General features: G+C 73.5%; 47 protein-coding genes and 1 pseudogene (1 of these 48 cut by a window edge). 25 read left to right on the forward strand and 23 right to left on the reverse strand.

Annotated elements, in window-relative coordinates; genetic code table 11:
• The first annotated feature begins 237 nt into the window (after positions 1–237).
• Together ACZ4NT_RS30955 and ACZ4NT_RS30960 are read left to right on the forward strand one after the other, a co-directional pair.
• On the forward strand, positions 238–1,095 hold the full coding sequence (locus ACZ4NT_RS30955) for a Scr1 family TA system antitoxin-like transcriptional regulator (protein ID WP_121402359.1): 858 nt from the start codon (positions 238–240) through the stop codon (positions 1,093–1,095).
• Between the two features lie 268 nt (positions 1,096–1,363).
• The gene (locus ACZ4NT_RS30960; protein ID WP_121402358.1) at positions 1,364–1,573 is read left to right on the forward strand and encodes a DUF397 domain-containing protein; all 210 of its coding nucleotides are present in this window, start codon (positions 1,364–1,366) and stop codon (positions 1,571–1,573) included.
• A 169-nt stretch (positions 1,574–1,742) separates the two neighbouring features.
• Here ACZ4NT_RS30960 and ACZ4NT_RS30965 read toward each other — a convergent pair whose 3' ends face one another.
• A complete protein-coding gene (locus ACZ4NT_RS30965) occupies positions 1,743–2,582 on the reverse strand; it encodes a hypothetical protein (protein ID WP_467728465.1) in 840 nt (279 codons plus the stop codon).
• Between the two features lie 117 nt (positions 2,583–2,699).
• Between ACZ4NT_RS30965 and ACZ4NT_RS30970 the strand changes: the two genes are divergently transcribed.
• Both ACZ4NT_RS30970 and ACZ4NT_RS30975 read left to right on the forward strand, forming a co-directional pair.
• On the forward strand, positions 2,700–3,485 hold the full coding sequence (locus ACZ4NT_RS30970; RefSeq protein ID WP_121402356.1) for an SDR family oxidoreductase: 786 nt from the start codon (positions 2,700–2,702) through the stop codon (positions 3,483–3,485).
• Positions 3,486–3,813: 328 nt separating this feature from the next.
• Positions 3,814–5,391: a sodium:solute symporter family protein gene (locus ACZ4NT_RS30975; RefSeq protein WP_467728466.1), complete on the forward strand. Its 1,578-nt coding sequence runs from the start codon at positions 3,814–3,816 to the stop codon at positions 5,389–5,391.
• Between the two features lie 27 nt (positions 5,392–5,418).
• Here the strand turns inward: ACZ4NT_RS30975 and ACZ4NT_RS30980 are convergent, their stop codons facing one another.
• On the reverse strand, positions 5,419–6,534 hold the full coding sequence (locus tag ACZ4NT_RS30980) for an ADP-ribosylglycohydrolase family protein (RefSeq protein ID WP_121402354.1): 1,116 nt from the start codon (positions 6,532–6,534) through the stop codon (positions 5,419–5,421).
• 154 nt (positions 6,535–6,688) lie between these two features.
• Here ACZ4NT_RS30980 and ACZ4NT_RS30985 point away from each other — a divergent pair, with 154 nt between their 5' ends.
• Entirely contained in the window at positions 6,689–8,095 is a 1,407-nt protein-coding gene (locus ACZ4NT_RS30985) for an FG-GAP-like repeat-containing protein (protein WP_467728467.1), read from the forward strand.
• Positions 8,096–8,275: 180 nt separating this feature from the next.
• Here the strand turns inward: ACZ4NT_RS30985 and ACZ4NT_RS30990 are convergent, their stop codons facing one another.
• On the reverse strand, positions 8,276–10,753 hold the full coding sequence (locus ACZ4NT_RS30990) for a tetratricopeptide repeat protein (protein ID WP_467728468.1): 2,478 nt from the start codon (positions 10,751–10,753) through the stop codon (positions 8,276–8,278).
• Positions 10,754–10,854: 101 nt separating this feature from the next.
• On the opposite strand from ACZ4NT_RS30990, the gene ACZ4NT_RS30995 reads away from it, so the two are divergent.
• The gene (locus ACZ4NT_RS30995) at positions 10,855–11,379 is read left to right on the forward strand and encodes a DUF2165 domain-containing protein (RefSeq protein ID WP_467728469.1); all 525 of its coding nucleotides are present in this window, start codon (positions 10,855–10,857) and stop codon (positions 11,377–11,379) included.
• A gap of 7 nt (positions 11,380–11,386) precedes the next feature.
• On the opposite strand, the gene ACZ4NT_RS31000 is transcribed toward ACZ4NT_RS30995, so the two are convergent.
• Positions 11,387–13,972, reverse strand: coding sequence for a bifunctional FO biosynthesis protein CofGH (locus tag ACZ4NT_RS31000; protein WP_467728470.1), 2,586 nt, complete (start codon positions 13,970–13,972; stop codon positions 11,387–11,389).
• Positions 13,973–14,117: 145 nt separating this feature from the next.
• The gene (locus tag ACZ4NT_RS31005; RefSeq protein ID WP_467728471.1) at positions 14,118–14,975 is read right to left on the reverse strand and encodes a TIGR03619 family F420-dependent LLM class oxidoreductase; all 858 of its coding nucleotides are present in this window, start codon (positions 14,973–14,975) and stop codon (positions 14,118–14,120) included.
• A 130-nt stretch (positions 14,976–15,105) separates the two neighbouring features.
• Between ACZ4NT_RS31005 and ACZ4NT_RS31010 the strand changes: the two genes are divergently transcribed.
• Both ACZ4NT_RS31010 and ACZ4NT_RS31015 read left to right on the forward strand, forming a co-directional pair.
• Entirely contained in the window at positions 15,106–16,614 is a 1,509-nt protein-coding gene (locus ACZ4NT_RS31010) for a CehA/McbA family metallohydrolase (protein ID WP_467728472.1), read from the forward strand.
• A 121-nt stretch (positions 16,615–16,735) separates the two neighbouring features.
• Positions 16,736–17,131: a nitroreductase/quinone reductase family protein gene (locus tag ACZ4NT_RS31015; protein ID WP_467728473.1), complete on the forward strand. Its 396-nt coding sequence runs from the start codon at positions 16,736–16,738 to the stop codon at positions 17,129–17,131.
• Between the two features lie 78 nt (positions 17,132–17,209).
• Here the strand turns inward: ACZ4NT_RS31015 and ACZ4NT_RS31020 are convergent, their stop codons facing one another.
• From ACZ4NT_RS31020 to ACZ4NT_RS31045, 6 genes are all read right to left on the reverse strand, one after another.
• Positions 17,210–18,661 (reverse strand): aldehyde dehydrogenase family protein, encoded by a 1,452-nt coding sequence (locus tag ACZ4NT_RS31020; protein WP_121402346.1) that lies wholly within the window; start codon positions 18,659–18,661, stop codon positions 17,210–17,212.
• 31 nt (positions 18,662–18,692) lie between these two features.
• Positions 18,693–20,423, reverse strand: a complete 1,731-nt coding sequence (locus tag ACZ4NT_RS31025) for an N-acyl-D-amino-acid deacylase family protein (RefSeq protein WP_467728474.1) — start codon at positions 20,421–20,423, stop codon at positions 18,693–18,695.
• 31 nt (positions 20,424–20,454) lie between these two features.
• Positions 20,455–21,573, reverse strand: coding sequence for an LLM class flavin-dependent oxidoreductase (locus tag ACZ4NT_RS31030; protein ID WP_121402344.1), 1,119 nt, complete (start codon positions 21,571–21,573; stop codon positions 20,455–20,457).
• A 134-nt stretch (positions 21,574–21,707) separates the two neighbouring features.
• Entirely contained in the window at positions 21,708–22,484 is a 777-nt protein-coding gene (locus ACZ4NT_RS31035) for a glucose 1-dehydrogenase (protein ID WP_121402343.1), read from the reverse strand.
• An 8-nt stretch (positions 22,485–22,492) separates the two neighbouring features.
• Positions 22,493–23,428 (reverse strand): TIGR03619 family F420-dependent LLM class oxidoreductase, encoded by a 936-nt coding sequence (locus tag ACZ4NT_RS31040; protein WP_121404677.1) that lies wholly within the window; start codon positions 23,426–23,428, stop codon positions 22,493–22,495.
• A 91-nt stretch (positions 23,429–23,519) separates the two neighbouring features.
• The gene (locus ACZ4NT_RS31045) at positions 23,520–24,767 is read right to left on the reverse strand and encodes an amidohydrolase family protein (RefSeq protein WP_121402342.1); all 1,248 of its coding nucleotides are present in this window, start codon (positions 24,765–24,767) and stop codon (positions 23,520–23,522) included.
• Positions 24,768–24,991: 224 nt separating this feature from the next.
• Between ACZ4NT_RS31045 and afsR the strand changes: the two genes are divergently transcribed.
• A complete protein-coding gene (gene afsR / locus ACZ4NT_RS31050) occupies positions 24,992–27,943 on the forward strand; it encodes an SARP-family global regulator AfsR (RefSeq protein ID WP_121402341.1) in 2,952 nt (983 codons plus the stop codon).
• 189 nt (positions 27,944–28,132) lie between these two features.
• Positions 28,133–28,339 (forward strand): hypothetical protein, encoded by a 207-nt coding sequence (locus tag ACZ4NT_RS31055; protein WP_467728475.1) that lies wholly within the window; start codon positions 28,133–28,135, stop codon positions 28,337–28,339.
• Positions 28,340–28,431: 92 nt separating this feature from the next.
• Here the strand turns inward: ACZ4NT_RS31055 and ACZ4NT_RS31060 are convergent, their stop codons facing one another.
• Positions 28,432–30,036: a FadD3 family acyl-CoA ligase gene (locus ACZ4NT_RS31060; RefSeq protein WP_121402339.1), complete on the reverse strand. Its 1,605-nt coding sequence runs from the start codon at positions 30,034–30,036 to the stop codon at positions 28,432–28,434.
• Positions 30,037–30,147: 111 nt separating this feature from the next.
• On the opposite strand from ACZ4NT_RS31060, the gene ACZ4NT_RS31065 reads away from it, so the two are divergent.
• The 3 genes from ACZ4NT_RS31065 to ACZ4NT_RS31075 are packed head-to-tail and all read left to right on the forward strand — an operon-like array spanning position 30,148 to position 32,567.
• A complete protein-coding gene (locus tag ACZ4NT_RS31065) occupies positions 30,148–31,320 on the forward strand; it encodes a lipid-transfer protein (protein ID WP_467728476.1) in 1,173 nt (390 codons plus the stop codon).
• 9 nt (positions 31,321–31,329) lie between these two features.
• Positions 31,330–31,791, forward strand: coding sequence for an OB-fold domain-containing protein (locus tag ACZ4NT_RS31070; RefSeq protein WP_121402337.1), 462 nt, complete (start codon positions 31,330–31,332; stop codon positions 31,789–31,791).
• A complete protein-coding gene (locus tag ACZ4NT_RS31075; RefSeq protein WP_467728477.1) occupies positions 31,788–32,567 on the forward strand; it encodes an enoyl-CoA hydratase/isomerase family protein in 780 nt (259 codons plus the stop codon). Before ACZ4NT_RS31070 ends, ACZ4NT_RS31075 begins: the two co-directional genes overlap by 4 nt.
• 101 nt (positions 32,568–32,668) lie before the next feature.
• Here ACZ4NT_RS31075 and ACZ4NT_RS31080 read toward each other — a convergent pair whose 3' ends face one another.
• Positions 32,669–33,283, reverse strand: coding sequence for a hypothetical protein (locus ACZ4NT_RS31080; RefSeq protein ID WP_467728478.1), 615 nt, complete (start codon positions 33,281–33,283; stop codon positions 32,669–32,671).
• A 132-nt stretch (positions 33,284–33,415) separates the two neighbouring features.
• On the opposite strand from ACZ4NT_RS31080, the gene ACZ4NT_RS31085 reads away from it, so the two are divergent.
• Positions 33,416–34,138, forward strand: a complete 723-nt coding sequence (locus ACZ4NT_RS31085; protein ID WP_121402334.1) for a hypothetical protein — start codon at positions 33,416–33,418, stop codon at positions 34,136–34,138.
• A gap of 130 nt (positions 34,139–34,268) precedes the next feature.
• Here ACZ4NT_RS31085 and ACZ4NT_RS31090 read toward each other — a convergent pair whose 3' ends face one another.
• Both ACZ4NT_RS31090 and kbpA read right to left on the reverse strand, forming a co-directional pair.
• The gene (locus ACZ4NT_RS31090) at positions 34,269–36,599 is read right to left on the reverse strand and encodes an outer membrane protein assembly factor BamB family protein (RefSeq protein ID WP_467728479.1); all 2,331 of its coding nucleotides are present in this window, start codon (positions 36,597–36,599) and stop codon (positions 34,269–34,271) included.
• A 220-nt stretch (positions 36,600–36,819) separates the two neighbouring features.
• Positions 36,820–37,572: an AfsK-binding protein KbpA gene (kbpA, locus tag ACZ4NT_RS31095; RefSeq protein WP_467728480.1), complete on the reverse strand. Its 753-nt coding sequence runs from the start codon at positions 37,570–37,572 to the stop codon at positions 36,820–36,822.
• Positions 37,573–37,716: 144 nt separating this feature from the next.
• On the opposite strand from kbpA, the gene ACZ4NT_RS31100 reads away from it, so the two are divergent.
• Positions 37,717–38,352, forward strand: a complete 636-nt coding sequence (locus ACZ4NT_RS31100; RefSeq protein ID WP_467728506.1) for a TetR family transcriptional regulator — start codon at positions 37,717–37,719, stop codon at positions 38,350–38,352.
• Between the two features lie 108 nt (positions 38,353–38,460).
• On the opposite strand, the gene ACZ4NT_RS31105 is transcribed toward ACZ4NT_RS31100, so the two are convergent.
• Positions 38,461–38,913: an Lrp/AsnC family transcriptional regulator gene (locus tag ACZ4NT_RS31105; protein ID WP_121402330.1), complete on the reverse strand. Its 453-nt coding sequence runs from the start codon at positions 38,911–38,913 to the stop codon at positions 38,461–38,463.
• A gap of 130 nt (positions 38,914–39,043) precedes the next feature.
• On the opposite strand from ACZ4NT_RS31105, the gene ACZ4NT_RS31110 reads away from it, so the two are divergent.
• Positions 39,044–39,706: a LysE family translocator gene (locus tag ACZ4NT_RS31110; protein ID WP_467728507.1), complete on the forward strand. Its 663-nt coding sequence runs from the start codon at positions 39,044–39,046 to the stop codon at positions 39,704–39,706.
• A gap of 53 nt (positions 39,707–39,759) precedes the next feature.
• Here ACZ4NT_RS31110 and ACZ4NT_RS31115 read toward each other — a convergent pair whose 3' ends face one another.
• Together ACZ4NT_RS31115 and ACZ4NT_RS31120 are read right to left on the reverse strand one after the other, a co-directional pair.
• Positions 39,760–40,248 (reverse strand): nitroreductase/quinone reductase family protein, encoded by a 489-nt coding sequence (locus tag ACZ4NT_RS31115; protein ID WP_121402329.1) that lies wholly within the window; start codon positions 40,246–40,248, stop codon positions 39,760–39,762.
• Positions 40,248–41,498 carry an acyl-CoA dehydrogenase family protein gene (locus tag ACZ4NT_RS31120; protein WP_467728481.1) on the reverse strand — a complete coding sequence of 417 codons (1,251 nt, stop codon included), beginning with the start codon at positions 41,496–41,498 and terminating at the stop codon, positions 40,248–40,250. The genes ACZ4NT_RS31115 and ACZ4NT_RS31120 overlap by 1 nt, the downstream gene beginning before the upstream one ends.
• A 160-nt stretch (positions 41,499–41,658) precedes the next feature.
• Here ACZ4NT_RS31120 and ACZ4NT_RS31125 point away from each other — a divergent pair, with 160 nt between their 5' ends.
• Both ACZ4NT_RS31125 and ACZ4NT_RS31130 read left to right on the forward strand, forming a co-directional pair.
• Complete coding sequence (locus ACZ4NT_RS31125; RefSeq protein ID WP_467728482.1) at positions 41,659–42,846, forward strand: thiolase C-terminal domain-containing protein; 1,188 nt, start codon at positions 41,659–41,661, stop codon at positions 42,844–42,846.
• Positions 42,847–42,900: 54 nt separating this feature from the next.
• The gene (locus ACZ4NT_RS31130) at positions 42,901–43,557 is read left to right on the forward strand and encodes a pyridoxal 5'-phosphate synthase (protein WP_121402326.1); all 657 of its coding nucleotides are present in this window, start codon (positions 42,901–42,903) and stop codon (positions 43,555–43,557) included.
• A gap of 337 nt (positions 43,558–43,894) precedes the next feature.
• Here ACZ4NT_RS31130 and ACZ4NT_RS31135 read toward each other — a convergent pair whose 3' ends face one another.
• The 3 genes from ACZ4NT_RS31135 to ACZ4NT_RS31145 all read right to left on the reverse strand — a co-directional run bounded on the left by ACZ4NT_RS31135 (position 43,895) and on the right by ACZ4NT_RS31145 (position 45,816).
• Positions 43,895–44,497 carry a GNAT family N-acetyltransferase gene (locus ACZ4NT_RS31135; protein WP_121402325.1) on the reverse strand — a complete coding sequence of 201 codons (603 nt, stop codon included), beginning with the start codon at positions 44,495–44,497 and terminating at the stop codon, positions 43,895–43,897.
• A 279-nt stretch (positions 44,498–44,776) separates the two neighbouring features.
• Positions 44,777–45,208, reverse strand: a complete 432-nt coding sequence (locus ACZ4NT_RS31140) for a Zn-ribbon domain-containing OB-fold protein (protein WP_467728483.1) — start codon at positions 45,206–45,208, stop codon at positions 44,777–44,779.
• A 155-nt stretch (positions 45,209–45,363) separates the two neighbouring features.
• A complete protein-coding gene (locus ACZ4NT_RS31145; protein WP_121402323.1) occupies positions 45,364–45,816 on the reverse strand; it encodes a DoxX family protein in 453 nt (150 codons plus the stop codon).
• Between the two features lie 336 nt (positions 45,817–46,152).
• Here ACZ4NT_RS31145 and ACZ4NT_RS31150 point away from each other — a divergent pair, with 336 nt between their 5' ends.
• Positions 46,153–47,337, forward strand: coding sequence for a flavin-containing monooxygenase (locus ACZ4NT_RS31150; protein ID WP_121402322.1), 1,185 nt, complete (start codon positions 46,153–46,155; stop codon positions 47,335–47,337).
• 214 nt (positions 47,338–47,551) lie between these two features.
• On the opposite strand, the gene map is transcribed toward ACZ4NT_RS31150, so the two are convergent.
• Entirely contained in the window at positions 47,552–48,319 is a 768-nt protein-coding gene (map, locus tag ACZ4NT_RS31155) for a type I methionyl aminopeptidase (protein ID WP_121402321.1), read from the reverse strand.
• Between the two features lie 414 nt (positions 48,320–48,733).
• Between map and ACZ4NT_RS31160 the strand changes: the two genes are divergently transcribed.
• The 5 genes and pseudogenes from ACZ4NT_RS31160 to ACZ4NT_RS31180 all read left to right on the forward strand — a co-directional run bounded on the left by ACZ4NT_RS31160 (position 48,734) and on the right by ACZ4NT_RS31180 (position 54,771).
• Positions 48,734–50,959 (forward strand): acetate--CoA ligase family protein, encoded by a 2,226-nt coding sequence (locus ACZ4NT_RS31160; protein ID WP_121402320.1) that lies wholly within the window; start codon positions 48,734–48,736, stop codon positions 50,957–50,959.
• A 121-nt stretch (positions 50,960–51,080) separates the two neighbouring features.
• Entirely contained in the window at positions 51,081–51,995 is a 915-nt protein-coding gene (locus ACZ4NT_RS31165; RefSeq protein ID WP_467728484.1) for an enoyl-CoA hydratase/isomerase family protein, read from the forward strand.
• 152 nt (positions 51,996–52,147) lie between these two features.
• The gene (locus ACZ4NT_RS31170; protein ID WP_183116820.1) at positions 52,148–52,309 is read left to right on the forward strand and encodes a hypothetical protein; all 162 of its coding nucleotides are present in this window, start codon (positions 52,148–52,150) and stop codon (positions 52,307–52,309) included.
• Positions 52,310–53,349: 1,040 nt separating this feature from the next.
• Positions 53,350–53,901: pseudogene (locus tag ACZ4NT_RS31175) on the forward strand (aKG-HExxH-type peptide beta-hydroxylase); the annotation flags it as partial.
• A 51-nt stretch (positions 53,902–53,952) separates the two neighbouring features.
• Entirely contained in the window at positions 53,953–54,771 is an 819-nt protein-coding gene (locus ACZ4NT_RS31180) for an AAC(3) family N-acetyltransferase (RefSeq protein ID WP_467728508.1), read from the forward strand.
• Positions 54,772–54,798: 27 nt separating this feature from the next.
• On the opposite strand, the gene ACZ4NT_RS31185 is transcribed toward ACZ4NT_RS31180, so the two are convergent.
• Positions 54,799–55,776 carry a hypothetical protein gene (locus ACZ4NT_RS31185; protein ID WP_147464348.1) on the reverse strand — a complete coding sequence of 326 codons (978 nt, stop codon included), beginning with the start codon at positions 55,774–55,776 and terminating at the stop codon, positions 54,799–54,801.
• Between the two features lie 155 nt (positions 55,777–55,931).
• Between ACZ4NT_RS31185 and ACZ4NT_RS31190 the strand changes: the two genes are divergently transcribed.
• A protein-coding gene (locus ACZ4NT_RS31190; protein ID WP_467728509.1) for a flavin reductase family protein crosses the window boundary here: on the forward strand, positions 55,932–56,443 show its 5' portion. 94 nt of this gene lie beyond the right edge of the window; 512 of the gene's 606 nt are visible here — the first part of the coding sequence; its start codon is at positions 55,932–55,934; the stop codon falls past the right edge of the window.

Below are 56,443 nucleotides of genomic sequence, written 5' to 3' on the forward strand. Positions count from 1 at the left end.
CCCCCCCCCCCCCCCCCCCCCCCCCCCCCCCCCCCCCCCCCCCCCCCCCCCCCCCCCCCCCCCCCCCCCCCCCCCCCCCCCCCCCCCCCCCCCGCGGCCGCATGTACCGGGCCCGTCCCGAACTGTCGTGTACGCAGCGCATATCCACCGTTTCCCAGCGGTAGAAAGCACCTTGGTGGCAATCTGCTCAACAGCAGATACGCAAAGTAGAGGCCCGCAGCCGGAGGTGCACGTCCCGTGGCGTCAAGTGTCAATCCCACCGTTCGGCGGCGCCGGCTGGGTCAGGAGCTGCGCCGGCTCCGTGAGCTCAAGGGCATGACCGCCGAAGAGGTGGCCGAGCGGCTGCTCGTCTCGCAGTCGAAGATCAGCCGGCTGGAGAACGGACGGCGCAGTATCAGCCAGCGCGACGTCCGCGACCTCTGCGGGGTCTACGAGGTCGACGACCACCGGATCGTCGACTCGCTGATGCAGATGGCCAAGGACTCGCGCCAGCAGGGCTGGTGGCACTCCTTCGGCGACATCCCGTACAGCGTCTACATCGGCCTGGAGACCGACGCCGCGTCCCTGCGCGTCTACGATCCGCAGGTCGTGCCCGGCCTGCTCCAGACCCGGCCGTACGCGGAGGCCCTGATCGCCGGAGCGCTGCCGGAGACGGCTCCGGCCGACATCGACAAGCGCGTCCAGGTGCGGCTGCGCAGGCAGGAACGAATCTCCGCCCCGGACAACCCGCTGCGCCTGTGGACCGTGCTGGACGAGGCCGCGCTGCGCCGCACCGTCGGCAACCGCTCCCTCATGCGGGACCAGTTGGAGCACCTGGTCGAGCAGTCCCAGCTGCCGCACGTCACCGTGCAGGTGATCCCCTTCGACATGGGGGCGCACCCGGGGCTCAACGGGCAGTACGCGATCCTGGAGTTCCCGGACGCGGCGGACTCCAGCGTGGTCTACATCGAGGGCGTGACGAGCGACCTCTACCTGGAGAAGGCGAACGACGTCCAGAAGTACAGCGTGATGTACGAGCACCTGCGGGCGCAGGCACTGAACGTCGAGCAGTCCCGCCAGTTCATCGCGGACATCGCGAAGGAGTACGCGCGCTGAGCCTCGCGCCGTGGTCCGGGCCCGCGGGAGCCCCGGAAGCGGTCTCCCCGGGAAGAAGGTGCGGACACTACACCTTCGCCGGACCGGGATGGAAGACCCCCCTGGAATATGCCATCCAGTCGAGTGAATAGTCGCTTCGCCCACCGAGGTGGGCGAGTAGCGTCGATCACGCCATCGAGCAACAACGTTGGCGCAAACCGAACCGCGGGTTCCGCAAGGAACCCGCAGCGCGGTGACAGCAACTCAACGACTGGCTACCGGAGCAAAAATGGCAATCCAGCAAGGCGCCACGGACACCTGGACGAAGTCCTCGTACTCCACCGGCAACGGCGCGTGTGTCGAGGTCAAGTCCCCGCTCGTCGCGGCGATGGCCGTCCGGGACTCGAAGGTCCCCGGAGGTCCCACCCTGGCGTTCCCCGCCCACTCGTGGAACGCCTTCGTGGCGGAGGTCGGCCGGGGAGCCTTCGACCTCACCTGATGCACCGACTCCACAACCGCACCGACCAACTGCATACGCACCACCGACAGAGCCCTCTCGTCCGGCCCGCCGTCCTGGCCGAGGGGGCTCGGCCTTTCCCGGGACGCCCGCCCCGTGCGCCCGGCCGAGCCGGGTTCCCGTACGCCCGGCCGAGTCCTTCCCCGTACGGCTACCTGAGCAGATCCACGTAGGTGTCCGTGCCGGGCACCGTGGGGACGAAGGGGGCGACCAGTTCGACCCGGCCGAGGCCCGACGCGGCCACCGCCTCGTCCAGACCCGTGAACCATGCCTCCCAGGCCTCCCGCGGGTCCGTCTCGAGGAACCACAGCAGGGTCAGCCGGGTGTCGACGCCCTCGACCTGCTTGACGTAGGTCATGCGGTCGCCGGGCAGGGGGGTCGGCCGGAAGACGGTGACCAGGGCGGACGGGGAGCCGGTCAGCCGCTCGGGGAGGTGCCGGGTGCGCAGCCATTCCAGCAACTCGGCGCGTTGCGCGGCGGATTCGGCGTCGACGACCTGCACGACCAGCCCGGCGTAGGGATGGTCGAGGGCGTGGAAGTCGCGGGGGCCGGCCGTGCCGTCGCGGTAGACCGTGGCCTCGTGGTCCTGGAACGCGGTGAAGACGTGGGTGCGTTCCCGGTGGACGCGGTGGTCGCGGTTCAGGCGCTTGTTGATGCCGACGGTCCAGCGCATGTGCTCGTCGTACCGGCCCTCGGTGACCCAGTACGTGGAGAGATAGCAGCCCGCGGTGACGGGCTGGGCGACGGCCGACCTCTCCGGGTAGCGCAGCAGTTGGAGGTCGCGGGTGGCCACCCAGCGGCGGCCGGCGAACATCCAGGGCATCGCCATGGCGCCCGCGTAGTAGTGGTCGTCCTCGTACCAGCGGTTGTAGGCGTACTCGTGGCCCGGGTGGGGTTCGACCATGGTGATCAGGGCGTGGCCGGGGTGCACTCCGTACGGGCCGACGGCGGCCAGTTCGGCGTACACCTCACTGCGGGTGTCCTCGTTCACGACGCTCCCCTTTCCTGCCCGGGTCCCGCGTGGGTCGCCCGCGGGACTTCCTTCCTCCGACGGCAGCCCATACTCTGACGCCCCGTCAGACAATGCGCCAGAGCCGGGAGGCCTCCGATGTCGCTGCTCGCGGGCAAGACCGTCGTCGTCTCGGGTGTCGGCGCCGGGCTCGGCCACCAGGTCGCGGCGGCCGTCGTGCGCGACGGCGGGAACGCGGTGCTCGGGGCCCGGACCGAGGCGAACCTCGCGAAGTCGGCCGCCGAATTCGACCCGGACGGCGCCCACACCGCGTACCGGGCGACGGACATCACCGACGAGGGGCAGTGCGAGGCCCTGGCGGCGCTCGCGCGGGAACGGTTCGGGCGGATCGACGCGGTCGTCCACGTCGCCGCCTGGGACAGCTACTTCGGCGGCCTGGAGGACGCGGACTTCACCACCTGGCGGTCGGTCATCGATGTGAACCTGCTCGGCACCCTGCGGATGACCCGCGCCTGCCTGCCCGCGCTGAAGGAGGGCGGCGGCTCCGTCGTCGTCATCGGCACCCAGTCCGCGGTGGCCGCCCCCTCACAGGTGCGGCAGGCGGCGTACGCGGCGTCGAAGGGTGCGCTGACGAGCGCGATGTACTCACTGGCGCGGGAGCTCGGCCCGTTCCGGATCCGGGTCAACACCGTGCTGCCGGGCTGGATGTGGGGCCCGCCCGTCGAGGCGTACGTGCAGTTCACGGCGCACACCGAGGGCGTGTCCGAGGCGGTCGTGCGCGAGCGGCTGACCGAGCGGATGGCGCTGCCCGAGCTGGCCACGGACGGGGACGTGGCGGACGCCGTGGTGTTCCTGGCGTCCGACCGGGCGCGGGCGATCACCGGGCAGTCCCTGCTCGTGAACGCCGGCGAACTCATGCGGTAGTCGGGGCGGTCGTCCTCCCTTCCCGGCCGTACGGGACCCGCATCCCGTACGCCTGTCTCCTGTCGCTGGTCCGTCTGGCGAAGTGCCCGCTCATCGTGTGGTTCACGTCACGCGCCCGACAACATCCCTACAGGTCAAGAGGAAGTAAAATCGTTCTGCTTTCTGATCTGCGTTCATATCCGTGACCGCTTAGGGCTTGACCGGCCGGTCGAACCGGCGGTTCAATCCACCAAGTCCCCGCTCCCGCACGGGGCACCGCCCACGTGCGTACTGGCGAAGTGCCGTCCGGTATCTGCAGATTCACAAGGCGGACCCCTGGAGGGGGCACATGAACGGTCTCGACTGGACCGTCCTGGTCGCGTACTTCGGCGTGATGACCGCGATCGGCATCTGGTCCCACAAGCGCGTGGACGACGTCAGCGACTTCTTCACCGCGGGCGGCAAGATGCCGTGGTGGCTGTCCGGCATCTCCCACCACATGTCGGGCTACAGCGCCGTGATGTTCACCGGGTACGCCGGCATCGCGTACACCTACGGCATCACCTCGTACGTCACCTGGTCACTGCCGATCGCCATCGGCATCGCGATCGGCGCCAAGGCCTTCGCGCCCCGGCTGAACCGGCTGCGCTCGCGACTGCACGTCGCCTCGCCGCTGGAGTACCTGAAGGACCGCTACAACCTGCCGACCCAGCAGGCGCTCGCCTGGTCCGGCATCCTGCTGAAGATCGTGGACGTCGGCGCCAAGTGGGCCGCCATCGCCACCCTGCTCAGCGTCTTCACCGGGGTGACACTCACCCAGGGCATCATCATCACCGGCGGCATCACGGCCGTGTACTGCACGATCGGCGGGCTGTGGGCCGACGCGCTGACCGAACTCGGGCAATTCGTCATCCAGTTGCTCGCCGGTGTCGCGATGCTGGTCATCGCGCTGAACAAGATCGCCGACCAGGGCGGGCTGTCGAAGGCGCTCGACTCGCCGAAGCTGGACGGTCACGCGGACGGGTTCGCGGGCCCCTACATGACCGTCTTCTTCATCGCGTACCTCTTCATCAAGCTCTTCGAGTACAACGGCGGCATGTGGAACCAGGCCCAGCGCTACATGGCGACGGGCAGCGCCAAGGAGGCCACGCGCTCCGCCTTCCTGTCCGCAGCGCTGTGGTTCGTGTGGCCGGTCATCCTCTTCATCCCGATGTGGCTGTCCCCGCTGCTGGTGACGGCCGAGAAGCCGGACGGCTCCGACGCGTACGGCCTGATGACCGAACAGCTGCTGCCGCACGGCCTGCTGGGCCTCGTGGTCGTCGGGTTCTTCTCCCACACGATGGCCATGTGCTCCTCGGACGCGAACGCCATCGCCGCCGTGTTCACCCGGGACATCATGCCGGTGCTCTCCAAGGCCGCGCGGACCTGGGACTCCCGGGCCGGGCTGATCGCCGGACGCGTCACCACCGTCGCCTTCCTCGGCTTCTCCATGGCGGTGGCGACCCAGGTCAACTCCCCCACCTTCAAGGACATCATCACGGTCGTCATCAAGTGGGTGGCCGGACTCATGGGGCCGATCGCGATCCCGTTCATCCTGGGCCTGCTCCGCCCCTTCCGGAAGTCCGGACCGACGGCGGCCCTCACCAGCTGGGCCTGCGGTCTGCTCGCCTTCTTCCTGATGAACTACCACCTGGACTTCTCCCAGCGCACGGACGTGAAGCTGGAGTACCAGGTCTCCGTCCCGATGGCGATCTCCCTCGCCCTGTACGTCCTCATCGGCCTCCTCAAGCCCGAGGACACCCCGGAGCGCGACGCCGTCATCGAGATGATCAACACGGACGACGACGGCTCGGGGTCGGCGGCGGCCTCGATCCCGGCCCCGGCCGGGGCGGCGGACGGGGTGGTGGGCACGCCCGTCAAGGACTGACCGGGCGCCCGGCCGGCGGTCGTCCGGTCAGGCGCGCGGGTACCGGGCGAGCCAGCCCGGCGACGATCCGGCGGGCCCGTGCAGTGCGGGTCCCTGGGTCATCTCCATGGCGAAGTCGTCCGCCAGCACCAGCATCGTGGGACGGCCCTCCAGCTCGGCCAGCCAGGCCGGCGGGAGGGCCGTCTCGCCGTGCAGGGCGCCGAGCAGCCCCCCGGTGAGGGCGCCCGCCGCGCCCGAGGGCCCGCCGTGGTTCACCGCCAGCGACAGGCACTGCCGCACGTCCTCGCCGACCAGCGCGCAGTACACGGCCACCGCCAGCAGTCCCTCCGCCGTCCCCTCCCCGGCGAGCTCCTCGACCCGGGCCGGCGTCGGCATCCCCTGCCGCACGGCCCCCAGGGCGTGCTGGAGCGCGTCCGTGACGGGCTGCTGCCCCGGGCGCGCGGCCAGCAGCGCCAGCGCCCGCTGCACGGCGCCGTCGAGGCTCTCCCCGCGCGCCAGCGCGTGCACCACCACCGCGTACGCGCCCGCCGACAGGTAGGCCAGCGGGTGCCCGTGCGTCTGCGCCGCGCACTCCACGGCGAGCTGCATCACCAGCTGCGGCTCCCAGCCGACGAGCAGCCCGAAGGGCGCTGACCGCGCGGCCGCCTCGGCGCCCGGCTCACCCGGGTTCTTGGGCGCGTCGAGCGTGCCCATGGTGTCGTCGCCGAGGCCCAGCAGGCAGGCGCGGGACGGGGCCCGCCGGGCGTACAGCCACTCCTCGCGGGCCAGCCAGCCGTCGTCCTTGCGGCGCTCGTCGGGGCCCCAGTCGCTCTGGGTCGCGGCCCAGCGGCGGTAGGCCCGGTGCAGGTCGGTGGGCGGGTGCCAGGCGCCGGTGTCGCGGCGCACCTGGGCGCGGATCAGGCCGTCGAGGGTGAACAGCGTGAGCTGGGTGAGGTGGCTGACCGCGCCCCGGCTGCCGTGCCCGAAGGCGAGGTCGGTGAGGCCGGCGGCGCCGTGCGCCTCCCGGATCTCCTCCAGGGCGAGCCCGTCGAGCGGCGCGCCCAGGGCGTCGCCGACGGCGGCACCGAGCAGCGTCCCGCGCACCCGGCTGCGGAAGTCCTGCTGCTCCCTGCGGCCCCATACGGCACCGGATGTCGCACCCACCACGCCCTCCTCCGGTCCGTATCGCTCAGCACTGTAATCGAACGGGAACGGTCCGTTCAGGCGTGCGATCGGTCACCTGCACCACAACCGTTTCCGCCTCTCGTGGGTCCAGATGAACGACCGCCCAACCAGGAACCGACTTTCGGAGTCCCTCGTGCCTCACCCCAAGAGCCGTCGCGGCGTCGCGCGGTGCGCGGCGCTCGCCGCACTGCTGACCGCACCCCTGGTCCTGTCCGCCGGGCCGGCCGCCGCGGCCGCCCCGAAAACGCCCGTGGTGGACTTCAACGGCGACGGTTTCGCCGATCTCGCGATCAGCGCCCCCTTCGCCACCGTGTCGGGCGTCCACCAGGCCGGCTCGGTCTCCGTCGTGTACGGCTCCTCCGCGGGCTCCGACACCGCGCACCCCCAGCTGATCTCGCAGGCCACCACCGGTGTGCCCGGCGACCTCATGGAGTACGGCACCTTCGGCACCAGCACGGCCGCGCGCGACTTCGACGGGGACGGCTACACCGACCTGGCCGTCGGCAGCTACTACGCCCCCATGGTGCTCTGGGGCTCCGCCGACGGACTCGGCGACGCCGTGGCGCTCCCCGACCCCTCCTACCGGGTGGCGGCCGGCGACATCGACGGCGACGGTCACGCCGACCTCGTCGTCAACGCCAACGGCAACCTGGAGGTCCGCTTCGGCCCGATCACCCGGGCCGGCGTCCCCGCCCGGACCGACACGCTGGAGATCGCGGACGAGTCCGGTCCCCAGGACGTCGCCGTGGGGGACATGAACGGCGACGGCAAGGACGACGTCGTCACCACGCACGGCTTCGAGGAGATGCAGTACAAGTCCCGCTTCTACCAGGGCACCTCGACCGGCCTGAGCTCCACCTTCAAGAGCACCGGCCACTACACGGTCGGCGGGGTCGTCGCCGACGTGAACCAGGACGGATACGGCGACTTCGTGGCCCGCCAGGTCGACCCGGTGTCGGAGATGATGGACTACGACGCCGGCGCGGTCCGGGTCGTCTACGGCTCGGCCAACGGCCCCTCCACCCGTACCGCCAAGATCACCCAGAACACGGCGGGCGTGCCCGGTGTCGACGAGGCGGGCGACAACGACCGCAACTTCGGCGACCAGTTCGGCTACTCGCTGGCCGCCGGCGACGTGACCGGTGACGGCTACCCGGACATCGCGGTCGGCGTCCCCGGCGAGGACATCGGCTCCGTGCGCGAGGCGGGCGCGGTGGTCCTGCTGAAGGGCGGCGCGTCCGGCCTCACCGGCTCCGGGGCCCAGGCCTTCAACCAGTCCACGTCCGGCGTGCCCGGCGCGTCCGAGAAGAGCGACAACTTCGGCCGTACGGTGCTGCTGGTGGACGTCAACGCCAACAACCGGGCCGACCTCGTCGCGGCGGCCCCGCTGGAGGACAACACCTACCAGGACTCCGGCGCGGTCTGGGTGCTGCGCGGCTCGAAGGCCGGGCTGACGACGGGCAACATCGCGTCCTTCGGTCCGGGTGTGCTCGGCGCCCCCGAGAAGGAGGCGTTCTTCGGCCAGCGTCTCGCCCACTGAGGACCGCCGGTCCCCTGCGGATGCCCGCGTGCGGCGAGCCCCCGCGGGGGACCGGGTGAGCCCCCCGCAGGGGACCGCTCGGTGAGTGCCCGCAGGGGACCGCTCGGTGAGTGCCCGCAGGGGACCGCTCGGTGAGTGCCCGTGGACGCCCGCGTGCTCACCCGCCGGGCCGGACACGGGTCACCCCGTGCTCCCGGCCGACCGGTCCAGGACGGCCGAACGCTGCTCCAGGGCCCACGCGTACCCCGGCCTGAGCTCCAGCGCCCGGTCCAGGTCCGCGAGGGCCTCGGCATGCCGTCCGAGGGCGCCGAGACAGGCGCCCCGGCTCGCGTACGCCGACGCGTACGCGTCGTCCAGCGCGAGCGCCCTCCCGTAGTCGGCGAGGGCCTCCTCGTGGCGGCCCGCGACCCGCAGGGCGTCGCCCCGCTCGCAGGCGCCCCACGCCCAGTCCGGCTGCAGCCGGACCGCCCGGTCGAGGTCCGCCAGCTGCCGGGCGTGCTCACCCCGGGCGCGCCACACGCGCGCCCGGCGGGCCAGCGCCCAGCCGTACTCCGGGTTCAGTTCCAGGGCCCGGTCCAGATCCGCGAGAGCGGCGTCCAGTTCGCCCCGGCCGAGCCGCGCGGCTCCCCGGGAGGCCCAGGCGAAGGCATGGCCCGGGTCCAGGGCGATCCCCCGGTCGAGGTCGCGGATCGCGGCGTCGTACACGTGCAGGATCCGCCGGTACTCCCCGCGCATGGAGTAGGCCCGGCCGTCGTCCGGCACCAGTGCGAGCGCACGGTCCAGGTCGGCGACGGCGCCCTCGTGGTCGCCCAGGTCCCCCCGGCTCATGGCGCGCCCCCGGTAGGCGCGGGCCGCCTCCGGGTCGAGGGCGACCGCCCGGTCGTACTCGGCCAGCGCCCGGGCGTGGGCGCCCGCGCGCCGCAGGGCCGCACCGCGGGCCGTGCGGGCGAGCGCCTCCCCGGGCCCGTCGAGCCCGGCCCGGTTCAGCAGCAGGCCCAGCGCGGCGACGACTCCGGTGTCCGCGGGGGCCGTGCCGGCGGTGGCGCCGGTCCCGGCGAGCGCCTCGGTCAGCTCGCGTCCCCAGCGCGCCACGTCCCGGGCGTCCGCGTCCTCGCCCGCCTCGGCCAGGACCCGGGCCCATCGCGCGGCCACCGCCTCGCCCTGGTCGCTCGCGCGGACCGTGTCCGCCAGCACCCCGGGGAGCGCGGCCCGGGGACGGGCGCACAGCAGGTGGTACGACTCCGCGAGGCGCAGCTCCCGCCACTCCTCGTCCGCCCACGGCGCCTCGGTGTCCGGGCCCGCCTCCAGCTCGCCGCGCCACTGCCCGAACGTCCCGGCCAGCCGCGTGTGCCGCTCCGTCCAGCCGCGCGGTGAACGGCGGCGCTCCAGGCGGAGCATCGGGGCCCGTACGACGTCGTGGTACCGCACGCCGTTCCCGCCGTCGCCGACGAACGGCAGCTCCCGCAGCCACGCGAACAGGACGTCGGCCTCGTCGTCCCCGCACCCCGACGCCGCCCGGAACACGTCCGCGTCCAGCCGCCGGGGCAGGGCGCAGGCCAGGACCACGGCCCGGCGTACGGGGTCCTGCTCCCACTTCAGGAAGCGGTCGACGGCGGTCACGCTGGGGTCGCCCACCTCGTCCGGTGCGGCGGGCCGGTGCGCGGCCAGGGTCGAGACCAGCACCGGCAGCCGCCCGGTGAGCCGCAGCACCTCCCGCACGACCGGCTCCGCGACCACGTCCCGGCCGGCCAGCAGCCGGCGCGCCTCCGCCTCGGTGAACGGCCCGAGCGGCACGTCCGTGACGGAGTCCGCGAGGCCGCCCCAGCGGGCGGTGTCCGGCGGCAACTGCCCGGCCGTGACGACCACGACGTTGTCCGGCAGGGCTCCGCCGTGGCGGTCCGTGCCGAGCATGTCGTGCAGCCAGCCGTCGAGGAAGGGCCCGGTGCGCTCGTAGGTGTCGAAGAAGAGGACGATCCAGGGAACCCGGGTGGCGATCCCGGCCAGCTCGTCCAGCAGCACCGGAGTGAGGACCTGCTCGGGGGCGAGAACCAGACGCATGTCCTCCTCGTTGCGCGGCCTGCCACCCATGGACGCCCGCAACCGGTCCGCGCCCTGCGCCAGTTGCACCGGGTCGACCGCTCCGGCGAAGGCGCCGACGCCGGGCACGAGGCCCAGGCCCACGAGTCCCGCCCGGGTCGCCGCGAGGGTCAGCTGCGACGGCTGGGCCGGTGCCTCGGGCCCGTGCGTGTCCGGGGTCCGGCCGGCCCGGGGTTCGAGGGCGGCGGCGACCGCCGTCTCCGCCTCGTGGCGCCGGTCGCGGTGGGCTGCCAGCAGGCGGTCGAGTCCCTTGAGGCGGTGCCCTTCCCGGGCGCACCGGGCGCTGATCGCCGCCATCGCCTCGGGCACGCTGCCCACGGCCTCGTCGACGTACACGGTGAGCGCCCCGCACTCCCGCGCGATCCGCCCCCACTCCCGCACCAGGCACGTCTTGCCGACGCCCGCGTTGCCGTGCACGTGAAAGAGGAACGTGTGCCGGTCGTCCTGCGGCACGTGCTCCAAGTTCGCCCGGAACAGTGCGCGTTCGGCGTCCCGCCCGACGAACGCGCGCCGGCTGCGCTCGTTGATCACCTGCTGCGTCGAGGGCCGTGCCCGCGCCATCCGCCGCTCCCTCCGCCGGTCCTTCGGTCGTGGCCCAGTCTGGCCCAACGCGCCGAAAAACCGCTGGGAGTCACACCGTCTCCGGCGGCATAGTCGGAGCCATGGCCGTCACACGAGCCTCGCGCTCCCACTCCACTCTCTCCCTGACCGGGGCCCTCCTCACCGCCACCGTCGCCCTCTACATGGCGCTCGTCGCCTTCGGGAACATCACCGACTTCGGGACCAATCAGCAGTTCGTGCGGCATGTCCTCGCGATGGACACCACCTTCAAGGACGACGACCTGATGTGGCGGGCCGTCGAGTCCAAGGCACTGCAGGACACGGCCTACGTGGCGATCATCGTGTGGGAGACGCTCTCCGCGCTCGTGCTGATCGCCGGCACCTGGCTGTGGGCGCGGCGCCGGCACACCGAGGCGCGGCGCCTGTCGACGTACGGCCTGCTGATGGTCCTGCTCCTGTTCGGCGCCGGGTTCATCGGGGTCGGCGGCGAGTGGTTCGCCATGTGGCAGTCGGAGACGTGGAACGGGCTCGACGCGGCGACGCGCGTCGTCACGCTCGCCGGCCTCGTGCTCGTCGTGATCCATCTGCCGTCCGGGCGGGAGCCGGAGGCGCCGGACACTCCGTGAGGGGGCGTTACTCCAGGACCGGCAGCAGCTCCGGCAGGTGGCCGTCGGAGGCCAGGGCCGCCCGCTGCCGCTCCTCCGGGACCTCGCCGTACAGCGTCGTGCGCGGTTTCGCGGGACGGCCCGCCGCCTCGGCCACGGCGGTCAGGTCCTTCACGGACTTGTAGGAGCCGTAACTCGATCCGGCCATGCGGGAGATGGTCTCCTCCATCAGGGTGCCGCCGAGGTCGTTGGCGCCCGAGCGCAGCATCTCGGCCGCGCCCTCCGTGCCCAGCTTCACCCAGCTGGTCTGGATGTTGGGGATGTGCGGGTGCAGGAGCAGGCGGGCCATGGCCGTCACCGCGCGGTTGTCGCGGACGGTGGGGCCGGGACGGGCGATGCCCGCCAGGTACACGGGCGCGTTGGTGTGGATGAACGGCAGCGTCACGAACTCCGTGAAGCCGCCCGTCTGTTGCTGGATGCGGGCCAGTGTGCGGAAGTGGCCGAGCCAGTGCCGGGGCTGGTCCACATGCCCGTACATCATCGTCGAGGAGGAGCGGATGCCGAGTTCGTGTGCCGTGGTGACGACCTCGATCCAGGTCGCGGTGGGCAGCTTGCCCTTGGTGAGGATCCAGCGGACCTCGTCGTCGAGGATCTCGGCGGCGGTGCCGGGGATGGAGTCGAGGCCCGCTTCCTTGGCCGCCGTCAGCCACTCCCGGATCGACAGGCCGGTGCGGGTGGCCCCGTTCACCACCTCCATCGGGGAGAAGGCGTGGACGTGCATCCCGGGGACGCGCTCCTTCACCGCCCGCGCGATGTCGAAGTACGCGGTGCCCGGCAGGTCGGGGTGGATGCCGCCCTGCATGCAGACCTCCACCGCGCCGACCTCCCAGGCCTGCCGGGCCCGGTCGGCGACCTGGTCCAGCGAGAGGGTGTAGGCGTCGGCGTCGGTGCGCCGCTGGGCGAAGGCGCAGAAGCGGCAGCCGGTGTAGCAGACGTTGGTGAAGTTGATGTTCCGCGTGACGATGTACGTGACGTCGTCGCCGACCACCGACCTGCGGACGTCGTCCGCGATCCGGCAGAGCGCGTCCAGGGCGGGGCCGTCCGCGTGCAGCAGGGCGAGCGCCTCGTCGTCGGTGAGCCGCGTCGGGTCGTCGGCCGCCGTCGCGAGCGCCTGGCGCACGTCGGTGTCGATGCGGGAGGGCACCATCCCGGGCGCCGCCGCCTCGCGCAGGGAGTCCCAGTCGCCGTAGACGAGATCGAAGTCCTCGCGCCGGTCGCCGGTGCGTCCCTCGGTGTCGATGGTGTGGTGCAGGTCGGTGCGCCCGGACGCGGTGAACGCCTCGTCGGGCTCCTGCCACGGGTGCCCCTCGACAACCGCGTCCGCACGGGCGAGGCCGGTCTCCGGGTCCGCCAGCGCCCGTACGTGCGGCAGCAGCCGCGGGTCCAGCCACGGCTCGCCGCGCTGCACGAACTCCGGGTACACGCACAGCCGTTCCCGCAGTTCGAAGCCGGCCGCGGCGGACTGAGCGGCGAGGGCGTCGATCTGCGGCCAGGGGCGCTCGGGGTTGACGTGGTCGATGGTGAGCGGTGAGACGCCGCCCCAGTCGTCGATTCCGGCGCCGATGAGCCGCCCGTACTCGGCGTCCACCAGGTTGGGCGGCGCCTGGAGGCAGGCGGCCGGACCCATGATGTGCCGGGCGACCGCGACGGTGGCGATGAGTTCGTCCAGCTCCGCGTCCGGCATGCCGCGCATCGCGGTGTCCGGCTTGGCGCGGAAGTTCTGGATGATCAGTTCCTGGATGCCGTGGTAGGCGCGGGAGATCCGGCGCAGCGCGAACAGGGAGTCGGCGCGCTCCTCGTACGTCTCGCCGATCCCGATCAGCAGGCCGCTGGTGAAGGGGACGGAGGAGCGGCCCGCATCCTCCAGGACACGCAGCCGGACGGCGGGCTCCTTGTCGGGCGATCCGTGGTGCGGCCCGCCGGGCTCGCTCCACAACCGGGTGGCGGTGGTCTCCAGCATCATGCCCATCGACGGGGCGACCGGCTTCAGCCGCTGGAAGTCGGTCCACGACATGACACCCGGGTTGAGGTGCGGCAGCAGGCCCGTCTCCTCCAGGATGCGGATCGAGATGGCCCGTACGTAGGCGATCGTGTCGTCGTAGCCGTGCGCGTCCAGCCATTCGCGGGCCTCGGGCCAGCGGTCCTCGGGCTTGTCGCCGAGGGTGATCAGGGCTTCCTTGCAGCCGAGTTCGGCGCCGCGGCGGGCGATGTCCAGCACCTCGTCGGGGGACATGAACATCCCGTGCCCGGCCCGGCGCAGCTTGCCGGGCACGGTGACGAAGGTGCAGTAGTGGCACTTGTCCCGGCACAGCCGGGTCAGCGGGACGAAGACGCTCTTCGAGTACGTGATGACGCCGGGGCGGCCCGCCGCGGCGAGCCCCGCGTCCCGCACCCGGGCCGCGGACGCCGCCAGGTCGTCCAGGTCCGCGCCGCGCGCCTGGAGCAGGACGGCCGCCTCGCCGACGTCGAGCGCGACGCCGTCACGCGCGCGTTTGAGCGCACGCCGCATGGAGTTCGCGGTCGGCCCGGTCCCGGAGGTCTCGGAAGTCGTCATCCGTCGAGCATACGATTGGGGTGATCAGGCGAAACAGGCGCTGTCCGATTCGTACCGCCGGGCCGGACGCCTCCGGCCACCCCCGGACCCACGCCTCCGGCCGCCCCCGGCCCCGCGGCACCGGACGCCGCCGGTCCCGCGCCGCTCACTCCGGGCCCGTCACGTACGGGGCGTACGTGTCCAGCACGCGCAGCACCTCCGCCTCCCCGGCGGGCGGCAGCTGCACCACCACCTCCTCGATGCCGAGGCCGGCGTAGTGCGCGAGCTTGCCCTGCGTGGGGCGCACGGCGGACGGCACGACGTGCAGGGCCGCCGGATCGCGTCCCGCGTCGGCCCAGGCGGCCCGCAGGACGGGGACCGACTCGGCCAGGCCGCGCCCTCCGATCGGCATCCAGCCGTCGGCGTACTCGACGACGTGCGCGAACAGCTTCGGTCCCGCCGCACCGCCGAGGAGCGTGCGCGGCCCGACGACCGGTCCGCGCGGTGCCGACACCGGCTTGGGATGGGCGTGGCTCGCCCGCACGCTGCCGTACTCCCCCGAGTACGCGGTCGGTCCGTCCGCCCACAGCGCGCGCATCAGAGCCATCCGGTCGCGGACCAGTTCCCGGCGCGTGCTCCAGTGCACCCCGTGATCGGCGGCCTCCTCCACGTTCCAGCCGAAGCCGACCCCGAAGGTGAACCGGCCGCCGGACAGCCGGTCGAGGGTCGCGACCCGCTTGGCGAGGCCGATGGGATCCTGCTGGGCGACCAGCGTGATGCCGGTGCCGAGCCCGAGGTCCCGCGTCACCGCCGCCGCCTGGGCGAGTGCGACGAAGGGGTCGAGGGTCCGGCCGTACTCGCGCGGCAGCTCCCCGCCCGACGGGTTCGGGGTGGTGCGCTCGACCGGGATGTGCGTGTGCTCGGGCAGGTACAGCCCGGCGAATCCACGCTCCTCCAGAGCGCGCGCGAGCCGGACGGGGGCGACGGTCTCGTCGGTGAGGAAGATCGTGGTGGCGATCCGCATGGGCACTTCCTAGCACTCGCGCCGCCAAGTCGATAGGCGCGGATCCCCTTCCCTTGCACCGGAGTTCACGGCTGAATACCAGAGTGATTCGCACCACCCCCGTCCCTCACCTCACCCCGGGAGCAGCAGTATGTGCGAGGACGACCACGGTGTCGGCAGGCGCGCCCTGTTCGTGACGGGCGCCGTCGCCGCGCTCACCTCGGGAGGCGTGGGCTTCGCGAGCGGTGCCGGTGCGGCGGACGGCCGGGAGACCAGGACCGTGCGGGGCACCCTGCCGGCCGGGGCCCCCGACTTCGTGTACGTGCCGGTCGACGTGCCGTCAGGCGTGCGGGAGATCAGGGTCGCGTACACGTACGAGAAGCCCGCGGTCCCGGCCGGCACCCAGGGCAACGCCCTCGACATCGGCATCTTCGACGAGCGGGGCACGGAGCCGGGCGGCGCGGGCTTCCGCGGCTGGTCGGGAGGCGCCCGTACGGAGTTCTTCATCCGGGCGGACGACGCGACGCCGGGCTACATCCCCGGGCCGGTGCGTGCCGGGACCTGGCACGTGGCCCTCGGCCCGTACACGGTGGCGCCGCAGGGGCTGCCCTACGAGCTCACCGTGACGCTCACGTACGGCGCGCCCGGTGCCGTGGTGGAACCGGCCTATCCGCCCTCCCGGGCGAGGGGGCGCGGCCGGGCCTGGTACCGCGGCGACTGCCACCTGCACTCCTGGTACTCCGACGGCCGCCGCACCCCGGCCGAGATCGCCGCCCTGGCCCGGGCGGCGGGCCTGGACTTCATCAACAGCTCGGACCACAACACCCACTCCGCGCACCCCCACTGGGCGGACCTGGCGGGCGACGACCTGCTGATCATGCTCGGTGAGGAGGTCACGACCCGCAACGGGCACGTGGTGGCCCTCGGCACCGACCCGGGCACCTTCGTCGACTGGCGCTACCGGGCCCGCGACAACCGCTTCGGCAGGTACGCCCGGCAGATCCGCCGGGCCGGCGGTCTCGTGGTGCCCGCCCATCCGCACGCGACCTGCATCGGCTGCAACTGGAAGTTCGGCTTCGGCGAGGCGGACGCGGTGGAGGTGTGGAACGGGGCCTACACGCCGGACGACGAGATCGCGCTGGCGGACTGGGACGGCATGCTCGTCGCCTCGGTGCGCTCGGGCGGCGCCTGGCTCCCGGCCATGGGCAACAGCGACGCCCACCGCGACCCCGACCCGGTCGGCCTGCCGCAGACCGTCGTCCTCGCCGACGACCTGAGCCGCGAGGCGATCCAGGAGGGCATCCGGGCCGGCCGTTCCTACGTCGCCGAGTCCCGGTCGGTGTCGCTCGCGTTCGCGGCGACCGGGCCGAAGGGCGAACACGCCGGGATCGGCGGGCGGTTGCGGGTGGACCGGGATGCGCCCGTCACCGTCCGGCTGGAGGTGACGGGCGCCGCGGGCTGCACGGTCCGCTTCGTCACCGACCAGGGCGTGCTGTTCACCTCGGCCCTGCCGGATTCGGGGTCCGGCACCGCCGAGTGGCGCACGACCGCGGCCAACGCGGCCTACGTGCGGGCCGAGGTGCGCCACGCGCCCACAGCGCCGGCCCTGCCGGGGGCACTGGCCGCCTTCACCAATCCCGTCTTCCTCGGCCGCCCCTGACGGCGCGGCCCCGCGGCGCCCGCCCGACCGCCCCCGGCACCGGCCGGAGGTGGTCGACGACGACGGAGGGAAGGGGAGTACGGTCACCGGCAAGGGCGACCAGGGGACGGAGTGACGCGGGATGTCGCGGTACCAGGAGGTCAAGTTCCGGGCGGTCACGTCGTTCCAGCGGCGGATCGCCAACCCGGTGCTGCGCCGGCTGCCGTTCCAGACGCTGCTGGAGACCACCGGACGGAGCTCGGGGCTGCCCCGCCGGACGCCCGTCGGCGGTCGCCGGACCGGGCAGACGTTCTGGCTCGTCTCCGAGTACGGGGAGAAGTCGCAGTACGTGCGCAACATCCGGGTGAACCCTCAGGTCAGAGTGCGGGTCCACGGCCGTTGGCACCATGATGTCGCGCACCCGCTGCCGACCGACGACGCGCGGGCCCGGCTGCGGTCCCTGCCGCGTCTGAACAGCACCGCGGTCCGCGCTCTCGGCACCCACCTGCTGACCGTGCGGGTCGATCTCACCGACTGACCGCCCGGGCCGGGCAGGCCCGCACACCCGGGCCGGGCCGGCGACCGGCCCCGGGTCACTCCCCCGGGGCCCGCCCGGTCACCCCGCCCAGACGATCGACTGCACCTCGCTGTAGGCGTGCAGCGCGTACGACCCGACGTCCCGTCCCACCCCGCTCTTCTTGAACCCGCCGAACGGCGCCTCCATGTTGCGGCCCACGGTGTTGACGCCGACGCCGCCCGCCCGCAGCCTGCGGGCCACCCGGAAGGCCCGGGCCACGTCGCCCGACCAGACGTAGTCGATCAGGCCGTAGTCGCTGTCGTTGGCCAGCGCGATCCCCTCGTCCTCGTCGTCGAAGGGCACCACCACGACCACCGGTCCGAAGATCTCCTCCCGCACCACCCGCATGTCCGGGGTGCAGTCGGCGAGCAGGGTCGGCGCCACGTAGAAGCCCCGCTCGCCCGGCGGTCTCCGGCCGCCCGCCACGACCCGCGCGCCCTCCTTGCGGCCGAGTTCGACGTACGACTCCACGCGGTCCCGGTGGGCCGCCGAGATCACCGGTCCGACGACCGTGCCGGACTCGCGCGGATCACCGACCCGCAGCTGCCCGGCGTACGCGGCGAGGCGCTCCACCAGCCGGTCGTACACCGACCGCTGCGCCAGCACCCGGGTCGGCGCCGTGCAGATCTGCCCGCTGTAGAACGAGAACGTCGTCCCGATCCCGGCCACCGCCGAGTCCAGGTCGGCGTCGTCGAAGACGACCGCGGCGCCCTTGCCGCCCAGCTCCATCAGCTGCCGTTTCATCCCGCGCCCGCACACCTCGGCGATGCGCTGTCCGACCTCGGTCGAACCCGTGAAACTCACCATGTCCACATCGGGCGAGTCCACGGCGGCCTGCCCGACCTCCGCCCGCGAGCCGCCCACCACGTTCACGACTCCGGGCGGCACCCCGGCCGCCTCCAGCGCCTGGGCCATCCGGTACACCGAGAGCGGGTCCTGCGGGGCGGGCTTCACGACGACCGTGTTGCCCATGGCCAGGGCGGGCGCGACCTTGCCCGCCGGGTTCGCCCAGGGGTTGTTGTACGACGTGATGCAGGTGACCACGCCGACCGGCTGGCGCACCGCCAGCGCGCCCATCACGGCCGCCCGCCCGAACGGCCCGGCCTCGTTGACCTGCGGCGGCAGCGGCTGCTCCACCGGCTCGACACGCGCGTACCGCTGGAACCGGGCGGCGGCCACACCCACCTGCATGCCGCGCGCGGTGCCCGTCGTCGCTCCGGTCTCCGCCTGGGCGAGATCCGCGGACGCGACCAGGTCGCGCCGGATCAGCCCGGCCGCCCGGCCGAGGACGGCGGCCCGCTCCTCGGCCGGGGTGCGGGACCAGGCCCCGAAGGCCTCCCGGGCGGCGGCCGTCGCCGCGTACACCTGCTCCCGGGACGCTTCCGGGGCCAGCCCGACGACGGTCTCGGTCGCCGGGTCCGTCACCTCGTGGAAGCCGTCGTCGGGAGCGACCCACCGGCCCCCGATGAACAGCCGCTGTCCCTCGCTCACCCCGCCTCCCCGGCCGGCCGGCGCACCGCGCTCACCGGGTGCTCACCGTCCGGGTGTCCCGCCCGGAGCGCAGCACCCTGCCCGGTACGGCGCCGGTGACCGCGTCGTCGCGGATCGCCTCGACCCCGTTGACCCACACCGCCGTCACCCCGATCGCCTTCGCGTCGAGCCGCGGGCTGTCCCCCGGCAGGTCGTGCACCAGGGTGGCCTTGCCCGCGTCGATCCGCGCCGGGTCGAAGAGGACGAGGTCCGCGTGGAAGCCCTCCGTGATCCGGCCGCGCTCGCGCAGCCCGAAGAGCCGTGCCGGGTCGTCGGTGAGCATCCTCACCGCCTGTTCCAGCGGCACCAGCTTGCGTCCGCGCAGACAGTCGCCGAGGAAGCGGGTCGTGTACGGCGCTCCGCACATGCGGTCCAGGTGGGCGCCCGCGTCGGAGCCGCCGAGCAGGACGTCCGGGTGCTGCCAGGTCTTTGCCCGCAGGGCCCAGGAGTCGGGGTCGTTGTCGCTGGGCATCGGCCACAGCACCGTGCGGAGCTCGTCGTGGGCGCAGATCTCCACGAGGCACTCGAAGGGCTCCTGGCCGCGTTCGGCCGCGATGTCCTGCACGACGCGGCCGGTGAGGCCCTTGTTCGCCGGGCTGTAGGTGTCCCCGATGACGTAGCGCCCGAAGTGGGCGAGCCGGCGGAAGACCCCGGCCTCCTTGCTGTCCGCCCGCCGCAGCATCTCCGCCCGCACCTGCGGGTCGCGCAGCCGCGCGATGCGCTCCGGCACGGGCAGGCTCAGCACCTCGCCCCAGCCGGGGATCAGGTTCAGCGCGCAGAAGGTGCGCAGCGACATGTTCATGGGGGTGAGGATCGGCATGGTCAGTGCCACGATCCGGCCGCCGGCCCGGCGGGCGCGCTCGCTCGCCTCCAGCTGGCGCGGCACCCGTTCGGGCACGGCCGCGTCGATCGTCAGGACGTTCCAGTTCAGGGGCCGCCCCGCCGCCGCGCTCATCCGCACGAACAGGTCGATCTCCGCGTCGCTGAACTGGTCGAGGCACCCCGCCACGATCGCCTCGATCTGGGTGCCCTCGTGATCCGCCACGGCCCGGGCGAGTGCCAGGAGTTCGGCGGGCCGGGCGTGCCGCGAGGCGACCGGCCGGCCGTCGCCGTCCGAGTGCGTGGAGGACTGGGTGGTGGAGAGCCCCCAGGCCCCGGCCTCCATCGCGTCGTGGAAGAGGGCGAGCATCTCGGCCAGCTGCTCCGGGGTGGGCTGCCCGCCCACCGCGTCCGGGCCCATGACGTACCGGCGCAGCGCGCAGTGCCCCACCATGAAGCCCGCGTTGACGGCGATCCGTCCCTCCAGGGCGTCCAGGTACTCGCCGAAGGTGTGCCAGTTCCAGGGCGCGCCCTCCTCCAGGGCGACCAGGGACATGCCCTCGACCTTGGACATCATGCGGCGCGTGTAGTCGGCGTCCCCGGGGCGGCCGGGGTTCAGCGGCGCGAGGGTGAAGCCGCAGTTGCCGCCCGCGACCGTGGTCACCCCGTGGTTCAGGGACGGGGTCGCGTACGGGTCCCAGAAGAGCTGGGCGTCGTAGTGGGTGTGCGGGTCGACGAAACCGGGGGCGAGGACGAGACCGTGTGCGTCCTCGGCCGTCCTGGACTCCTCGGTCACGTGGCCGACGGCGGCGATCCGGCCGTCGCGGATGCCGACGTCGGCGGTGCAGGCGGGCGCGCCGGTCCCGTCCACGACCGTCGCGCCCCTGATCAGGTGGTCGAGCATGAGCGGCCCCTTCCTCGCGTCTCTGCCTGCGTCACGCGGCCTGGCGGAACCGGGTCGTGCGGTGCACCGGATCCGTGTCGATCTTCGGGATCACGTGCTCGCCGACCAGCCTGATCGTCTGGAGCGTCTCCTCGCGCGAGATGCCGATGGGCAGCCCGAAGGAGAGCTGGTCGGCCCCCGCCTGTTCCCAGCGCTTGCACTGGGTCAGCACCTCGTCGGGGTCGCCGCAGATCAACAGCTCCTCCGCGATGAGGAGTTCGATGATCTCCTCGTTGAACTCGGGCAGCGTCTCGGGCCACACGGGGAAGCCCTCGGGCCGCGGGAAGGTGTCGTGGTAGCGGAAGACGAGCGACTGCAGGTAGTGCAGGCCGCCACCGGCCGCGATCCGGACGGCCTCCTTGTGGGTGGGCGCGCAGACGGCCGTCGACGTCACCATCACGTTGTCGTTGACGAAGTCCCCGACCGGCCGCGCCTCGACGATCGCCGTCTTGTACTGCTCCAGGACCCACTCCATGTCGGAGACCTTCTGCACGCTGAAGCCGAGCACGCCGAGCCCCTTGCGGGCGGCCATGGCGTACGACGGCGGCGACCCGGCGGCGTACCACATGGCGGGGTGCGACTTCCCGTACGGCTTGGGCAGCACCTTGCGCGGCGGCAGCTGCCAGTGCTTGCCCCGGAACCCGGGGTACTCGTCCTGGAGCCACATCTTGGGGAACTCGGCGATGGTCTCTTCCCAGATCTCCTTGGTGTAATTCATGTCGGTGACGCCGGGGATGAAGCCGAGGATCTCGTGCGACCCGGCACCGCGCCCGGACCCGAACTCGAAGCGGCCCTCCGAGAGGTGGTCGAGCATGGCGACCTTCTCGGCGACCTTCACCGGGTGGTTGACCTGCGCGAGGGGGTTGAAGATCCCGGAGCCGAGGTGGATGCGCTCGGTGGCGTGGGCGAGGTAGCCGAGGAAGACGTCGTTGGCCGAGAGGTGCGAGTACTCCTCCAGGAAGTGGTGCTCGGACGCCCAGGCGTACTTGAAGCCGGACGCGTCCGCCTGGATGACGTACTCGGTCTCCTCCATCAGCGCCTTGTGCTCCGCGAGCGGGTCGGTCTCGGCACGCTTGCCCACGTATCCCTGTACAAAGAGCCCGAATTCCAAGGCGGTTCACCGTCCCTGTCGCCGACGACGGTGTTTCTGACGCACCGTCAGATATGTTGAGCCCGACTGTTCCACCGGGCGCCCGGACCGTCAATAGCTGACGTGCTGTCAGATAAGCCGGTGCCGCCGCCCGGTCAGACGACGCTCACCCCGGCCAGCCAGCCACCGTCGATCACGAACGGCTGCCCGGTGATGTATGAGGAGTCCTCGCAGGTCAGGAAGAGGGCGAGCCGTGCGACCTCCTCCGGCCGGCCGATCCGGCCGAGCGGCACGAGCTTGCTGTAGACCGCGTCGAGTGCCTCGGCACTGTCCACCACGTTCGCGTGCGGATCGAGCTGGGCCGGGTTGCTCATCGCCGTGTCGACGGCCCCCGGGCAGACGGCGTTGACGCGGATGTTCCGGGCGGCCAGCTCCAGGGCGGCCACCCGGGTCAGCCCGACGATGGCGTGCTTGGTCGCCGCGTACGCGCCCACGTACGCCATGCCCGTCAGGCCCGCGAACGAGGCGGTGTTGACGACCGTGCCGCCGCCCGCCGCCGCGATCTCCGGGGCCACCGCCCTGATCCCGAGGAAGACACCGGTCTGGTTGACCCGCACCACCTCCTGGAACTCCTCCAGGGGGGTGCCCACCAGCTCGTTGAAGCGCAGGATGCCGGCGTTGTTCACCAGCCCGTCGATCCGCCCGTACGCGCTCTTCGCCGCGGCCACGGCCGCCCGCCAGTCGTCCTCCGAGCCCACGTCGAGGTGGACGTACCGGGCGCCGATCTCCTTGGCGAGCGCCTCCCCCTGGTCGTCCAGCACGTCCGCCATCACGACACGGGCGCCCTCCTCGACGAAGAGGCGCGCCTCCTGCTCGCCCTGCCCGCGCGCGGCACCGGTGACGAGGACGACACGTCCGTCCAGCTTGCCCATGGCTCTCCCTAGTCGAGGTGGGGCGCGACGTCCGCGCCGAAAGCGGCCATCTGGTCGAGGAGTTCACCGCGGCTCCGCGAGCGGAACCGCACCTGGATCTGGTGCACGCCCATCGCGCGGTAGGCACGCAGGGACTCGGCGATCGCGTCCGGCGCCCCGCGAAGCGTCCGGCGCCCGACGTCCCAGGCGGGTTCGCCCACGTACAGCGGCTCGGTGATGGCCCCGACGACGAAGGGGCCGGCGGCTCCCGCCTCCGCCCGGAGCCGGTGGAGCGCGGCGATCCGCTCCGGGAGCCGGTCGCGCGGATCGCCCTGCGGCAGCCAGCCGTCCCCCCGGACCGCCGCACGGCGCACCGCGGCGGGCGAGGAGCCGCCGATCCAGACGGGGACCCGGTCCTGCGCGGGACGCGGGCGCTGCCCGAGGCCCTCGAAGTCGTACAGCTTGCCGTGGTGCACCGGGTACTCGTCGGGGCCGAGCGCGGCGCGCAGGGCGTCGAGGACCTCGTCGAGCACCTGCCCCCGGCGCTCGAAGTCCACCCCGAGCACCTCGAACTCCTCCCGTACGTGCCCGGCGCCGACACCGAGGACCAGCCGGCCGCCCGAGAGGTGGTCGAGGGTCGCGTACTGCTTGGCGGTGACGAGGGGGTGGCGCAGTCCGACCACGGCGACATGGCTGAGCAGCAGGACGCGCTCGGTCACGCCCGCCAGGAAGGCCAGCGTCGCGACGGGGTCGTACCAGACGGTGCTCATGCCGTCCGCGAGGCGCCGCGGGACGGCCACATGGTCACAGCTCGCGAGGTAGGCGAAGCCGGACCGGTCGGCGGTGCGGGCGATCTCGACCAGGTCCGCCGGGCCCGCCGCCGCCTCCCAGGTCTCGGCGTAGAGGGTGCTCTGCGACTGCACGGGAAGCTGCATCCCGTACGCCAGCCGCCCCTGCGGCGTCATCTCCACGAGCCGCCCCTCCTTATGTGATGGACCGTCATATCGACATCGCGCTGCGGCTCGAAGGCCCGACGGGCAAGAGACGTGCGGGCCTTCACGGCGCCCACAGCCCGTCCTCGGTGAGCCCCAGCAGCTCGACCGCGTTGCGCCGCACGATCCGGTCGACCACGTCCGGCGCGAGGTGGCCCATCTGGGCCTCGCCGACCTCGCGGGACTTGGGCCAGGTGGAGTCGGAGTGCGGGTAGTCCGTCTCGTACAGGACGTTGCCGACCCCGATCGCGTCCAGGTTCCGCAGGCCGAAGGCGTCGTCGAAGAAGCAGCCGTAGACGTGTTCCGCGAAGAGCTCGGACGGCGGCCGGTGCACCTTGTCCGCGACGCCGCCCCAGCCGCGGTTCTCCTCCCACACCACGTCGGCCCGTTCGAGGATGTAGGGGATCCAGCCGATCTGGCCCTCCGCGTACATGACCTTCAGGTTCGGGAACCGCTCGAACTTGCCGCTCATCAGCCAGTCGACCATCGAGAAGCAGCAGTTGGCGAAGGTGATCGTGGAGCCGACCGCGGGCGGTGCGTCGGCGGACGTCGAGGGCATCCGGCTGCTGGAGCCGATGTGCATGGCGATGACCGTGCCGGTCTCGTCGCAGGCGGCGAGGAAGGGGTCCCAGTCGTCGGTGTGGACGGAGGGCAGCCCCAGGTGCGGCGGGATCTCGGAGAAGGCGACCGCGCGGACGCCGCGGGCGGCGTTGCGCCGCACCTCCCGCGCCGCGAGCTCCGCGTCCCAGAGCGGGATGAGCGTCAGGGGTATCAGCCGCCCCCCGGCCGCGGGCCCGCACCACTCCTCCACCATCCAGTCGTTGTACGCCCTGACCCCGAGCAGCCCCAGCTCGCGGTCCTTGGCCTCGGTGAACGTCTGGCCGCAGAAGCGCGGGAACGTGGGGAAGCAGAGCGCGGACCGGACATGGTTGACGTCCATGTCGGCCAAGCGCTGCGGCACGTCGTACGAACCGGGCCGCATCTGCTCGTACGTGATGATCTCCAGCTTGATCTCGTCGCGCGGGTAGCCGACGGCGGTGTCGAGACGGGTGAGCGGGCGGTGCAGGTCCTCGTAGACCCACCAGTCGCCGACCGGCCCGTCGTCACCGGGCGCACCCATCACGGGCGCGAACCTGCCGCCCAGGAACGTCATCTCCTTCAGCGGCGCGCGGACGATGCGCGGCCCCCGGTCCCGGTACGCGGCGGGGAGCCGGTCCTGCCAGACACCCGGCGGCTCCACCGTGTGGTCGTCCACCGAGATGATCTTCGGGAAGGGGGGCGCGGGGTGCTCCGTGGTTTCCGTGGTCTCCATACGAAGCACCGTAGCGCCGATCTGACGGTCCGTCAGCTGTGCGTGCGGGGTGCTCCGCCACCGCCCTCTTCGGCCGGCCGCGGGCGGATCCGTGGGGAGACTGTGTGAGGACCTTGGTGCCTTACCGTGCGGCCCCCTGTGATCGCTGTCTCCCACGGCTGACGCATCCGCCATGAACAAGGCAAACTGGCCTCGTTGTCATGACGGTCGGCAGGGGGACAGCGATGGACGGTGTACCGCGAGTGCCGGAGCAGCGGGGCCCCGAGGAGTCGGTGGCGCTGCACTTCGGCGTGCTCGGACCGGTGCGCGCCTGGCGCGGGGCGGAGCCCCTGCCCACGGGGTCCCCGCAGCAACGCGCCCTGCTGGTCGCGCTGTTGCTGCGCGAGGGGCGCACGGCGACGGCCGCCGAGCTGATCGACGCGCTGTGGGGCGAGGAGTCCCCGTCCCAGGCGCTGGCCGCCGTACGGACCTACGCCTCCCGGCTGCGGAAGGTCCTCAACCCCGGCACCCTGGTCAGCGAGTCCGGCGGATACGCCCTCCGGCTCGCAGACCCCGGCGCGCTCGACCTCGCCCGGGCCCAGCAACTGGCGTCCGACGCCGAGAAGGCGAAGAGCATCGGGGACCTGTGCCGGGCCCGCGCCCTGCTCAACGAGGCCCTCGGGCTGTGGGACGGCGAGCCGCTGGCGAACGTCCCGGGCCCCTACGCCGACACCCAGCGGACCCGGCTGGAGGAGTGGCGGCTGCAACTCCTGGAGACCCGCCTGGACATGGACCTCGAACAGGGCTGCCACGCCGAGGCGGTGTCGGAGCTGACCGCGCTGACCGCGGCCCATCCGCTGCGCGAACGCCTGCGTGAACTCCTGATGCTGGCGCTGTACCGCTCCGGACGGCAGGCCGAGGCCCTGGCGGTGTTCGCCGACACCCGGCGGCTGCTCGCCGACGAGCTCGGCGTCGACCCCCGGGCCGGCCTCCAGGAGCTCCAGCAGCGCATCCTCCAGGCGGACCCCGGCCTCGCGGAACCGTCGGCACCACCGGCGGAGCCCGCGGCCACCGTGGTGCGGCCCGCCCAACTCCCGGCCACCGTGACCGACTTCACCGGACGGGACGCCTTCGTCCAGGAACTGAGCGACGTCCTCGCCGCCGCGTCGACCGCCGAGGGCCGGGTGATGGCCGTGTCGGCCCTCGCGGGGATCGGCGGCGTCGGCAAGACCACCCTGGCCGTGCACGTGGCGCACCAGGCGCGCGGCGCGTTCCCCGACGGACAGCTGTACGTGGATCTGCAGGGCGCCGGGGGCCGCGCGGCGGAGCCGGAGACGGTGCTCGGCGCGTTCCTGCGCGCCCTCGGCACCGCGGACTCGGCCATCCCCGACTCGCTGGAGGAGCGCGCGGCGCTCTACCGGTCCGCCCTGGACGGCCGGCGCGTCCTGGTCCTGCTGGACAACGCGCGCGACGCGGCCCAGGTACGCCCCCTGCTCCCCGGGATGGAGGGCTGCGCGGCGCTGGTCACCTCCCGGGTGCGCATGGTCGACCTGGCCGGGGCGCACCTGGTGGACCTGGACGTGATGTCCCCCGAGGAGGCCCTCCAGCTCTTCACCAGGATCGTCGGCGTGGAACGGGTGGCGTCCGAGCGGGAGGCCGCCCTGGACGTGGTCGCCGCCTGCGGGTTCCTTCCCCTCGCCATCCGGATCGCCGCCTCCCGGCTGGCCGCCCGCCGCACCTGGACCGTCTCGGTCCTGGCCGCGAAGCTCGCCGACGAACGCCGTCGGCTGGACGAGCTCCAGGCCGGTGACCTCGCCGTCAAGGCGACCTTCGAGCTCGGCTACGGCCAGCTGGAGCCGGCCCAGGCCCGCGCCTTCCGGCTCCTCGGCCTCGCCGACGGACCGGACATCTCGCTGGCCGCCGCCGCGGCGGTCCTCGACCTGCCGGCCGAGGAGACCGAGGACCTCCTGGAGTCCCTCGTCGACACCTCCCTCCTGGAGTCCGCGGCCCCCGGCCGCTACCGCTACCACGACCTGGTCCGCCTCTACGCGCGGGCCTGCGCCGAACGCGACGAACATCCGCCGACGGAACGGGACGCGGCGCTGTCCCGGCTCCTGGACTTCTATCTGGCGACGGCGGCGGGCGTGTACGCGATCGAACGGCCGGGCGACCGGCTGGTGGATCACCTGGAGGCCACCGAGTATCCGGGGCTGCGCTTCGCCGACCGCCACGCGGCGCTGGACTGGCTGTACGCCGAGGCCAACTGCCTGCTCGCCTGCGTGCACCAGTCGCTCGGCGACCTCCGGCTCGGCCGGGCGGTGGACCTCCTCTGGGCCGCGAAGGACCTCGCGGAGTCCGGCGCGAACGCCCGCGACTACGGCACCAACGCCGTGTTCGCGCGCGACGCCGCCGAGCGCGCCGGCGACCTGCGCGCCGAGGCACGGGCCCGCACGGCACTGACCGAGGCGCATCTGGCCGGCGGCCGCTTCGACCAGGCCGCCGAGGAGGCGGAGCGGGCCGAGGCGCTCGTACGCCGGATCTCCGACCCCGCCCTCAACTGCTGGGTGCCCAACCACCTCGGTGTCATCGCCGTGTACCGCAGCCAGCACGCGGCGGGTGCGGCGTACCTCCAGGAGGCCATCACCTGCTTCCGGGCGGACGGCAACCTGGCCGGTGAGGCCAGCGCCCTGTGCAATCTGTCGCGGGCGCACCTCGCGATGGGCCGGACCGCGAGCGCGATCGCGCTCGCCGAGCAGGGCATCGGCATCTACGACCATCTCGGGCACACCCTCCGCGGCGCCAATGGGCGCTACGCGCTGGGTCTCGCGCTCGCTCAGGCCGGTGACCCGGGCAAGGCCGTCGGCCAGCTGACCGAGGCTCTGGACGTCTTCCGGGACAGCCGCCAGCGGCTCTGGGAGGGCATGGCCGTCTTCCGCATCGCCGAGATCCGGCTGTCCGAGGGGAAACCCGCGATGGCGGCCGCCCTCGCCGAGCAGTCGCTCGCCGTGCTGCGCGGCATCGGGGGCGACTGGCGACGCGGGAACGTGCTGACGGTCCTCGGGCGGGCGCTCAGCGCGATCGGCCAGACCGACCGCGGCCAGGCCTGCTGGCGCGAGGCGCTGTCCATCTACGAGGAGCTGGGGTCGTCCGAGTCGGCGGAGGTGCGGAGTCTCCTGTCGCCCCTCGCCGCCGCCTGAGCCCCGTCGTTCATCGTTCGTTTATCGCGCTGCGCCATTCTGAGTTCCGTCGAAACGTCGCGTCGGGGGGCAGACGAATCGGCGCGAGGCCCATCACATATGGTGAACGGCCCTTGCACAGACCGCCCGGCGGCCCTCGGGGGAGTCGCCGGGCGACCTGTCTCACCACCAGAACGGGGAGTTGGAACCATGGCCGAGAAGAAGAAGACCGACGGCACCGTCAAGCCGCTCGACACGCACATCACGGACGCCGACGCGGGCACGTTCAAGCCGCTCGACACCCACATCACCGACGCCGACGCGGGCACCGTGAAGCCGCTCGACACCCACATCACCGACGCCGACGCGGGCACCGTGAAGCCGCTCGACACGCACATCACCGACGAGAAGGCCTGACAAGCCACCCGTCCACGGGGATCGGCCGCGGCGGCGCGGAGGGGGAGCCGTCGCGGCCGAAGTGCGTCCGGAGCACTTCCGGTGTCGAGGACTCACTGCACGCGCGTCCGCAACTCCCCCTTCACCACCTTCCCGCTCGCGTTGCGCGGGAGTTCCGGGACGAACTCGATCGTGCGGGGGACCTTGTAGTTGGCCATTTCGCGGCGGGACCAGGCGATCAGGTCGTCGGCGGTGAGGGTGGTGTCCGGGCGGCGTACGACGTACGCCCTGCCCACCTCGCCCAGGCGGGCGTCCGGCACGCCGATGACGGCGGCGTCGGCCACGTCCGGGTGCAGGCCCAGGAGTTGCTCGATCTCCGCCGGATACGCGTTGAAGCCGCCGACGATGAACATGTCCTTGATGCGGTCCGTGATGCGGAGGTTGCCGTCGGGGTCCAGGACGCCGACGTCTCCGGTGCGGAGCCAGCCGTCCGGGGTGAGCACCGCCTCCGTGGCCGCCGCGTCCTCGAAGTAGCCCCCCATGACGTTGAAGCCGCGGACCAGCACCTCTCCGGGGGAACCGGCCTCCACCTCGGCGCCGGACGCGTCCACCACTCGTACCTCCGTGCCCGGGATCGCCCGGCCCGACGTGCGGGCGATGACCGGCGCCGGGTCGCCGCGCCGGCACATGGTCACGATGCCGCTCGCCTCGGAGAGCCCGTAGGCGGTCAGGACCGTCTCGATCCGCAGCTCCGCCTTCAGCCGCTCGACCAGCCGCAGCGGGACCACGGCCGCTCCGGTGACCACCAGCCGCAACGCGGAGAGGTCGTGGGCGTCCCGGGACGGGTGGTCCAGGAGGGACTGGTGGAGGGTGGGCGGCCCCGGCAGGACCGAGATCCGCTCCGCGGCCACGTTCGCCAGCATCGTGTCCACGTCGAAGACGGGCTGCGGGACCATCGTCGCGCCCCGCATCAGGCAGGCCACGATCCCGGCCTTGTAGCCGAAGGTGTGGAAGAAGGGGTTCACGATCAGGTACCGGTCGCCCTCGCGCAGGCCGGACAGCTCGCACCACACGGCGTAGGCGCGCAGCGTCTGGGCGTGCGTGATCACCGCGCCCTTGGGCCGGCCGGTCGTCCCGGACGTGTAGACGATGTCCGAGGGCGAGGAACCGGCAAGGGCGTCGCCACGGGCCCGTACCTCCGCGCTCCCGGTGCCCTCCCCGCTCGCCAGGAAGTCCTTGAACGTGCGGAAGTCGGCGGGAGCGTCGTCGGACAGGACCACGACCTGCTCCAGATGCGGCAGCCCCGGCAGCGGGCCGTCCCCCTGCCCCTCCCCCGCGGCCCGGCGCAGGGAGGCCACATACGACGTCCCGAGGAAGGTACCGGTCACGAACAGCAGCCGGGCCCGGCTCCGGTCGAGGACGTACGCGGCCTCCGCGCCCTTGAACCGCGTGTTGAGCGGGACCAGTACCGCCCCGGCGCACACCGCTCCGAGGGCCGAGACGATCCAGTCCAGGGTGTTGGGCGCCCAGACGGCCACCCGGTCGCCGGGCCGCACCCCGTTCGCCAGGCAGGCCGCCGCCGCCCGGTCCACCCGCGCGCCCAGTTCCGCGTACGACAGGCGCGTGCGGCCCTCGACGACCGCCTCGGCGTCGCCGTACCGCTCCGCCGCCGCCCGCACCAGCCCCGGGATGCTGCCCCACTCCAGGTCTCCGCGCATCGCACGCCTCCCCATCACCGGACCACCGGAGTCCCACTAGCTGACTGACCGTCAGATTAGCTGTAACCTGACGCACTGTCAGCAGCCGGGACCGCGCGCGGAGGTGTGCCCATGGCGGCGAACGGATCGGGAATCACGGCCGGAATCAAGGACGCCACCGCCGTCGTCGGGATCGGGCAGACGGCCTTCGCCAAGCAACTCCCCGAGTCCGAGAAGGCCCTGGCCTGCCGGGCGATCCTCGCCGCCCTCGACGACGCCGGCATCGCCCCGGCCGAGGTCGACGGACTCGCCTCCTACACCATGGAGGAGACCGACGAGGTGGAGGTCGCCAAGGCGCTCGGGTTCGGCGACCTCACCCACTTCAGCAAAGTCGGCTACGGCGGCGGCGGTTCGTGCGCCACCGTCGCCCACCTCGCCGCCGCCGTCGCCACCGGGCAGGCGACCGTCGGCGTCGCCTGGCGCTCACGCAAGCGGGGCAGCGGACCCCGCCCGTGGAAGAACACCACCGTCCAGCTCCCCACCCCGGCCCAGTGGACCCGGCCCTTCGGGCTGCTCCGGCCGGCCGACGAGATCGCGATGCTGGCCCGCCGGTACATGCACGAGTACGGCGCCACCCGCGACCACCTGTTCAACGTCGCACTGGCCTGCCGCAACCGGGCCAACCAGAACCCGGCCGCCATGATGTACGAGCGCCCGCTGACCCGCGAGATGTACATGACGTCCCGATGGATCAGCGAGCCGCTCTGCCTCTTCGACAACTGCCTGGAGACCGACGGCGCGCTGGCCTGCGTGATCGTGTCCGCGGAGCGGGCGCGCGACTGCCGCCACCGGCCCGTCTACGTCCACTCCGCCGCCCAGGGCCTGCCCGCCCAGCACCACGGCATGGTCAACTACTGGAACGACGACCCCCTGACCGGTCCCGCCTGGACCGCCGCCCGGCACCTGTGGAAGCACGCCGACTTCACCCCGGACGACGTCGACGTCGCCCAGATCTACGACGCCTTCACCCCCCTCATCCCGCTCTCCCTGGAGGGCTACGGCTTCTGCGGGCGCGGCGAGGGCGGCGCCTTCACCGAGGGCGGCGCCCTGGAGATCGGCGGGCGGCTGCCCGTGAACACCGGCGGCGGCGGACTCTCCGAGGCCTACGTGCACGGCTTCAACCTCATCAACGAGGGCGTGAAGCAACTGCGGGGCACCAGCACCGCCCAGGTCCCCGGCGCCACCACCTGCCTGGTCACCGCGGGGGAAGGCGTTCCGACCTCCGCCCTCCTGCTCAGGACCTGAGGAGCCGACATGCCCCTGCTGTCCCCCGTCCCGGACGACGACGGCGCCCCGTTCTGGCGGTACGCCGCCCGGGGGGAACTCCGCGTCCAGGCCTGCGCCGAGCCCGGCTGCGGCGAACTGCGCTTCCCGCCGCGCCCCTGCTGCCCGCACTGCCACTCCTTCGCCGACGAGTGGCGCAGGATGAGCGGCCGCGGGCGGATCTGGTCCTACGTCGTCCCGCATCCGCCGCTGCTGCCTGCCTACGCCGAGCAGGCGCCGTACAACGCGATCGTCGTCGAGCTGGCCGAGGCGCCGCGGATCCGGCTCGTCGGCAACCTGGTCGGCGGACCGGACGCGCCGCTCGACTCCGTGGACCCCCGGCGCATCCGGATCGGGGCGCGGGTGCAGGTCGTCTTCTCCACCGCCGCATACCGGGACGGGTCCCGGACCGGCGGCGTGACCGTGCCGCGCTGGGTACTGGAGCGGACGTGAGCGGCGGCCTGCGCACGAGCACCGACCAGGACACCGGCGTCGCCGTCCTCACCCTGGACCGGCCCGCGAGGCTGAACGCGATCGACCTCGCTCTGGCCGGCGAACTGGCCAGCACCTGGCGAGCGTTGCGCACTGACGACTCCGTGCGGGCCGTCGTCCTCACGGGCGCGGGCGACCGGGCCTTCTGCACCGGCATCGACCGCGGCGCCGACGTCCCGCAGCCCGCCTCGCCGTACATGATGGACGATCCGCTGCTCACGGTCGGCCCGAAGGCGAACGACCTCTGGAAACCGGTCGTCGCCGCGGTCTCGGGCATGGCCTGCGGTGGAGCGTTCTACCTGCTGGGCGAGGCGGAGTTCGTGGTCGCGGACGAGACCGCCGCCTTCTTCGATCCGCACACGACCTACGGCATGGTCAGCGCCTACGAGTCCGTCCACATGGTGCAGCGGATGCCGTACGGCGAGGCCGCACGGACGGCGCTCATGGGGACCGCCGAACGGCTCTCCGCCCGCCGGGCGTACGAGATCGGCCTGGTCTCCGAACTCACGCCTCCCGGGCGGGCGTTGGAGGCCGCGGTGCGGTGCGCCACCGTCATCGCCTCGCATCCGGCCGAGGCGGTGCAGGGCACCGTGCGCGCCCTGTGGGCGGCGCGGGAGGCGGCGAGCGCGCCCGCGTTCGCGCAGGCGCCGCACCTCATCGCGCTCGGCAACCTGCCGCCGGCGCGACAGGCGGAACTGTTCGCCGCGCGCCGGCCGGACGGATTCCGGACGCGGTGAGCGGACGCCCGGGCCGGGACCGGTGGGCGGACGCCCGGGCCGGGACCAGGTGCGGGCGCGTGGCGGCGCCCGCCACCGTCCGTCTCCGGGCCGGACCGGCCTCAGCTCTCCGGCCGGGCCGCCGGGTCGACGTCGCAGCGGTCCACCGAATCGACGAGGCCCGAGCCGCCGACCTGCACGCGGACGGTCGCCTTGTCGTGCGCGGGCACGGTGACGTACGCGTGGTGGAAGGTCACGCGGATGTCCCTCATGTCGTAGAAGTCGACCCGCACCGCGAAGGTGCCCTTGCGGGAGTTGGGGTTCGTGACCTCCACGGTCGCGTACGGAGCCGTCTTGGTCGCGCAGCTCACCAGCCGGGCCTTCGCGTCCTCCAGCGCCCTGGAGCTGCCGGAGGAGGTGGAGCGGTGGGTCGGCCGGCGGTTGTAGCCACCGGTGGTGCTCCCGCCGGTGCTGCTGCTTCCGTACGTGTCGTCGTCGTCATCGTCGTCGTAGTAGCCGCCGCCCGAACCGGAGGTCGTCGAACCGGAGCTGTACGACCCCCCACCCGATGACGACGACGAGCTGTCGTGGTTCTGGCTGGAGCTGCTGCAACCGCCGCCGCCCCCACTGCCATGACGGCTGCCGCCGTGACCGCGCCCCGTCGAGAAGCCGGTCAGTGCGAGCACGACCATGGCCAGAACCGCTGTGAATTTGAGACTGCGCCCCCGTGTCTGCATCTGATCAGCCTACCGACGGGCCGCATCCGGTCATCCAGGCCGGCGGGCATGCGCGCGCACTCTTCACATCGCATGGCGGGTGCCGGGCGCGCGGCGTAGCGTCGATGAGGAGAGCAGTGAGGAGGCCCGCGTATGGTCCGCAACGTACTCGGGTCGGTGCTCGCCCTCCTCGGAGCGGCGGCCGCCGTCTGGAGCCCATTCCGCGCCTGGTACGACGACCGTCACGGACGGGACTACCGGCTGGGCGACCTCTTCTCCGGCACCGGAGTCACCGACGCCCGGGCCGACTTGCTCCTCTCCCTCTTTCTGCCGTTCCTCGTCGCGGCGGTCGTCACGGTCGTCGGGGTGCTGCTGCGGTCGCGGTTGCTGGTCGCCCTGGCGGGTGTGGCCGTGCTCGGCTTCACCGTGCTGTGGATGGTCCGCGTCGGTCAGGCCGAGTCCGGTCTGATTGTCGACAGCGAGGGGAACGGCCTGGGGCCGGGGGTCGCGGGCGCGTTCGCCGGCGGGGTGCTGCTCCTGCTCGGTGCGGCCGTGATGCGGGGGCGGGGACGGCGTGAGCGCGCGGCGACGTTGCCGCCGCCCGGACCGGGTGAGCCGGCCGAGCCGCACGAGACGGGCTGGGAGCCCGAGCAGTCCTGGGAGCCCCGGTCGCCCCGGGGCCGGGAGGGCCGGCAGTCCTGGGAGCACGGTGAGTCCTGGGAGCACGGTGAGCCCCGGGAGACGCCGGGGCAGGGCTGGGGAACCGGGCCGGCGGATCCCACCCATCACCGGCCGCCGCCCGGGCAGCAGGGTGGCACGGGGGCGGGCGAGGATGCGCCGACGGAGACGTGGCGGCGTCCGCCGGACCAGCGGTGACGGGTGGCCGACGTCGGCTGCCGTGCCGCCCGGGGGCTGCGCCCCCGAACGCCCCTGTCGCGCGAACCCCCCGTCGCGCTGACGCGCTCGTCCCCGAACTCCGGACGGGCCGGGATTCTCCCGGCCCGGCTCACGTGGTTCGTGCGGTGCCCGTGCCCTTCTCCGCGTCCAGGGCGTAGACGCAGCGGTCCTTGCTGCAGGCGTAGACGACTCCGTCCTTGACGACGGGTGCGCCGGTGATCTCGCCACCGGTGGCGAGTTTCCAGCGGAGCCGTCCGTCGTCGGCCTTCAGCGTGTAGAGGAGGTGGTCGGTGGAGCCGAAGTGGATGCGGCCCTCGGCGACGGCGGGGGCGCCGACGATGTCGCCGCCCGCCTGGAACCGCCACTTCGGGGTGCCCGTCACGGCGTCGAGGGTGTAGAGGCCCTTGCCGCTGCCGACGTGGACGTGCCCCGCGGCGACCAGGACCGGCTCGATGGAGGCGCGGGACTCCGTCGCGATCCGCCAGCGGTCACGGCCGTCGGTGGCGTCGAGGGCGTACACCGTGCCGAGGTAGTCGGCAAGGTAGACACCGCCGCCGGTCACCGCGGGCCCGGGCGCGAACGTGGGCGCGCAGAGGAAGACGGCGGGGGCCTCGAAGTGCCAGCGGACGTGGCCGCTCGTCACGTCGATGGCGAGGACACGGGTGCCGGCGGAGACGTACACGTATCCGTCGGGTGCCGTGGTCAGCCGGACGGGGACGCCGCCGCAGGACGCCGCGTCGCCGATGGGGTACGACCAGCGTTCCTCGCCGGTCCGGGACTCCAGGGCGCGCAGTCGCGCGTCCTTCCAGACGTAGACCGTGCCGTCGTGGACGGCGGGACCCGCCTCGGGGGACTCGAAGTCGATCTGGGCGCCGGTGATCTCCCACAGCTTCTGGCCGTTCGCGGCCTCCCAGGCCTGTACGCCGCCGCCGCGCGTGCCGGTGACGACCGTGCCCCGGTCGGCCTTCAGGGAGTAGACCCAGGCGTCCGTGGACAGGCGCCACAGGTCCGCCCCCTCGCGGGCGTCCAGAGCGAAGAGCGTGGGGCCGTCGGAGGCGTGGATACGGCCGTCCGCGACCGCCATCGACCACGCGACGTCGCGGGTCTTGAAGCGACGCCGCCCGGTGGCCACGTCCAGCGCGTGGACCTCGAAGGAGGTGACGTAGACGAGGTCGTCGGCGACGGCGGGGGTCCCCCACACGTCGTTCGACATCCGGAACCGCCAGGGGCGCCAGCCGGCCGGGGACTCCGGAGCACGGGCGGGCGGCGCGACGGTGGGCGCCGGGTCGGCGCCGTTCACGCCGGGGCGCGGGCGGGACCAGGACGCGGCGAGGCCCGCCTCCGGAGGGGGCGCCTTCACCGCTGCGGCGCGGGCGTCGGCGACCCGGGGCCCGGGCCCGATGGGCACCTGCCCCCCGGCCAGCCGGACCGGGCCGGTGTCGGGCGCGCCGACGGGTACCGGGGCGTGCTGCGGCACGGGCGGCGCGGTCACGGCGCCCCGGGCCCCGCCGCCGCGGCCGGACGCGGCCGGCTGCACCACCGGACGGCCGCCGCGGCGCGTCTCGATCAGGCCCACCGCCCGCTCGGGCAGCCACGCCGACGCCGTACCGCTGTCGTCGGATCCGGAGCCGAAGAGGTGGGGGGCCAGCTGGGCCTGGAGGTCGGCGGGGTTGGGCCGGGCCGTCGCGTCCATCTGCATGCAGGACTCGATGAGGGGGCGCAGCTCGTCCGGGAGGCCTTCGAGGTCCGGCCCCTCGCGCAGCAGCATGAACACCGTCTCGACGGGGTTCGCGCCGTGGAAGGGGGCGTGACCGGTGGCGGCGAAGACGAGCATCGAGCCGAGCGAGAAGACGTCACTGGCGCCGGTGACGCTGCGCGAGTCCTTGGCCTGCTCCGGCGACATGTACGCGGGGGTGCCGACCGCGACGTTCGTCATGGTCAGCCGGGTGTTGGAGACCCCGGACGCGATGCCGAAGTCGATCACGCGAGGGCCGTCCTCGACGACGAGGACGTTGGACGGCTTCAGGTCGCGGTGGACCAGTCCGGCGCCGTGGATGGACTGCAGCGCCTCGGCGACTCCGGCCGCCAGCCAGCGCACCGCCTGGGCCGGGAGCGGCCCGCACTCGTTCACTATTTCCTCGAGCGAGGGCGCGGGCACGTAGGCGGTGGCCAGCCACGGCACGGCCGCCCGCGGGTCGGCGTCGACGACGGCGGCCGTGTAGAAGCCGGACACGGCCCGCGCCGCCTCCACCTCGCGGGTGAAGCGGACCCGGAACAGCTGGTCCTCGGCGAGCTCCGTCCGGACCGTCTTGATCGCCACGCGGCGGCCGGACGCCGAGCGCGCGAGATAGACCAGCCCCATGCCGCCCGCACCCAGCCGTCCCAGCACCTCGAACGGCCCGATCCGCCGCGGATCGTGCTGCGTCAGCTGATCCACCACTTGCCTGCCACCTCCCCGTACGGGCCGCGTCATCCACGTATGAACGCGGCCCCGTGCAGCGTCTCACCACCGAACCGCCATGGCGGCACGCACCCTGATTCTTCCTGTCCGGGCCACCGGTTGCGAACCCGGGTGCGGATCGGGGTGTCTCAGGACAAAACCACGTCGGGCGGCTTCTGCAAAGCGGCGGCCGGATGCTGGAACGCGGACGGGGCCCGCCTCAGCGCTGCATCACCGCGAACGACGCCCCCTGATTGTCCGCGACCACGGCCACCCGTCCGTACGAGGTGTCGAACGGGGGTGCCTGTACCCGGCCGCCGAGGTGCCGGACCGTGTCCAGCGCCTCCTCGCAGTCCCGGACGCCGAAGTGGACGAGGAAGTGCGGGGGCATCTCGGCCGGGAAGATGTCGGACACGGCGGTCCGGCCGACGTCGGGCCGGTCGGGGGTGCCGAAGAGGTCCTCGTAGAAGCTGCCGGACGGATTCCTGGCGTACAGCTCGGCCCGGCAGAAGGAGCCCGGCTGATGGCGCCGGCCGAAACCGGGGTGGCTGCCGGCCTCCCAGAGACCGAAGACGGCGCCCTCGGGGTCGGCGGCGAGCACGGTCGTGCCGAGGGAGTCCACCGGCAGCGGCCCCGTGATCACCTGCCCGCCGGCGGTCCCGATCCGCCCGGCGAGCGCCGCCGCGTCGGGGGTGGCGAAGTACACCGTCCAGACGGTGGGCATCCGGCCGTCCCGCTTGGGCAAGAGGGCGGCGACGGGCCGGCCGTCCCGGCGGGCCCACACGGAGGTGCCGTGCCGCGCGGGGGACGTACGAGGGGTGTGCGGCGTGCCGTACGCCTCCTCGAAGGTCCAGCCGAAGAGCTCACCGTAGAAGCGCTTGCCCGCCTCGACGTCGGAGAGCTGGGCGTCCGTCCAGCAGGGGACGCCCTCCGCGAAAGCGGCGGATGCGGCAGATGCCGTGGATTCGGCCATGCCGCCAAGCTAATGGCCCCTCACGCACCCCGCACGGCGGACGCACCCCTCTCCGAGGGCCCGGAAATGGGCGTACTCCCCATTTGCAGTCGGCCGAATCGCGCTCCGATCACCCCTCGGTAAGCTGACGGCATGACAGGACAAGTGCGTACCGTCGACGGCCGTGTGGCCGGACGGCGTGGGCAGGCGACCAGGCAGAAACTGCTCGACTGCCTCAGCGAAATGCTCAGCTCCTCGCCCTACCGGGACGTCAAAGTCATTGATGTCGCCCGGAAGGCGGGCACGTCACCGGCGACTTTCTACCAGTACTTTCCGGACGTCGAAGGCGCCGTCCTGGAGATCGCCGAGCAAATGGCCGCGGAGGGGGCCGGGTTGACCCGGCTGCTCGAAGGCCGCTCCTGGGTCGGCAAGGCCGGCTGGCAGACCGCCCAGGAACTCGTGGACGGGTTCCTGGAGTTCTGGCGCAGGAACGACGCGATCCTGCGCGTCGTCGACCTCGGTGCCGCCGAGGGCGACAAGCGGTTCTACAAGATCCGAATGAAGATCCTGAACTCGGTGAACAACTCCCTTACGGACACGGTCACCGAGCTGCAGTCGAAGGGCAAGGTCGACAAGGACGTGAATCCGGCGGCGATGGCCGGTTCGCTCGTCGCCATGCTCGCGGCGGTCGCCTCGCACCAGAAGGGCTTTCAGACGTGGGCCGTCAAGCAGGCTGAACTCAAGCCGAATCTGGCGATGTTGGTGCACCTCGGCGTCACGGGCAAGAAGCCGACGAAGTAGCGCCCTTCCTCTTCTCCTCGACACAATTCCTGTCATGCGGGCGGCAGTCCACCGGTGTGTGGACCGCCGCCCGCTGCGCTGCCCGGACGCCTGTGCGCGGCGCGCCCCCTATGCGGGCAGCGGGCGGTCGGCGACCACGTGCTTCATCACCAGCGTGGACGTCAGCCGCTGCACGCCCGGAAGGGTCGCGAGCCGGTCGTCGTAGAGCCGCTGGAAGGCGGCGAGGTCGGCGGTGGCGATCCGCAGCAGGTAGTCGGGCTCGCCGAAGAGCCGCTGCGCGTCCAGGACGTGCGGGATGTCGGTGAGGGCGCCCTCGAAGTCGGCGATCGTGTCGCGGTCCTCCTGGCGCATCGACACGAAGACCAGCGCCTCGAAGGTCAGCCCCACGGCCGCGGGGTCCACGACCGCGCGGTACCCCCGGATGGCGCCGGACCGCTCCAGCTCCCGCAGCCGCCGGTGGCACGGCGAGACGCTGAGCTGCACCCGCGCGGCCAGCTCCGTCACGGTCAGCCGCCCGTCCTGTTGGAGCTCGGCAATGATTTTCCGGTCAACGGCATCCATGGAGAAGATCCTGCCCCAGGAGTCGCGATCATGGGCAAACTTCAGGAACACCTTCGCCGCAATCGCGCCTAATGTCCCCCGCATGACTATGGGGATGGACCTGGGGATCGGCCTGGGCGGCGGCCCGGGGATGGATCCGGCGCGCGTGGCGGCCTTCCTCGCGCTGGACCTGCTGCTGGTGTGTGTGCCGGGCGCCGACTGGGCGTACGCGATGGCCGCCGGGCTGCGGGACCGCTCGGTCCTGCCGGCCGTCGGGGGCCTCGTCGCCGGCTATGCGCTGCACACGGTCGCGGCGGTGGCCGGTCTCGCCGTCCTGGTCGCCGGTTCGCCGCACCTGCTCACGGCACTGACGCTGGTGGGCGCGGCCTATCTGGTGCGGCTGGGCTGGGGGGTGCTGCGCAGGCCGGCCGCACCCGGGGCCGCGTCCGGTGGCGGGGACGGGGACGGCGACGGCCGCGGTTACAGTGACGGGGCCGCCGTCCCGCCCGTGCGCGCCTTCCTGCGCGGCGCCGGGATCAGCGGCCTCAACCCCAAGGGACTGCTGCTGTACCTCTCCGTTCTGCCGCAGTTCCTCGACCCCGCGGCCGGGCGTCTCCCGGTGGCCGCGCAGACCGGGGTGTTCGGCGCGCTCCACATGGCCGCCTGCGCCGTCGTCTACCTCACCGTCGGCGTCCTCGCCCGGGTCGTCCTGCGTGCCCGCCCGGCCGCGGCCCGCGCGGTGGTCCGCACGTCCGGTGCGGCCATGCTCGGCATCGGCGGATTCCTGCTGGTGGAGCAGCTGGCGGCGATGTGAGCGACCGGGCGCTCCCGGGCGGCCGGGGTGGCGGGGGGGGGCCGCCCCCGCGGTCATCGCGGCACGATCCGGAACAGGCGGATCTCCCGGCTGATCCGGCGCTGGTACGCGGCGTACGGCGGCCAGAAGTCCAGCGCCGCCCGCCATGCCGCCGCCCGCTCGTCCCCCTCCAGGAGGCGGGCGGTGACGGGGACGTCCCGGCCCTGCCAGCTGATCCCGGCGTCCGGGTGGGCCAGCAGGTTGGCGGTCCAGGCGGGGTGGTCCGGACGGCCGAAGTTGGAGCCGACGAGGACCCAGCTGCCGGGCAGCCCGCCGTCGGCCCGGCCCTCCGGCATGCAGGCCAGCGGCGTACGCCGGGGCAGCCCGCTCCTCGCGCCGCGCACCGTGAGGACCACCCCCGGCAGCATCCGCGCGCTGAGCAGCACCCGGCCACCGGTCATCCGGTGGACGGCACGGTCGAGAGCGGGGATCACGTGCGGCGCGATCCGGGCGAACGTCCTGGTCGAGGACACCTTCTGCACCAGCCGGACACCCGCGGCCATCAGACCGCCACCTCTCCCGCGCCGAACAGCCGCGCCGCCTCGGCCGCGTGCGCCCGCAGTCGGTGCACCGGCCCGAACAGCAACTCGTCGCCGGCCGCCCGCTTGAAGTACAGGTGCGCCTCGTGTTCCCAGGTGAACCCGATGCCTCCGTGCAGCTGAATGCCCTCGGCCGCCGCGCACCGCAGTGCCTCCAGTGCCTGCGCGAGCGCCAGCCCGCCCACCCGCTCACCTCCGGCGGCGCACGCCCAGGCCGCGTAGTACGCCGCCGACCGCGCCGCCTGCACCTGGACATGGACGTCCGCGAGCCGGTGCTTGACCGCCTGGAAGGAGCCGATCGGCCGTCCGAACTGGTGCCGCTGCCGCACGTACTCCACGGTGCGCTCCAGCGCGCGGTCCGCGGCTCCGACGGCCTCGGCGGCGAGTGCGGCGGCCGCCGCGTCCCCCACGGCGGCGAGCGTGCCGAGCACCTCGGCGTCCTCGCCGCCGAGCAACTCGGCTTCCACGTCCCGGAGTTCGATCCGCGCCTGGGGCCGCGTCGCGTCCAGCGCGGTCTGCCGCACCCGCACGAGCCCGCCGGAGCCGGCCGATCCGGCGGCCTCCGGCTCGATCCCCTCACGAGCGGCACCTCGTGAAGCGGGCGGTACGGGGCGTACGAGGAACAGCAGGGTCCGTGGGCGCGCGAACCCTCCGGTGCGCGCGGCCACCACGAGCAGCCCCGCACTGTGCCCGTCGAGCACCTGCGCGGCCTGCCCGTAGAGGCGCCACGCCCCGTCGGCGCGTCTCGCCTGGACGCCGCCCGCCCGGCCCCCGCCGGCCCAGTCCCCCCGGTGGTCGCCGACCAGCCCGAGGGCGGTGGCGAGGCCGGGGCCGGGCACCGCGAGGGCGGCCGTCAGGTCCCCGGCGGCGATCGGAGGCAGCAGAGCGGCGCGCTGGGCTCCGGTGCCGAGGGCCAGGATCAGCGGGGCGGCGAGCAGAGCCGTGGCCGGCAGCGGCGAGGGGGCCAGGAAGCGCCCCGACTCCTCGCAGGCGAGGGCCAGTTCCGTCACGGAGCACCCCACGCCTCCGTACGCCTCCGGAAGCGCGAGCCCGGGCAGTCCGAGCTGCCGGGCCAGCGCCTCCCACAGTGCACCGTCGTACCCGGCGAAGGCCCGCTCGGCGGCCCGCAGCTCCTCCGTACCGCAGCGTTTGACCAGCAACTCCCGCACGGTACGGCGGATCTCGTCCTGCTCGGCGGTGAAGCGGGCGTCCATGAGCGGGCTCCTCCCCCGGGCCGTTCCCCGGCCCCCGGATCTGACGGTCCGTCATGTTAGGCCCGTCCAGGGCAGAAGCACAGGGGCGCGGCGCCCTCCCGCGAGACCCCTGATCTGATGTACCGTCAGATTTGTGATCCCTCCCCCACGGAACCCCGGGATGTCCCGGACCTCCGCCCGCGCGGGCGGGCGCAAGGTCGCCGTCGTCGGCGCCGCACTCTCCGACTGCGGCCGGGTGGACAACGCCACCGCGTACGCGCTGCACGCCCAGGCGGCCCGCCGCGCCCTGGCCGACTCGGGACTGGACCGCACGGTGGTCGACGGCTTCGGCTCCGCGGGCCTCGGCACCCTGGCCCCCGTCGAAGTGGCCGAGTACCTGGGCCTGAAGCCCACCTGGGTGGACTCCACCTCGGTCGGCGGATCCACCTGGGAGGTGATGGCCGCCCACGCGGCCGACGCCATCGCCGCGGGCCACGCGAACGCGGTCCTGCTGGTCTACGGCTCCACCGCACGCGCCGACCTCCGGGCCGGCCGCCGCACCGGCACCCTCTCGTTCGGCGCCGGGGGGCCGCTCCAGTTCGAGGTCCCGTACGGCCACACGCTCGTCGCCAAGTACGCGATGGCCGCCCGCCGCCACATGCACGACTACGGCACCACCCTGGAACAGCTCGCCTCAGTCGCCGTCCAGGCGCGGGCGAACGCCGCGCTCAACCCGGAGGCGATGTTCCGCGACCCGGTCACGATCGACGACGTCCTGTCGGGGCCGATGATCGCGGACCCCTTCACCAAGCTGCACTGCTGCATCCGCTCCGACGGCGGGGCGGCCGTCCTGCTCGCGGCCGATGAGTACGTACGCGACTGCCGGACCTCCCCGGTGTGGGTCCTCGGCACCGGCGAGCACGTCTCCCACGCGACGATGTCCGAGTGGGACGACTTCACCGTCTCGCCGGCCGCGGTGAGCGGACGGCTCGCCTTCGAGCGGGCCGGCCTGCGCCCGGACGAGATGGATTTCGCCGAGATCTACGACGCGTTCACCTACATGACGCTCGTGACACTGGAGGACCTCGGGTTCTGCGCGAAGGGCGAGGGGGGCGCTTTCGTGGAGAAGGGGCGGCTGACGCTGCGCGGGGACCTGCCGGTCAACACCGACGGCGGCGGCCTCTCGGCCCAGCATCCCGGCATGCGCGGGCTGTTCCTGCTCGTCGAGGCGGTACGGCAACTGCGCGGGGAGGCGGGTGAGGGCCGCCAGGTGCGCCGACCGGACGGCGGCCCGCCACGACTGGCGGTGGCTTCCGGAACAGGGGGCTGGTTCTGCTCGTCGGGGACGGTGGTGCTGGGCCGGGACTGACGTCCCGGGACGGCCGGGCCGTCCCGGCCGGGGGCCACCGGCGATACTCGCTCCATGGAACCGGATCTTCATGAGCTGCTGAGATCGCTGCGGGTGTGGGACACCGACCTGCCCGGCTTCGCGCCGGACGAGGCGCCCGGGGACCCGCTGACCCTGTTCGGGCGCTGGCTCGCCGAGGCGGCGGCGGCCGGGCAGACCGAGCCGCACACCATGGCTCTGGCCACCGCGGACGAGGACGGCCTCCCCGACGTCCGCACGGTGATGCTGCACGGCGCCGACGCGGCCGGCTGGTCCTTCGCGACCCACGTGACCAGCCGCAAGGGACGCCAGCTCGCCGCCCGCCCGTACGCCGCCCTGCACTTCTACTGGCCGGTCCAGGGCCGCCAGATCCGCCTGCGCGGGCCGGTCACCGTCGCGCCCGCGGAAGAGGCCCAGGCCGATCTGCACGCCCGATCCACCGGTGCCCTGGCCGCGGCCCTGGTGGGCCGGCAGAGCGAGGTCCTGCCGTCGCGCGAGGAACTGGACCGCGCGTCCGAGGCGGCCTGGGCACAGGCCGAGCGCGAACCGGACGCCCCCGCCCCGACCTGGACCCTGTACCGGCTGCGGCCCGAGGAGGCGGAGTTCTTCCAGGGGGACGCCCGCCGCCGGCACCTGCGGCTGAACTACCGGCGTACGGACGGGGGCTGGCGCAAGGAACTGCTCTGGCCGTGACGCCCGGCGACGGTCCGCTGCCGGAGACGCGGCGCGGTCCGGTGGGGCCCGGTGACGGCCGGACCCGGTGGCGGCCGGTGGCGGCCGGTAGTCACCGGTGGTCCGGCGGTAGCCGGCGGTCCGGTGGTAGCCGGCGGTCCGGTGGTAGCCGGCGGTCCGGTGGTCCGGCGCTGATCGGTGCCCCGGTGGTGGCCGGTGCCCCGGTCACCCCACGTCGGGCTCCGGGTCCGTGGCGATCCGCGCGTGGAAGTGGACGTCCCGGAACGGGTCGGTCCGGCGGTCCGGCGGTCCGGTGGTCCGGCGCTGATCGGTGCCCCGGTGGTGGCCGGCGCCCCGGTCATCCCACGTCGGGCTCCGGGTCCGTGGCGATCCGCGCGTGCAGGTGGACGTCCCGGAACGCGTCGGTCCGCCCGGCCTCGAACATCGCCTCCCGCAGCGTCCCCTCGTACCGGAACCCGCACCGCTCGGCGACCCGGCAGGAGACGTCGTGCCCGAGCGCATGGCCGAGTTCCAGGCGGTGCAGGGCCAGTTCGGAGAAGGCGAAGCGGGCGGCCAGCGCGAGGGAGCGGGCGGCCACCCCTCGGCCCCGCGCCTCCGGCAGCACCCAGTAGCCGACGTGGGCGCAGCTCGTGACGTGGTTGATCTCGTTGACGCCGATGTGTCCGAGGATCTCGCCGCTCTCCGCGTCCGTGACGCAGAACGACACCCCGGTGCCGTCGACGGCGCTCTCCGTCCGCGCGCGCAGGGACTCCCGCGCGCCGTCGATGTCCCGGACCGCCTTGAGCGGCGTGTTCCAGCGCTGGAATTCCGGGTCGGACAGCCCCCGCAGCCAGGCGCCTGCGTCGGCGTCGGACGCGGCGTTCCAGGCCCGCAACCGCAGACCGTGACCGCGCAGCTCGCGGGTGGGATAGATGGTGTACTGCTCGTGGACCTCGGCCATCCAGCCATTGAAACCCGCCGAGCCGCCCGACTCCCACCCGGGTCCCGCCCGGGTGTCCGTCCGACTTCCTCCCGGGCCCGGCTCACCGCTCGCAGAGCTCCCATCCGGGTCGGCGCCCCCGTCGGACTCCCTCCCGGATCCGGCCCGACCGCCCGTCGAGCTCCGCGAGGACGGCATGATCACCCCACCCGCCCGTGACGGCCCGCCCCGGCTGCGTCCGGTTCCGTGATCCGCGGCGGACAGGACGCTCGCCTCTCGTCCGCCTCCCGACGCAGGGGCTCAGCCGCGAGGCCGGAAGACCGGTACCCGCAGGTCCGCCGGCGCCGACGGTCCGGCCCCCGGCACCGCACCCAGCGCCCGGAACGCGACCTCCAGCTCCATCCCGATCCGCAGCACGTCCTCCGCGCAGTCCACGACCTCGGTCATCATCCGGGGCCCCTCGGCGAGGTCGACCACGGCGGCCACGTACGGCGTGCGCCCGCCGAACGGCGGGAGGTCGTTGCGGTGGACGACGGACCAGGTGTGGAGCGCGGCGCGCCCGCTCGCCCGCAGCCAGTGCACGTCCTCGCTCCAGCAGTGGGGGCAGAACTCGCGCGGATAGTGGTGGACGCGCCCGCACGCGGCGCACCGGCGCAGCAGCAGGCGTCCCTCGGCCGCCGCCTCCCAGTAGGGACGACTGAACCCGTCGGTGTCCGGCACGTCGAACCGCACGGCCCCGGCACCGCCCGCGCCTCGCGTCGCGGGAACACGCACCGCCGGGTCGAGGGCGCCTCCCCGTGCCGGGCCGGCCGACGGCCCTCCGGCCGGGCGGGGTGCGTCCGCTTCCCCGGCGGGTCCGGTCGCTCCCGTCGACCCCGCCGCCCCCGTCACCGGAACAGCCCGAGCGCGTCGTCCAGCGACCAGGTCTGCCACGACATCGCGAAGAGGCCGACGACCGAGATGAGCGCCATCATCGCGTTCTGCCCCTGCTCGGCCCAGTCGTGGATCATCAGGACGAGATAGAGCAGGTTCAGGAGCAGACCGCCGACCAGTGCGACGGGGGTGAGGAAGCCGGCGACCAGGCCGAGGCCCAGGGCGAGTTCCGCGTAGACGACGACGTACGCCATCGTCCGCGGCCGGGGGGCGACGACCGCGTCGAAGCCGCTGCGCACCGCCTCCCAGCGGTGTTCGGACGCCACGTCCGCCGCCCACGCGATGCCGGTGCCCCGCTCGAACCAGCCCTTCTTGTCCTTGTGCCGCCAGCTCTCCAGCCACCACAGCCCGAGGCCGACCCGGAGCACGGCGAGCCATTCCGCACCGGTGAGCCAGATCGTGTCCATCGGCACCCACGCCTCCGCTCGGTATCTGACGGTACGTCAGTTCAGCGCACCGGAAGGCGCCCGCGCAAGAGGCGTACACGACCGCGGACTTCCACCCGATCCCGCGGAGCCCGATCCCGCGGGCACCAGATCCCGCAGCGCCCGATCCCGCGGGCACCAGGTCCCGCAGCCCCCGATCCCGCGGGCACCCGACCCCTTCCGGCCGCACCCCTCCTCCACAACCAGGTGACCTACGCCACCGGCCCCACCCACCCCTCCTACAGCCGTGATCAATTCGCAACCGATTGTGGCCTTGACCGAGACCCATCAAGTCAGGACGTGATTACGCTCGCGCTCATGGCCGACTCGACTGCTTCCTCGACACCCCGCTCGGTGCCGTCCCACGAAGACCGCCCCGTGTACGTGATCGGGGGCGGCCCCGGTGGACTGGCCGCGGCGTACGCACTGCGCGCCCGGGGCGTCCGAGCCGTCGTGCTGGAGAAGTCCGACCGCGTCGGTGCCTCCTGGCGGCGCCACTACGACCGGCTGCACCTGCACACCACGCGCCGCCTGTCCGCCCTGCCCGGCCTGGCGATGCCGCGCTCCTTCGGGCGGTGGGTGTCGCGCGACAACGTGGTGCGCTACCTGGAGAAGTACGCCGAGCACCACGAACTGGAGATCGTCACCGGGGTCGAGGTGTCCCGCATCGAACGGTCCGGTGACGACTGGCTCCTGCACGCCACCGGCGGCCGCCGCCTCACCGGCAGCGCCGTGGTCGTCGCCACCGGCCACAACCACACCCCCCGCCTGCCCGACTGGCCCGGCCGCGACGCCTACGCCGGCGAGCTCCTGCACGCCTCCGAGTACCGCAACGCCGCCCCGTTCGCGGGCCGGGACGTCCTCGTCGTCGGCATCGGCAACACCGGCGCGGAGATCGCCGTGGACCTGGCCGAGGGCGGCGCCTCGCGGGTGCGGCTCGCGGTGCGCACGGCACCGCACATCGTGCGCCGTTCCACGGCGGGCTGGGCCGCCCAGTTCACCGGCATCCTGGTCCGCCGCCTGCCGGTCGCGGTGGTGGACCGGCTGGCCGTCCCCGTCGCCCGGATCAGCGTGCCCGACCTCGCGGCGCACGGACTGCCCCGGCCGGACAGCGGGCTGTACTCCCGGGTGCGGCAGGGGGCGATCCCGGTCCAGGACGTCGGCCTCATCGACGCCGTGCGCAAGGGCCGGGTCGAGATCGTGGCCGCCGTCGAGGCCTTCGAGGACCACAAGGTGGTCCTCGCGGGCGGCGACCGCATCGGTCCCGACGTCGTCATCGCCGCCACCGGTTACCAACGCGCGCTGGAGGGACTGGTCGGACACCTCGGCGTGCTCGACGCGCGCGGCCGTCCGGTCGTGCACGGCGCCCGCACCCCGCGGGACGCCCCCGGCCTGTACTTCACCGGCTTCACCAACCCCATCAGCGGCATGTTCCGTGAACTTGCCCTGGACGCCCAGAAGATCGCGAAGTCCGTCGCCCGGGCCGCGGCCCGCCGCCGGTAGCGCGACCCCGGAGCGGCACGCCGGCCCACGGGGAGCGGTACACCGGCCGACGCGGCCTCCGGCGCCGCGGCGGCGGCCGGACTCGCGTCGGCGGCGATCACGCCGAGGGCGTCTTCCTCGCCGGAAGTCGAGCCGAGCCGCCATCGCCGCCCGCCCTCGGGCGTCAGGATCGCCGCGGCCCGACGGGGCGGGCACCCCGCTGCCGGGTGTCAGCTCAGACCAGAGTGAGGACGCGGGGGCCGTCCCGGGTGATGGCGACGGTGTGTTCGGCGTGGGCGGCGCGGCTGCCGTCGATCGTGCGCAGGGTCCAGCCGTCCGGGTCGGTGACGTAGTCGTTGCGCCCGCCCGCCATCAGCATGGGTTCGATCGCGAGGGCGAGGCCGTGGCGCAGGGGGAAGCCGCGGCCGGGCCGCCCGTGGTTGGGGACGTGGGGGTCCTCGTGCATCCGCCGGCCGATGCCGTGGCCGCCGAAGTCGGCGGGCATGCCGCAGTCGGCCTTGCGGGCGACCGCGCTGATGGCATGCGAGATGTCGCCGATGCGACGGCCGACGGTCGCGGCGGCGATACCGGCCTCCAGCGCCTGCCGGGTGGCGGCGATCAGCTCCAGGTCGGCGGGCCGGGGCGTGCCGACGGTGAAGCTGATCGCGGCGTCGCCGGTCCAGCCGTCGAGTTCGGCTCCGCAGTCGATGCTGACCAGGTCCCCGTCCCGCAGGTGCTGCTCACCGGGGATGCCGTGCGCGACGGCGTCGTTGACGGAGGCGCAGATGACCCCTGGGAAGGGGCGGGGGGCGAACGAGGGCTGGTAGCCCAGGAACGGTGAGCGCGCCCCGGCCTCGGCCAGGACGGCACGGGCGACCTCGTCGAGCTCGCGCAGGCGTACCCCGACGGCCGCCGCCTCGCGGACGGCCGCGAGGGCCCGGGCCACCACGCGCCCCGCCTCACGCATCGCGTCCAGTGCCGTGTCGGTCTTGATCTCCACCATCTGCCAGGACTCCCTGCACTCCACCGCTACCCAATACTTATACCGGTATTAATATCACGGCCTCGCGAACACCGGCACGACTTCCCGTGGACCCGGCGGGAGCGGCGGCGCGAAGGCCGGTTCGGGCCGCCGCCACGCGAGGTCCGGCCCGGCCGTCCCGCCCCCGCCCTGCCGGATTTGCGACTCACGCGGGCCCGTTTCCGGACGGTTCTCGTCCGCCGGGGTTCCCCTCCGACCCGCGCCGGGTACGAAGCCGGTGCACCAGGCGCGCCCCCTCGCACCTGCGCCGGACACGGCCCGGACCCCGCCCCTCCCTCACAGCCTTTGCCTGCACAACTGTTCCTGACAGGGCGTCAGTTAAGTAATCTGACACAGCGTCAGTTAATTGGCTGTCACACAGGAGCGGGCGGACCGATGCTTGGATCAACCCACGGCACCCTCACCACCGACTCCCGCCGGGCCCGCGTCATCGCCTGCGGCGAGCAACCCTCACCGGTCGTCCACGGCAGACCCGCCGAGGCCGACGACCTGGACGTCAGCGGCCGTCCGCTCTACGCCGCCGCACCCGATCTGGACCGCTTCTTCCGTCCGGAGTCCGTGGCCGTGATCGGCGCCTCCGACGCCGAAGGCCGGCCGAACGCCGGGATCACCCGGCAACTGGTCGCCTGGGCCGAGCGGGTCGGCGCCCGGCTCCACCCCGTGCACCCCACCCGTACGTCCGTCTTCGGCATCCCCTGCTCACCCTCCCTCGGCGACCTGCCCGAACAGGTCGATCTCGCCGTACTCCTGGTCGGCGACCCCGTGCCCGTCATCGAGGAACTGGCCGAGGCCAAGGTGAAGTTCGCGGTCGCCTTCGCCTCCGGGTTCGCGGAGACCGGGGCCGAGGGCGCGGCGGCGCAGTCCCGCCTCGCCGCCGCCGTCGCCCGCTCCGGCCTGCGGCTGCTCGGGCCGAACACCAATCTCAACGCCTTCGAACGGTTCCGCGACGACCTCGACGGTCCCGCGATCGCGCTCATCACCCAGTCCGGCCACCAGGGCCGACCGGTCTTCGCCCTCCAGGAACTCGGCATCCGCCTCTCGCACTGGGCCCCCACCGGCAACGAGGCCGACCTGGAGACCGCCGACTTCATCTCCTACTTCGCCGAGCAGCCCGAGGTGGGCGCCATCGCCTGCTACGTCGAGGGACTGAAGGACGGCCGTTCCTTTCTGCTCGCCGCCGACCGGGCCGTCCGCCGCGGGGTGCCGGTCGTCGCGGTCAAGGTGGGCCGCACGGAGGCCGGAGCCCGCACGGCCGCCTCGCACACCGGCAAGCTGACCGGCTCGGACGCGGTGGTGGACGCCGCGATGCGGCAGTACGGCGTGATCCGCGTCGACGGACTGGACGAACTCCAGGACACCGCCGCCCTGCTGGCCCGGGCCCGCGCCCCGCGGGCCGACGGCGTCGTCGTCTATTCGATCTCGGGCGGTACGGGGGCGCACTTCGCGGACCTGGCGACCGCGGCCGGGCTGTCGCTGCCCTCGCTCTCCCCCGCCAAGCAGGCGGAACTCCACACGTGGATACCCGAGTACCTGAACGTCGCCAATCCCGTCGACAACGGCGGCCACCCGGTGGGCGACCCGCGCGGCCGGAAGATCATCGACGCGATTCTCGCCGACCCCTCGGTCGGGGTGCTGATCTGTCCCATCACCGGGCCGTTCCCCCCGATGAGCGACCGGCTCGCGCAGGACCTCGTGGACGCGGCGGAGCAGACGGACAAGCTGGTCTGCGTGGTGTGGGGATCGCCGGTCGGCACGGAGGCCGCGTACCGCGAGACGCTGCTCGGGTCGTCGCGGGTCGCCACCTTCCGTACCTTCGCCAACTGCATCACCGCCGTACGCGCCCACCTCGAACACCACCGGTTCGCGGCCGCGTACCGCTCGCCCTTCGACGAGGCGCCCCGCACGCCCTCGCCCTCCTTCCGCAAGGCGCAGGCCCTGATGAGGCCGGGCCAGCAGCTGAGCGAACACGCGGCGAAGCAGCTGCTGCGGGCGTACGGCATCCGGGTGCCGCGCGAGCAGCTGGTGACCAGCGCCGCGGCGTCCGTGCGCGCGGCGAGCCTGGTCGGCTACCCGGTCGTCATGAAGGCGTCCGGCGCGCAGATCGCCCACAAGACCGAACTGGGCCTGGTGAAGGTGGGCCTGACCTCCGCGAGCCAGGTCAGGGACGCCTACCGGGAGCTGACCGACATCGCGCGCTACGAGGGGATCCAGCTGGACGGCATATTGGTGTGCCAGATGGTCGAGCGGGGCGTCGAGATGTTCCTCGGCGTCACCCACGACGCGCTCTTCGGCCCGACCGTCACCGTCGGGCTCGGCGGTGTCCTCGTCGAGGTGCTGCGGGACGCGGCGGTACGGGTGCCGCCCTTCGCGGAGGACCAGGCACGGAGCATGTTGAGGGAACTGCGGGGGCGGGCGCTCCTCGACGGCGTACGCGGAGGCCCTCCCGTCGACGTGGACGCGCTCGTCGAGGTGATCCTCCGGGTGCAGCGGATGGCGCTGGAGCTCGGCGACGACATCGCGGAGCTGGACATCAATCCGCTGATGGTGCTCCCCCGGGGGCAGGGTGCCGTGGCGCTGGACGCGCTGGCCGTCTGCCACTGAACACCGGCCCGGCAGCACACCCCGGACCGCCCGCATCCACGCGTGGACCGGCGAGGCGGGCCAGGTCCACCGCACCCGCGCCGCCACCACCGCGACCCGCCGTACGAAACGGAGCTCCCCCATGGCGTCCTCCCCCGACACGTCCTCCGCCGACACCCCTCCGAGCCGTGAGCACAAAAGCCCTCGGGAGCCCCATGACACCCAAGACGACCACAGCGTCCGAGAACCGAACGACCCGGAGAAATCCCTCGACTCATTGGTACTGCACGCCACTGACAACGCCGTCTCCTGGATCACCCTGAACCGTCCCGAGGCGATGAACGCCGTCACCCGCGACCAGCGCGAACGCGTAGTCGCGCTCCTCGGCGAGGCGTCCGCCGACCCCGGTGTCCGGGCCGTCGTCCTCACGGCCACCGGACGCGGCTTCTGCGCGGGCGCGGATCTGCGCGGCACACCGGCCGGCGGCGACCGCGTATCCGGCGACGTGGCCCGCACCATCCGGCTCGGTGCGCAGCGCCTCGTCTCCGCCGTCCTGGACTGCGAGAAGCCGGTGATCGCGGCCGTGAACGGGACCGCCGCAGGAATCGGCGCGCATCTCGCGTTCGCCTGCGATCTGGTCCTCGCGGCCGAATCGGCCACGTTCATCGAGGTGTTCGTACGCCGGGGACTGGTCCCGGACGGCGGGGGCGCCTATCTGCTCCCCCGCCTGATCGGCCCGCAGCGCGCGAAGGAGCTGATGTTCTTCGGGGACGCCCTCACCGCCGCGGACGCCGAGCGGTTCGGGCTCGTCAACCGGGTCGTCCCCGCCGAGGACCTCCACAAGACGGCGCGTTCCTGGTCGGAACGCCTGGCGACGGGCCCGACCCGCGCCCTCGCCCTCACCAAGCAGCTGGTCAACGCCTCCCTGGACGGCGACCGCGCCACCGCCTTCGCGGCGGAGGCGGCCGCCCAGGAGATCAACATGACGACGGCGGACGCCCAGGAGGGCGTGGCGAGCTTCGTGGCACGGCGGAGCCCCGACTACCGGGGGCGCTGAGCCGCCACCGAACCTCGTCGCGGCAATGGGCATCCGCTACCGCCGTGCAGCCATTAGGCTCCATGCCCCCGCCGCTGCCGGTGACGAACCGCGGCCAGGTGTTTCGAGCGCGCGGGCCACCCGACGGAAGGGCGTACCACGTGCGAGGCGGAGTGAGCGGATCCGAGTGCGTCTCGGCTCTGGCGGACGCGACGGAATCCGAGCTCGTCTCGGCCCTGGTGAACGTCTCGGACATGCCGATGGAGGAGCTGAGCAGTCTGCCGGACACCGTGCTCGCCCCTGTGCTCCGCGACGTGCGGCGCCTCTCGACGTAGCGCTTCCCCCGCCGTCCGTTCCGCGCCGCCCGGAAGCCTCCGCCGATTTTTCGGCCAACTTCCTTCCGTCGCTCCACGACGACTTGGCCCCGGGCCGCCCGGGTACGACGATGCCCCGTACGCCGACGCACCGGCCGGAGACGGATGCGGCGTGCCCGGGAGACGCGCGGCCACGGGCACCCGGCCGTCCGGCCCGTACCGGGTGGCAGGCGCCCCGGCTCCGACATTGAACGCCCTACCACCTGAACGGCGTAACAACCGGTGCCCGACGACCGGGCCGGCACCCGGATACCTAGGATTCGTGGACTCCTGGGATTCCGGGATCCGCCTCTCCACCGACATATCCGAGCGACGATGCCGATGCCGATGCCGATGCCCGCCAGCAACCCCCCGACCGCCGGACCGGACGGCCGTCAAAGGACCGTTCCTGCACGGCAGTCGGCGTTCACCGTGCGATCCTGGCCCGTCCGCGGACACGCCCTGGGCCGGGTCCCTGTCGTGAGCCGCGGGGACGAGTCGCCGGCGGTCGGAGCCGAGCGGCCCACCGCGCTGTCGGAGGCCGCCCGGTGAGCCCCGTCGCCGAGGGTCTCCGCAGTGCCCGGGGTTCCGCCGGACCCGCCCCGCACGTGATCGGCCCGGCCACCTTCGCCGATCTCGCCCGCGCCCGGGGCGGCGCGGACGCCGTGGCCCGGCTGCGTGCCGGGCAGCTCAGCAAGCGAATGCTGCTCGCGCAGGCGCTGCGGCGCACCGCAGCCGCGGGTCCGCCGGACGCCGGGCGCGGCGTCCAGGCGGTGTACGGGCGGCTGGTGGAGCTGAACGAGCGGGACCGGCGGGGCTGGCTCGCGGTGATGCTGCACCCGTTCCTCGACGAGGGGCTGGCCCGCGCCCTCGGTGCCCTGGACCGCAACGAGCACGTCGACCTGGGCTGGCTGGAGCGCCTCCTGGACGGCGACCGCCACGGCAGCTGGCCGGTGGTGCGCACGGTGTGCGACGGACACGTCCTCGAACTGCGGCTCGCCGACAGCGGCCCCCTCCGGGACATGCCCGGCCACGCCCTCGCCGACCCGCTCGACGACAAGCAGGTGCTGCGGTGGCAGGAGGCGCTGGAGGGCGCCTGGGAGGTCCTCGTCCGGCGCCACCCCTGGCACGCCGAGGCCGTGTCCGCCTGCCTCGGGGCGCTGGTGCCGCTGCGCCCCGGTCCCGACGGCACCGCGGTCGGTTCCGCTGCCCGCCGCGCCTACGGCGCCGTCGCCGCTTCGCTCCCCGACGACCCCGTCCTGCTCGCGCTCACCCTCGTCCGCGAGTTCCTGCGCGTCCAACTGGGTTCGCTGCTGGACCTGTTGCCGCTGCACTCCGCTGCGTCGGACACCCGTGACCGGGCGCCCCGGCGGTCCGAGGACCGACCGGCCGGCGCCCTGCTCCAGGACACGTACGCCCATCTCGGCGTCACCGATTTCTGGCGCGCCGAAGTCGCCGCGGGAACGGGCGGACGGCGGGCCCGGGAGGAGTACCGGACCTGGCGCGGGCACACCGAGGACGCGGCGGGCACGCTGCTGGGCAGCGGGGAACTGCTGCCCGCCGGCGAGCGCTTCGTGGGCGGACTGCGCGAGGCCGTACGGCGCGCACCCGTCGTCACCGGCCGGCTGCGCGAGCGGCGCGACCTCGTGGACGATCTGCGCGGGCTCGGGCTCACCGCGGGCGACACCGTCCTCGTGCACGCCTCGCTGCACGCCCTCGGGCCCGTCCGCGGTGGCGTCGACACCGTGGTGGACGCCCTGTGCGAGGTCCTGGGCCCCACGGGGACCCTCGCCGTCTACACCCAGACCCCGGACAACTCCGACCCGTCCCGGTGGCCGGGCACCCGGGGGTACGCGGTGCCGGAGGAGACCTGGGCGGCGGAACGGGACAAGGTGCCGGCGTTCGACCCGTCGAGCAGCCCGAGCTTCGGCGTGGGCGTCCTCTCCGAGCGGGTACGGAGCCGCGACGGTGCCGAGCGCAGCGCCCACCCGCAGAGTTCCTTCGCCGCCCTGGGCGCAAGCGCGCGGTACGTCACGGCCGGCCACGCCCCGGACTGCCATCTGGGGGAGGAGTCACCGCTGGCCCGGCTGGAGGAACTCGGGGCGCGGGTGCTGTTGCTGGGCGTCGGTTTCGACGTGTGCACCGCCTTCCATCTCGCCGAGTACCGCGTCCCGGGGCGTCCGCGGCACACGTACGCGTGCGTCGTCGCGGCACCGCCCCCGCAGCGGCGCCGCTGGTACCGGTACCGCGACGTCCTGCTCGACGCGTCCCCGTTCGCCGAACTGGGGGAGGCGTACGAGGCCGCGGGGGCGGTGCGCCGCGGCCGGGTCGGCAGCGCGGACGCGCGGCTGTTCGGGCTCGCTCCCGCGGTGGCCCACGCCGTGGGCTGGCTGGCGCGCGACGGCAGCGGCAGCGGCAGCGGCAGCGGCCCGAGCGAGGCATGACGGGGACCCGTCGGGCGGGGCTCCGGGTCAGGCGTCCCCTCGCCGCGTGAGGATCCGCAGCTCCCCGGCGTCGGGGTCCCCGAACAGCACGAACAGTTCGGGCTCCGCCTCGGTTCCGCCGATGGTCCAGAACGTGTCCCTGCCGCACCGGCCGCGGGCGCGGACCAGTACGCCGTCCCGTTCCGCGGGCCCCTCCTCCAGGTACGCGTCGTGGCGGCCGTCCCGGTCCAGGAGCCAGTTCCCGGTCCCGTCACAGGTCGTGAGGTCCTTGCGACCCAGGTCGCCGGATGCGGGCTCGGTCGGCAGGTCGGTGAACTCCACGCGGCCGTCCGGGCGCAGCCGCAGTTCGGCGCCGTCGTCGCCCCGCCAGACCCCGGCCACCTCCCGCGCGGACAGCACCGGCGGCTCGTACGTCCCGACGAGACCCGTGACGGACGCCGCCACGCCGCCCGCCGCGACCACCAGGACGAGCCCGAACGCCGCCACCCCGGCCCGCCACCAGATGCCCCAAACCCCCCACGTCCGCGCCGGCGTGCGGGCCCGCCCGCGCAGGTACGCGGCGCCCAGCACGGGCAGCACGCCGGACAGCGTGATCAGCGCGGCCGCGACGAGCCAGGTCCGGCCGCCGTACAGTGCGGCCGGGCTCGCCCAGAGCGCCCCGAGGAGGGCGACGAACCCGAGGTGCCAGGCCCACTCCCGGCCGCCGAGCCGCCGGAGCGCGAGCCGGGCGAGGCCGGCCGCGGGCATCGTGTACGCGGCGGCGTGGATCCCGCCCACGAGGAACAGGGCCGGCGGGGCGAAGACCGCCATGCAGAGGAAGCCGAGGGCCGCGAGCCCGCCTCCGTATCCGGCGCCGTAGTCGTCACCGCCCGAGGTCGCCACGTAGACGGCGAGCCCGGCCGCGGGCAGCTGTGCCGCGCAGAGGGCCGCCGCCGCGTTGACGGCGCCGATCGCCCGGACCGGACTCGTTCGCGCGGGCTCGTGCGCCGTGTTGTCCCACCCCATGGGGCGAACATACGGGGCGCCGCGAGCCGCCTGCGCAGGGGGTTCCCCCGGAGTGGACGGCCCGCGCCGCCCATGTGCCGCCGCCGCGGGGAGCCCGAACGTCGCCCGCCCACCCCTTCCCATCTGACGAACCGTCAGCTTCAATGGCAGGCGTGATGGGACACGCAGGGATGGCGGCCGCCGCCGTCCGCTACCTCAGGTCGGCCGGAGCCCCCACTGTCGCGAAGCCCGTCGAGGCGCTGCCGCGACCCGATCTGCGTGCGGTCGGCGACGACGAGCGGGCGCCGGTGGAGCAGTCCGAGTACCGGCGGGTCCTCGGCAGCTTCGCGACCGGCGTCACCGTGGTGACCGCCCCGGCCGCCGCCGGCGAGGAGGGCCCGGCCGGTTTCGCCTGCCAGTCCTTCTCCGCCCTCTCCCTCGACCCGCCGCTGGTCGCCTTCATGGTCGGGCGTACGTCGGCGACCTGGCCCCGCATCGCCCGCGCGGGCGTCTTCTGCGTGAACGTACTGGCCGCGGACCAGGGGGAGTTGTGCCGCGGCTTCGCGGTGAGCGGCGCGGACAAGTTCGCCGGCGTCGCGTACGACGCCGCGCCCTCCTCCGGCGCCCCGCGCCTCACGGGCGCCCTCGCGTGGATCGACTGCACGATCCACGCGGTCCACACCGGCGG

It is taken from the genome of Streptomyces sp. NPDC026417, from assembly GCF_055567695.1.

Excerpts from the sequence above, each read along its gene's own strand:
- ACZ4NT_RS30960 (WP_121402358.1), top strand. The coding sequence starts at position 1,364 with ATGGCAATCCAGCAAGGCGCCACGGACACCTGGACGAAGTCCTCGTAC.
- ACZ4NT_RS30970 (WP_121402356.1), top strand. The coding sequence starts at position 2,700 with ATGTCGCTGCTCGCGGGCAAGACCGTCGTCGTCTCGGGTGTCGGCGCC.
- ACZ4NT_RS30975 (WP_467728466.1), top strand. The coding sequence starts at position 3,814 with ATGAACGGTCTCGACTGGACCGTCCTGGTCGCGTACTTCGGCGTGATG.
- ACZ4NT_RS30990 (WP_467728468.1), bottom strand. The coding sequence starts at position 10,753 with ATGGCGCGGGCACGGCCCTCGACGCAGCAGGTGATCAACGAGCGCAGC.
- ACZ4NT_RS30995 (WP_467728469.1), top strand. The coding sequence starts at position 10,855 with ATGGCCGTCACACGAGCCTCGCGCTCCCACTCCACTCTCTCCCTGACC.
- ACZ4NT_RS31000 (WP_467728470.1), bottom strand. The coding sequence starts at position 13,972 with ATGACGACTTCCGAGACCTCCGGGACCGGGCCGACCGCGAACTCCATG.
- ACZ4NT_RS31005 (WP_467728471.1), bottom strand. The coding sequence starts at position 14,975 with ATGCGGATCGCCACCACGATCTTCCTCACCGACGAGACCGTCGCCCCC.
- ACZ4NT_RS31010 (WP_467728472.1), top strand. The coding sequence starts at position 15,106 with ATGTGCGAGGACGACCACGGTGTCGGCAGGCGCGCCCTGTTCGTGACG.
- ACZ4NT_RS31015 (WP_467728473.1), top strand. The coding sequence starts at position 16,736 with ATGTCGCGGTACCAGGAGGTCAAGTTCCGGGCGGTCACGTCGTTCCAG.
- ACZ4NT_RS31025 (WP_467728474.1), bottom strand. The coding sequence starts at position 20,423 with ATGCTCGACCACCTGATCAGGGGCGCGACGGTCGTGGACGGGACCGGC.
- ACZ4NT_RS31035 (WP_121402343.1), bottom strand. The coding sequence starts at position 22,484 with ATGGGCAAGCTGGACGGACGTGTCGTCCTCGTCACCGGTGCCGCGCGC.
- ACZ4NT_RS31040 (WP_121404677.1), bottom strand. The coding sequence starts at position 23,428 with ATGACGCCGCAGGGGCGGCTGGCGTACGGGATGCAGCTTCCCGTGCAG.
- ACZ4NT_RS31045 (WP_121402342.1), bottom strand. The coding sequence starts at position 24,767 with ATGGAGACCACGGAAACCACGGAGCACCCCGCGCCCCCCTTCCCGAAG.
- afsR (WP_121402341.1), top strand. The coding sequence starts at position 24,992 with ATGGACGGTGTACCGCGAGTGCCGGAGCAGCGGGGCCCCGAGGAGTCG.
- ACZ4NT_RS31055 (WP_467728475.1), top strand. The coding sequence starts at position 28,133 with ATGGCCGAGAAGAAGAAGACCGACGGCACCGTCAAGCCGCTCGACACG.
- ACZ4NT_RS31060 (WP_121402339.1), bottom strand. The coding sequence starts at position 30,036 with ATGCGCGGAGACCTGGAGTGGGGCAGCATCCCGGGGCTGGTGCGGGCG.
- ACZ4NT_RS31065 (WP_467728476.1), top strand. The coding sequence starts at position 30,148 with ATGGCGGCGAACGGATCGGGAATCACGGCCGGAATCAAGGACGCCACC.
- ACZ4NT_RS31070 (WP_121402337.1), top strand. The coding sequence starts at position 31,330 with ATGCCCCTGCTGTCCCCCGTCCCGGACGACGACGGCGCCCCGTTCTGG.
- ACZ4NT_RS31080 (WP_467728478.1), bottom strand. The coding sequence starts at position 33,283 with ATGCAGACACGGGGGCGCAGTCTCAAATTCACAGCGGTTCTGGCCATG.
- ACZ4NT_RS31085 (WP_121402334.1), top strand. The coding sequence starts at position 33,416 with ATGGTCCGCAACGTACTCGGGTCGGTGCTCGCCCTCCTCGGAGCGGCG.
- kbpA (WP_467728480.1), bottom strand. The coding sequence starts at position 37,572 with ATGGCCGAATCCACGGCATCTGCCGCATCCGCCGCTTTCGCGGAGGGC.
- ACZ4NT_RS31105 (WP_121402330.1), bottom strand. The coding sequence starts at position 38,913 with ATGGATGCCGTTGACCGGAAAATCATTGCCGAGCTCCAACAGGACGGG.
- ACZ4NT_RS31110 (WP_467728507.1), top strand. The coding sequence starts at position 39,044 with ATGGATCCGGCGCGCGTGGCGGCCTTCCTCGCGCTGGACCTGCTGCTG.
- ACZ4NT_RS31115 (WP_121402329.1), bottom strand. The coding sequence starts at position 40,248 with ATGGCCGCGGGTGTCCGGCTGGTGCAGAAGGTGTCCTCGACCAGGACG.
- ACZ4NT_RS31120 (WP_467728481.1), bottom strand. The coding sequence starts at position 41,498 with ATGGACGCCCGCTTCACCGCCGAGCAGGACGAGATCCGCCGTACCGTG.
- ACZ4NT_RS31125 (WP_467728482.1), top strand. The coding sequence starts at position 41,659 with ATGTCCCGGACCTCCGCCCGCGCGGGCGGGCGCAAGGTCGCCGTCGTC.
- ACZ4NT_RS31130 (WP_121402326.1), top strand. The coding sequence starts at position 42,901 with ATGGAACCGGATCTTCATGAGCTGCTGAGATCGCTGCGGGTGTGGGAC.
- ACZ4NT_RS31135 (WP_121402325.1), bottom strand. The coding sequence starts at position 44,497 with ATGGCCGAGGTCCACGAGCAGTACACCATCTATCCCACCCGCGAGCTG.
- ACZ4NT_RS31145 (WP_121402323.1), bottom strand. The coding sequence starts at position 45,816 with ATGGACACGATCTGGCTCACCGGTGCGGAATGGCTCGCCGTGCTCCGG.
- ACZ4NT_RS31150 (WP_121402322.1), top strand. The coding sequence starts at position 46,153 with ATGGCCGACTCGACTGCTTCCTCGACACCCCGCTCGGTGCCGTCCCAC.
- map (WP_121402321.1), bottom strand. The coding sequence starts at position 48,319 with ATGGTGGAGATCAAGACCGACACGGCACTGGACGCGATGCGTGAGGCG.
- ACZ4NT_RS31160 (WP_121402320.1), top strand. The coding sequence starts at position 48,734 with ATGCTTGGATCAACCCACGGCACCCTCACCACCGACTCCCGCCGGGCC.
- ACZ4NT_RS31165 (WP_467728484.1), top strand. The coding sequence starts at position 51,081 with ATGGCGTCCTCCCCCGACACGTCCTCCGCCGACACCCCTCCGAGCCGT.
- ACZ4NT_RS31185 (WP_147464348.1), bottom strand. The coding sequence starts at position 55,776 with ATGGGGTGGGACAACACGGCGCACGAGCCCGCGCGAACGAGTCCGGTC.